The sequence below is a fragment of the Roseburia sp. TF10-5 genome, assembly GCF_003462365.1.
GTDB classification, from domain to species: Bacteria; Bacillota; Clostridia; order Lachnospirales; family Lachnospiraceae; genus Roseburia; species Roseburia faecis.
Genome location: NZ_QTYW01000012.1, coordinates 674 through 58344, shown reverse-complemented (window position 1 = coordinate 58344; position 57671 = coordinate 674). Strand labels below are relative to the sequence as shown.

Annotated in this window: 58 protein-coding genes and 1 riboswitch (1 of these 59 cut by a window edge); of the genes, 51 read left to right on the top strand and 7 right to left on the bottom strand. The window is 42.8% G+C overall.

All coding sequences use genetic code 11. The features are described from left to right. The 18 genes from flgN to ftsH all read left to right on the top strand — a co-directional run. A protein-coding gene (gene flgN, locus DXD06_RS11410; protein ID WP_022045247.1) for a flagellar export chaperone FlgN crosses the window boundary here: on the top strand, positions 1-201 show its end. The gene continues 240 nt to the left of window position 1, outside the view; the window shows 201 of its 441 coding nt (coding positions 241-441); its start codon lies beyond the left edge, outside the window; its stop codon occupies positions 199-201. 60 nt (positions 202-261) lie between these two features. After that, a riboswitch (ZMP/ZTP riboswitch) is annotated at positions 262-344 on the top strand. Between the two features lie 161 nt (positions 345-505). Further along, positions 506-2758, top strand: coding sequence for a formate C-acetyltransferase (gene pflB / locus DXD06_RS11405; protein ID WP_117831921.1), 2253 nt, complete (start codon positions 506-508; stop codon positions 2756-2758). A gap of 197 nt (positions 2759-2955) precedes the next feature. Next, positions 2956-3690 (top strand): pyruvate formate-lyase-activating protein, encoded by a 735-nt coding sequence (gene pflA, locus DXD06_RS11400; RefSeq protein WP_022045249.1) that lies wholly within the window; start codon positions 2956-2958, stop codon positions 3688-3690. Between the two features lie 425 nt (positions 3691-4115). Beyond that, positions 4116-4880, top strand: coding sequence for an RluA family pseudouridine synthase (locus tag DXD06_RS11390; RefSeq protein ID WP_117831959.1), 765 nt, complete (start codon positions 4116-4118; stop codon positions 4878-4880). Between the two features lie 201 nt (positions 4881-5081). Beyond that, positions 5082-6521 carry a proline--tRNA ligase gene (gene proS / locus DXD06_RS11385; protein WP_022045251.1) on the top strand — a complete coding sequence of 480 codons (1440 nt, stop codon included), beginning with the start codon at positions 5082-5084 and terminating at the stop codon, positions 6519-6521. A 42-nt stretch (positions 6522-6563) separates the two neighbouring features. Further along, entirely contained in the window at positions 6564-9875 is a 3312-nt protein-coding gene (locus tag DXD06_RS11380) for a tetratricopeptide repeat-containing diguanylate cyclase (RefSeq protein WP_117831918.1), read from the top strand. Beyond that, positions 9872-11215, top strand: coding sequence for a CCA tRNA nucleotidyltransferase (locus DXD06_RS11375; RefSeq protein WP_117831916.1), 1344 nt, complete (start codon positions 9872-9874; stop codon positions 11213-11215). The genes DXD06_RS11380 and DXD06_RS11375 overlap by 4 nt, the downstream gene beginning before the upstream one ends. 59 nt (positions 11216-11274) lie before the next feature. Then, positions 11275-12249, top strand: a complete 975-nt coding sequence (locus tag DXD06_RS11370; RefSeq protein ID WP_117831914.1) for a phosphotransferase — start codon at positions 11275-11277, stop codon at positions 12247-12249. A gap of 21 nt (positions 12250-12270) precedes the next feature. Further along, positions 12271-13500 (top strand): S-layer protein, encoded by a 1230-nt coding sequence (locus DXD06_RS11365; RefSeq protein ID WP_147343626.1) that lies wholly within the window; start codon positions 12271-12273, stop codon positions 13498-13500. A 166-nt stretch (positions 13501-13666) separates the two neighbouring features. After that, positions 13667-13939 carry an HU family DNA-binding protein gene (locus tag DXD06_RS11360; protein WP_022045256.1) on the top strand — a complete coding sequence of 91 codons (273 nt, stop codon included), beginning with the start codon at positions 13667-13669 and terminating at the stop codon, positions 13937-13939. Between the two features lie 64 nt (positions 13940-14003). Beyond that, positions 14004-14246 (top strand): RNA-binding S4 domain-containing protein, encoded by a 243-nt coding sequence (locus DXD06_RS11355; RefSeq protein WP_022045257.1) that lies wholly within the window; start codon positions 14004-14006, stop codon positions 14244-14246. Between the two features lie 37 nt (positions 14247-14283). Further along, positions 14284-14562: a sporulation protein YabP gene (gene yabP / locus DXD06_RS11350; protein WP_022045258.1), complete on the top strand. Its 279-nt coding sequence runs from the start codon at positions 14284-14286 to the stop codon at positions 14560-14562. Next, positions 14563-14964: a spore cortex biosynthesis protein YabQ gene (gene yabQ, locus DXD06_RS11345; RefSeq protein ID WP_055067443.1), complete on the top strand. Its 402-nt coding sequence runs from the start codon at positions 14563-14565 to the stop codon at positions 14962-14964. After that, a complete protein-coding gene (locus DXD06_RS11340) occupies positions 14951-15244 on the top strand; it encodes an FtsB family cell division protein (RefSeq protein ID WP_022045260.1) in 294 nt (97 codons plus the stop codon). The genes yabQ and DXD06_RS11340 overlap by 14 nt, the downstream gene beginning before the upstream one ends. 157 nt (positions 15245-15401) lie before the next feature. After that, entirely contained in the window at positions 15402-17291 is a 1890-nt protein-coding gene (locus DXD06_RS11335; RefSeq protein WP_117831910.1) for a SpoIIE family protein phosphatase, read from the top strand. Continuing rightward, positions 17291-18691 carry a tRNA lysidine(34) synthetase TilS gene (tilS, locus tag DXD06_RS11330; protein WP_117831908.1) on the top strand — a complete coding sequence of 467 codons (1401 nt, stop codon included), beginning with the start codon at positions 17291-17293 and terminating at the stop codon, positions 18689-18691. Before DXD06_RS11335 ends, tilS begins: the two co-directional genes overlap by 1 nt. Before the next feature lie 14 nt (positions 18692-18705). Continuing rightward, a complete protein-coding gene (gene hpt / locus DXD06_RS11325) occupies positions 18706-19248 on the top strand; it encodes a hypoxanthine phosphoribosyltransferase (RefSeq protein WP_022045263.1) in 543 nt (180 codons plus the stop codon). An 18-nt stretch (positions 19249-19266) separates the two neighbouring features. After that, positions 19267-21090 (top strand): ATP-dependent zinc metalloprotease FtsH, encoded by a 1824-nt coding sequence (gene ftsH / locus DXD06_RS11320; protein WP_330378146.1) that lies wholly within the window; start codon positions 19267-19269, stop codon positions 21088-21090. 265 nt (positions 21091-21355) lie between these two features. On the opposite strand, the gene DXD06_RS11315 is transcribed toward ftsH, so the two are convergent. From DXD06_RS11315 to DXD06_RS11300, 4 genes are all read right to left on the bottom strand, one after another. Then, positions 21356-21835 carry a deoxycytidylate deaminase gene (locus DXD06_RS11315; protein WP_022045265.1) on the bottom strand — a complete coding sequence of 160 codons (480 nt, stop codon included), beginning with the start codon at positions 21833-21835 and terminating at the stop codon, positions 21356-21358. Positions 21836-21926: 91 nt separating this feature from the next. Next, the gene (upp, locus tag DXD06_RS11310; RefSeq protein WP_022045266.1) at positions 21927-22556 is read right to left on the bottom strand and encodes a uracil phosphoribosyltransferase; all 630 of its coding nucleotides are present in this window, start codon (positions 22554-22556) and stop codon (positions 21927-21929) included. Between the two features lie 4 nt (positions 22557-22560). Further along, positions 22561-23022 carry an arsenate reductase/protein-tyrosine-phosphatase family protein gene (locus DXD06_RS11305; protein WP_022045267.1) on the bottom strand — a complete coding sequence of 154 codons (462 nt, stop codon included), beginning with the start codon at positions 23020-23022 and terminating at the stop codon, positions 22561-22563. Positions 23023-23032: 10 nt separating this feature from the next. Then, the gene (locus tag DXD06_RS11300; protein WP_117831957.1) at positions 23033-24088 is read right to left on the bottom strand and encodes an L-threonylcarbamoyladenylate synthase; all 1056 of its coding nucleotides are present in this window, start codon (positions 24086-24088) and stop codon (positions 23033-23035) included. Positions 24089-24281: 193 nt separating this feature from the next. Here DXD06_RS11300 and DXD06_RS11295 point away from each other — a divergent pair, with 193 nt between their 5' ends. From DXD06_RS11295 to atpC, 10 genes are all read left to right on the top strand, one after another. Further along, on the top strand, positions 24282-24530 hold the full coding sequence (locus DXD06_RS11295) for an AtpZ/AtpI family protein (RefSeq protein ID WP_022045268.1): 249 nt from the start codon (positions 24282-24284) through the stop codon (positions 24528-24530). Continuing rightward, entirely contained in the window at positions 24514-24900 is a 387-nt protein-coding gene (locus tag DXD06_RS11290; RefSeq protein ID WP_022045269.1) for a solute carrier family 23 protein, read from the top strand. Before DXD06_RS11295 ends, DXD06_RS11290 begins: the two co-directional genes overlap by 17 nt. 4 nt (positions 24901-24904) lie before the next feature. After that, positions 24905-25627 (top strand): F0F1 ATP synthase subunit A, encoded by a 723-nt coding sequence (gene atpB / locus DXD06_RS11285; RefSeq protein ID WP_117831906.1) that lies wholly within the window; start codon positions 24905-24907, stop codon positions 25625-25627. 111 nt (positions 25628-25738) lie between these two features. Further along, the gene (atpE, locus tag DXD06_RS11280; RefSeq protein WP_022045271.1) at positions 25739-25993 is read left to right on the top strand and encodes an ATP synthase F0 subunit C; all 255 of its coding nucleotides are present in this window, start codon (positions 25739-25741) and stop codon (positions 25991-25993) included. A 15-nt stretch (positions 25994-26008) separates the two neighbouring features. Continuing rightward, entirely contained in the window at positions 26009-26536 is a 528-nt protein-coding gene (gene atpF / locus DXD06_RS11275; RefSeq protein WP_055067436.1) for a F0F1 ATP synthase subunit B, read from the top strand. Next, positions 26524-27090, top strand: a complete 567-nt coding sequence (atpH, locus tag DXD06_RS11270) for an ATP synthase F1 subunit delta (RefSeq protein ID WP_117831904.1) — start codon at positions 26524-26526, stop codon at positions 27088-27090. Before atpF ends, atpH begins: the two co-directional genes overlap by 13 nt. Next, on the top strand, positions 27087-28595 hold the full coding sequence (gene atpA / locus DXD06_RS11265; protein WP_117831902.1) for a F0F1 ATP synthase subunit alpha: 1509 nt from the start codon (positions 27087-27089) through the stop codon (positions 28593-28595). Before atpH ends, atpA begins: the two co-directional genes overlap by 4 nt. A 27-nt stretch (positions 28596-28622) precedes the next feature. After that, positions 28623-29483 carry an ATP synthase F1 subunit gamma gene (atpG, locus tag DXD06_RS11260; protein WP_117831900.1) on the top strand — a complete coding sequence of 287 codons (861 nt, stop codon included), beginning with the start codon at positions 28623-28625 and terminating at the stop codon, positions 29481-29483. Between the two features lie 20 nt (positions 29484-29503). Further along, a complete protein-coding gene (atpD, locus tag DXD06_RS11255; RefSeq protein ID WP_022045276.1) occupies positions 29504-30901 on the top strand; it encodes a F0F1 ATP synthase subunit beta in 1398 nt (465 codons plus the stop codon). Between the two features lie 27 nt (positions 30902-30928). Further along, entirely contained in the window at positions 30929-31333 is a 405-nt protein-coding gene (gene atpC, locus DXD06_RS11250; protein WP_055067432.1) for an ATP synthase F1 subunit epsilon, read from the top strand. A 135-nt stretch (positions 31334-31468) separates the two neighbouring features. Here the strand turns inward: atpC and DXD06_RS11245 are convergent, their stop codons facing one another. Next, the gene (locus tag DXD06_RS11245) at positions 31469-31837 is read right to left on the bottom strand and encodes a helix-turn-helix domain-containing protein (RefSeq protein WP_055067431.1); all 369 of its coding nucleotides are present in this window, start codon (positions 31835-31837) and stop codon (positions 31469-31471) included. 258 nt (positions 31838-32095) lie between these two features. On the opposite strand from DXD06_RS11245, the gene DXD06_RS11240 reads away from it, so the two are divergent. From DXD06_RS11240 to DXD06_RS11140, 22 genes are all read left to right on the top strand, one after another. Continuing rightward, positions 32096-32797 (top strand): CpsB/CapC family capsule biosynthesis tyrosine phosphatase, encoded by a 702-nt coding sequence (locus tag DXD06_RS11240; RefSeq protein ID WP_117831898.1) that lies wholly within the window; start codon positions 32096-32098, stop codon positions 32795-32797. Then, the gene (locus DXD06_RS11235) at positions 32794-33840 is read left to right on the top strand and encodes an LCP family protein (protein WP_117831896.1); all 1047 of its coding nucleotides are present in this window, start codon (positions 32794-32796) and stop codon (positions 33838-33840) included. The genes DXD06_RS11240 and DXD06_RS11235 overlap by 4 nt, the downstream gene beginning before the upstream one ends. A gap of 3 nt (positions 33841-33843) precedes the next feature. Beyond that, on the top strand, positions 33844-34623 hold the full coding sequence (locus DXD06_RS11230) for a YveK family protein (protein ID WP_117831894.1): 780 nt from the start codon (positions 33844-33846) through the stop codon (positions 34621-34623). After that, a complete protein-coding gene (locus tag DXD06_RS11225; protein WP_055263901.1) occupies positions 34623-35393 on the top strand; it encodes a CpsD/CapB family tyrosine-protein kinase in 771 nt (256 codons plus the stop codon). Before DXD06_RS11230 ends, DXD06_RS11225 begins: the two co-directional genes overlap by 1 nt. Before the next feature lie 56 nt (positions 35394-35449). Next, complete coding sequence (locus DXD06_RS11220; RefSeq protein WP_117831892.1) at positions 35450-36001, top strand: leucine-rich repeat protein; 552 nt, start codon at positions 35450-35452, stop codon at positions 35999-36001. A 115-nt stretch (positions 36002-36116) separates the two neighbouring features. Continuing rightward, positions 36117-37577 (top strand): sugar transferase, encoded by a 1461-nt coding sequence (locus DXD06_RS11215; protein ID WP_117831890.1) that lies wholly within the window; start codon positions 36117-36119, stop codon positions 37575-37577. Between the two features lie 16 nt (positions 37578-37593). Next, on the top strand, positions 37594-38070 hold the full coding sequence (pssD, locus tag DXD06_RS11210) for a PssD/Cps14F family polysaccharide biosynthesis glycosyltransferase (protein WP_117831888.1): 477 nt from the start codon (positions 37594-37596) through the stop codon (positions 38068-38070). 12 nt (positions 38071-38082) lie between these two features. Continuing rightward, positions 38083-38577, top strand: coding sequence for a glycosyltransferase (locus tag DXD06_RS11205; RefSeq protein ID WP_117831885.1), 495 nt, complete (start codon positions 38083-38085; stop codon positions 38575-38577). A gap of 10 nt (positions 38578-38587) precedes the next feature. Further along, positions 38588-39712, top strand: a complete 1125-nt coding sequence (locus tag DXD06_RS11200; RefSeq protein WP_117831883.1) for a polysaccharide pyruvyl transferase family protein — start codon at positions 38588-38590, stop codon at positions 39710-39712. A 1-nt stretch (position 39713) separates the two neighbouring features. Then, positions 39714-41867 (top strand): glycosyltransferase, encoded by a 2154-nt coding sequence (locus tag DXD06_RS11195; RefSeq protein ID WP_117831881.1) that lies wholly within the window; start codon positions 39714-39716, stop codon positions 41865-41867. A 42-nt stretch (positions 41868-41909) separates the two neighbouring features. Next, positions 41910-43031, top strand: a complete 1122-nt coding sequence (locus tag DXD06_RS11190; RefSeq protein WP_158569529.1) for a glycosyltransferase family 1 protein — start codon at positions 41910-41912, stop codon at positions 43029-43031. Positions 43032-43098: 67 nt separating this feature from the next. Continuing rightward, entirely contained in the window at positions 43099-44034 is a 936-nt protein-coding gene (locus DXD06_RS11185; protein WP_158569528.1) for a capsular polysaccharide synthesis protein, read from the top strand. Positions 44035-44052: 18 nt separating this feature from the next. Beyond that, positions 44053-45237 carry a glycosyltransferase gene (locus DXD06_RS11180; RefSeq protein ID WP_117831871.1) on the top strand — a complete coding sequence of 395 codons (1185 nt, stop codon included), beginning with the start codon at positions 44053-44055 and terminating at the stop codon, positions 45235-45237. Then, positions 45234-46235, top strand: coding sequence for a GHMP family kinase ATP-binding protein (locus DXD06_RS11175; RefSeq protein WP_117831869.1), 1002 nt, complete (start codon positions 45234-45236; stop codon positions 46233-46235). The genes DXD06_RS11180 and DXD06_RS11175 overlap by 4 nt, the downstream gene beginning before the upstream one ends. Before the next feature lie 4 nt (positions 46236-46239). Next, positions 46240-47571: a D-glycero-beta-D-manno-heptose 1,7-bisphosphate 7-phosphatase gene (gene gmhB / locus DXD06_RS11170; protein WP_117831866.1), complete on the top strand. Its 1332-nt coding sequence runs from the start codon at positions 46240-46242 to the stop codon at positions 47569-47571. 27 nt (positions 47572-47598) lie between these two features. After that, a complete protein-coding gene (locus DXD06_RS11165; protein ID WP_117831864.1) occupies positions 47599-48261 on the top strand; it encodes a D-sedoheptulose-7-phosphate isomerase in 663 nt (220 codons plus the stop codon). A gap of 1 nt (position 48262) precedes the next feature. Next, complete coding sequence (locus DXD06_RS11160) at positions 48263-48799, top strand: serine acetyltransferase (RefSeq protein ID WP_117831862.1); 537 nt, start codon at positions 48263-48265, stop codon at positions 48797-48799. Between the two features lie 211 nt (positions 48800-49010). Then, on the top strand, positions 49011-49148 hold the full coding sequence (locus DXD06_RS17135) for a hypothetical protein (protein ID WP_158569527.1): 138 nt from the start codon (positions 49011-49013) through the stop codon (positions 49146-49148). A 3-nt stretch (positions 49149-49151) separates the two neighbouring features. Further along, a complete protein-coding gene (locus tag DXD06_RS11155) occupies positions 49152-50411 on the top strand; it encodes an O-antigen ligase family protein (RefSeq protein WP_117831860.1) in 1260 nt (419 codons plus the stop codon). A gap of 4 nt (positions 50412-50415) precedes the next feature. Next, the gene (locus DXD06_RS11150; protein WP_158569526.1) at positions 50416-51876 is read left to right on the top strand and encodes a flippase; all 1461 of its coding nucleotides are present in this window, start codon (positions 50416-50418) and stop codon (positions 51874-51876) included. 3 nt (positions 51877-51879) lie between these two features. After that, complete coding sequence (locus tag DXD06_RS11145; protein ID WP_117831856.1) at positions 51880-53799, top strand: HAD family hydrolase; 1920 nt, start codon at positions 51880-51882, stop codon at positions 53797-53799. Positions 53800-54140: 341 nt separating this feature from the next. Beyond that, positions 54141-54650 carry a hypothetical protein gene (locus DXD06_RS11140; protein ID WP_117831854.1) on the top strand — a complete coding sequence of 170 codons (510 nt, stop codon included), beginning with the start codon at positions 54141-54143 and terminating at the stop codon, positions 54648-54650. 52 nt (positions 54651-54702) lie between these two features. Here DXD06_RS11140 and DXD06_RS11135 read toward each other — a convergent pair whose 3' ends face one another. Then, positions 54703-55239: a PD-(D/E)XK nuclease family transposase gene (locus DXD06_RS11135; RefSeq protein ID WP_117831851.1), complete on the bottom strand. Its 537-nt coding sequence runs from the start codon at positions 55237-55239 to the stop codon at positions 54703-54705. Positions 55240-55578: 339 nt separating this feature from the next. On the opposite strand from DXD06_RS11135, the gene DXD06_RS11130 reads away from it, so the two are divergent. Continuing rightward, complete coding sequence (locus DXD06_RS11130; RefSeq protein WP_117831849.1) at positions 55579-57357, top strand: AbiH family protein; 1779 nt, start codon at positions 55579-55581, stop codon at positions 57355-57357. Positions 57358-57488: 131 nt separating this feature from the next. Here DXD06_RS11130 and DXD06_RS17345 read toward each other — a convergent pair. After that, positions 57489-57671, bottom strand: a 183-nt coding sequence (locus DXD06_RS17345) for a hypothetical protein (RefSeq protein ID WP_207661914.1), incomplete at its 5' end; no start/stop codon positions are given.

Below are 57671 nucleotides of genomic sequence, written 5' to 3'. Positions count from 1 at the left end.
GAAGATTATGCAAAGGAAATTCGTGACATGCAGCAGTGCATTCGCCGGGTAACGGACAAAAGTGTCAAGATTCAGGCGCAGGAAGCCCGCAACAAAGAACTGATGCGTGAAAAGTTTGCCACAATTCACAGACAGGCAAAGGCGGTGCGGAAAAACAGCCGTGCGATTACCGGATACTATAACAGTATGAAAGAATGGTAGTTATTTCATAAAATGGGACAAAAGTGCTACTTGATAAAAAATATCATATGACTTATAATGACTTTGTTATATGACTGACGGATAATGTGGAGCACCACGTGAAGTATAACAAAGGCATGAGCCGTACCGTCTGGGCAAAAGATAAAAAACCCAGGCGGTTTTTTGCGTTCATTTATATTTTCCGGTTTTTGGTAAATATATTGTACGAAAATAAAGACATGCGTGGGTATTGACAAAATGATGAACGTTAGTGTAATCTATCAATGATTAGAGAATACTAACCAATAAGAGAAGGAGGATCACCATGTTAGAAATGAAAGAGTGGGATGGATTCGAAGGACGTCTTTGGAAAGAAGAGATTAATGTCCGCCAGTTCATTCAGGATAACTACACACCATATGATGGTAACGAGGATTTCCTTGCAGAACCTACAGAGGCTACCAATAAACTTTGGGGAGCACTGCAGAAACTGCAGAAGGAAGAGCGCGCAAAGGGCGGAGTCCTCGATATGGAGACCGAGGTTGTAACCGGTATTACAGCTTATGGTCCGGGATATATTGATGAATCTTTAAAGGATTTAGAGACAATTGTAGGTTTACAGACAGACAAGCCGTTAAAGCGTGCATTCATGCCTTACGGTGGAATCAAGATGGCTGTTCAGGCATGTGAGACATACGGATATCAGGTAAGTGACCAATTAAAGGAGATTTTTACCAAGTATCACAAGACACACAACACAGCCGTATTCGATGCTTACACACCGGAGATGATGAAAGTACGTCACAATAAGATCTTAACAGGTCTGCCGGATACATACGGACGCGGACGTATTGTTGGTGATTACCGCCGTGTTGCTTTATACGGTATCGACCACCTCATCGAGGAGAAGAAGAAAGATAAGGCAAACTGTGGCTGTGGTGAGATGACAGACAATGTGATCCGTTTAAGAGAAGAGATCGCCGAGCAGATCAAGTGTTTAGAGGATATGAAGAAGCTTGCAGAGATCTACGGATACGATATTTCCAGACCTGCAACAAACGCAAAGGAAGCCGTACAGTGGTTATACTTTGGATACCTTGCAGCAATCAAGACACAGAACGGTGCAGCAATGTCCGTTGGTCGTGTTTCCACATTCCTGGATATCTACTTCGAGAGAGACTTAAAGAAAGGCATCATCACAGAGCAGGAAGTACAGGAATTGGTTGACCACTTTACCATGAAGCTTCGCATGGTAAAATTCGCACGTATTCCTTCTTACAACCAGCTGTTCTCAGGTGATCCGGTCTGGGCAACACTTGACGTTGCGGGTACAGGCGTAGACGGACGTTCCATGGTTACAAAGTCCGACTTCCGTTTCCTGCATACATTAGAGAACATGGGACCGGCTCCGGAGCCAAACCTTACCGTATTATATTCTTCCAGACTTCCGGAAGCATTCAAGGATTATGCAGCACGTATCTCTATTGATACAAGTTCCATCCAGTATGAGAACGATGACGCTATGAAACCGGTATGGGGCGATGATTATGCCATCTGCTGCTGTGTATCTGCTACACAGACAGGTAAGGAAATGCAGTTCTTCGGTGCCCGTGCAAACCTTGCAAAGTGTCTCCTGTATGCAATCAACGGTGGTGTGGATGAGAAGACCGGCCAGCAGGTAGGACCGGATTACAAGCCAATTACATCTGAGTACCTTGATTATGATGAAGTCATGGAGAAGTACGATAAGATGATGGACTGGTTAGTAGATATTTATGTAAATACCTTAAACCTGATCCAGTATATGCATGACAAATATTACTATGAAGCAGCAGAACTTTCTCTGATGGATACTGATCTGAAGAGAACGTTCGCAACCGGTATTGCAGGTTTCTCACACGTAATCGATTCCCTTTCCGCAATCAAGTACGCAAAGGTTAAAGCTATCCGTGACGAGAACGGAATTGCAAAAGACTTCGAGATCGAGGGAGACTTCCCAAGATACGGTAACGATGATGACCGTGCCGATGATATCGGAGTATGGCTGTTACAGACATTCATGGATAAGTTAAAGAAGCATCACACTTACCGTGATTCTGAGCCTACAACTTCTATCCTTACCATTACTTCCAACGTTGTATATGGTAAAGCTACAGGAGCAATGCCAGACGGACGTAAGGCTGGCGAGCCACTTTCACCGGGAGCTAACCCAAGCTACGGCGCAGAGAAGAGCGGACTTCTTGCTTCCCTGAACTCTCTGACAAAGATCCCGTATGAGTGGGCACTTGACGGAATTTCCAATACCCAGACCATCAACCCTGGTGCACTTGGAAATGAAGAAGGCGAGCGTATTGAGAACCTTGTAAACGTTATGGACGGATATTTTGACCAGGGTGCGCATCACCTCAATGTTAACGTGTTTGGCAAGGAGAAGCTTATCGACGCTATGGAGCATCCGGAGAAAGAAGAGTACGCAAACTTCACCATCCGTGTATCCGGTTACGCTGTGAAGTTCATTGATCTGACCAAAGAGCAGCAGATGGACGTTATCGCACGTACCTGCCACGATCATATGTAATAGGATCTAAGGGGTCACGAGAGTTGCGAAGCAACGGAGTAATTCGTAGATCATATCCGTTGGAATGAATAAGAAATCAGGGTTAATACATGAATGAATATTTGTGTATTAGCCCTGTTTTTATGATATAATTTGCACATACTAATGAAATGATAATTCGATGCTTTTATTGGTTTGGTTAAAAACGAGGTAAAACAATGCTAGGAAATATACATTCAATTGAGACATTCGGTTCCGCAGACGGACCGGGCGTGCGTTATCTGATTTTTTTGAAGGGCTGCAATATGCGCTGTAAATACTGCCATAATCCCGATACCTGGGCAAAAACCGAGGGGGAAATGAAAAGCGCAGAAGAAATTTTACAACAGGCGCTGCGGTATAAAAGATACTGGGGCAAAAAGGGCGGTATTACCGTAAGTGGCGGAGAAGCACTGTTGCAGATTGATTTTGTCACAGAATTGTTTACGCTTGCCAAAGAAAAAGGCGTCAATACCTGTCTGGATACAGCGGGCAACCCGTTTACCCGTGAGAAACCATTCTATTCTAAGTTTGAAAAACTGATGGAAGTGACGGATCTGTTTATGCTCGACATAAAGGAAATGGATGAGGACGAGCATAAACAACTGACAGGCCAGACGAATAAAAATATTCTGGATATGGCAACCTGTCTGTCGGATCACGGTAAAGCGATGTGGATTCGGCACGTACTTGTGCCGGGCATTACCGATGATGATGGGCAGTTACACAGGCTCCGTGCATTTATTGATACGTTAAAAACCGTGGAACGTGTGGAAATTTTGCCATATCACACGCTGGGGGTATTTAAATGGAAAGAACTTGGGATTCCTTATGCACTGGAAGATGTGGAGCCGCCGACCAAAGAGCAGGTGGAACATGCACGGGAAATCATTATTCCCGGTTATAAATCCTGATTGTATGAACAGGAGGGACATATGCAAAAAAGGCAGCTGTAAAATCCCATCAAACAAAGAGAATGGGACATATGCACAAAAAGATAGCTGTGAAATCCCATCAAACAAAGAGAGTGGGACATATGTGCAAAAAGATAGCTGAAATATCCCGACAGAAAAAGAAAGAGGGACATAGAAGCAAGGAAAAATTGTATATGTCCCAACAGTATAGATGGTCGGGACATAAAGATAAAGAAAAACAGTATATGTCCCAACAGCACCAATAAGAAGGATATAAAGATAAAGAAAAATTGTATATGTCCAGACAGCAGAATAAGAGAACCATAGGGAGCAGTAAAAGCTGCGTAGATCTCATTTTCCACCCCCCCAAAAAAAACTCAAAAAAGAATGCGCAGCAGAAAAGAAAACATAAGGAAAAACAAATCATGACACAACCGGAAATTTTATACGAAGATGCACAGCTGATCGTCTGTTACAAACCGGCAGGCATTGCAACGCAGACAAAAAAACTGGGACAAAAAGACATGGTCAGCATACTTTCGAATCACATAGCACAGGAAGGAACCGGACAGCCGTTTATCGGTGTAGTCCATCGGCTGGACCAGCCGGTGGAAGGCGTGATGGTGTTTGCAAAAACAAAACAGGCGGCAGCAAAATTGTCGGCACAGGTAAAAGACCATTCCTTTGGGAAAAAATATTATGCAAAAGTCCGGCTGCCGGAAGGAAAAACTTTTGAACAGGCTACGGGGCATGAAAAGACAGGAACACTGCAGGACTGGATACAATTTGAACCGAAAGAAAATAAATCCTGTGTAATAGAACAGAAGCAGAGGGAGAACGAACGGGAAGACATCAGGCATCCGGCAGACGGGAAGCGGTCGCAATTGCAGAAACCACGGCATACAGCAACGTCACAAAATAAGATACAGGAAGCAGTACTTGATTATCAGGTGATCAGGCAGGGAGAAGGATCTGCATTGCTGGATATTACTTTACATACCGGCCGCCATCATCAGATCCGTGTACAGCTTGCACATCTTGGAACTCCGATCTGCGGAGATCACAAATATGGAAAGGCTGAAAGAGGAACCCCGGCACTGTGCAGTTATCATATCGATTTTGTTCATCCGGTCAGTGGCAAAGAGATGACCTATGAAATCAGTCCGAGAAATTTCGAAACAGAATGTTAATGGTATTCAGGTGCTGAGTGAACAGTAACCCATTTAGCCGTTATCGAGCGGTTTCACTTCACGCAAATCTTGACAATCGGCTGTGTTCGTCATATTATATATTCGAGCTTTTCTGCGCATTTTGCGGGCAGAAAAGGAAAACTCTTACACGAGTATAACGTAAAAAATGACCGCACAGTGGTCGCAGAAAAGGAGAAAGACATGGCGAAAGAGAAGAAACTTGTTGAAGCCATTACTTCCATGGAGGAAGATTTTGCACAATGGTATACCGACGTCGTAAAGAAAGCAGAGCTGATTGATTACTCCGCAGTAAAGGGCTGCATGATCATCAAGCCCGATGGGTATGCTATCTGGGAAAATATACAGCATGAATTAGACCGCAGATTCAAAGAAACAGGCGTAGAGAATGTATATATGCCGATGTTTATTCCGGAGAGCCTTCTGGAAAAAGAGAAGGATCATGTGGAAGGATTTGCACCGGAAGTCGCATGGGTGACTTACGGCGGACTCAATCAGCTACCGGAGCGTCTGTGCGTCAGACCTACTTCTGAGACACTGTTCTGCGATTTTTATAAAAATCTGATCCAGTCTTACCGTGATCTGCCAAAGGTGTACAACCAGTGGTGTTCCGTAGTACGCTGGGAAAAGGAAACCCGTCCGTTTCTGCGTTCCAGAGAATTCCTGTGGCAGGAGGGGCATACAGCGCATGCAACCGCAGAGGAGGCACAGGCACGTACCATCCAGATGCTGAATCTGTATGCAGATTTCTGTGAAGAGTTCCTTGCCATGCCGGTTGTCCGCGGACAGAAGACAGAAAAAGAAAAATTTGCCGGTGCGGAAGACACCTATACCATCGAGGCACTGATGCATGATGGAAAAGCCCTGCAGTCCGGAACCAGTCACAACTTCGGAGATGGATTTGCAAAGGCATTTGGTATCCAGTATACCGATAAACAGAATAAATTACAGTATGTACACCAGACTTCGTGGGGAATGACAACACGTCTGATCGGAGCCATCATCATGGTTCACGGCGACAATGATGGTCTGGTTCTGCCACCTAAGGTAGCACCGACACAGGTAATGGTTATCCCGATCCAGATGCAGAAGGATGGCGTACTGGATAAGGCAAACGAAGTGCGTGAGCGTCTGGGAAAAGTCTGCCGTGCAAAACTGGACGATTCCGATAAGAGTCCGGGATGGAAATTCTCTGAGCAGGAGATGCGTGGAATTCCGCTTCGTGTGGAACTGGGACCGAAAGATATTGCGGCAAATAAATGTGTGGTTGTCCGCAGAGATACCAGAGAGAAAATTGAGGTTTCCCTGGATGAGATCGAGACAAAGATTCCGGAACTGTTAGAGACCGTTCAGAAAGATATGTTTGCGCGTGCAAAGGCACATCGTGATGCACATATCTGGGATGCACATAATTACGAAGAATTTAAGGATATTGCAGAAAATAAACCGGGATTCATCCGTGGTATGTGGTGCGGAGATCAGGCATGTGAGGACAAGATCAAAGAAGATCTGGCAGTAACCTCACGCTGTATGCCGTTTAATGATCAGGAACAGATTTCAGATGTTTGTGTATGCTGTGGAAAACCGGCACATAAGCTGGTATATTGGGGCAAGGCATATTAAAAATCAGCCGGGATTATGGATTTCAAAGAGGGGGTTGGAGCCATGATTGAAAAGTATTTTAATGGTGTTATAGAACAGGTATATCACAGAATCGGAACCGCAGAAAAGAACATTGTTATGGCAAGCTATAACAATGACTTTTCTGTGTCCGGACTGGAGAATAAAAAACGTTATCAGGAAGACGATAACGTTTTTTTTGCCTGTTGTGAACTGCAATATGAGACATTGTCCGGGGCATATGCGCCTTTTCTGGACATTATCTGTGACATGTTCCGCAAATTTGTAAAGGGAGATTTTGAAGCTTTTTTGCGCGAATGCGGAACTTATGAACTGCACCGGTCTTTGTTTTTAGGGTACTATGAAGATGGTATCTGCAAAAGGGAAGAAGGGGTGCTGTTAAATGAAGTGGAATATGAGCAGCGGCGCATGACAGAAGCCATCGTTGCCATGCTGAAAAAACTCACGGAATACCGGCCGATTATGATTGTAATTAACCGTTTCCAGCTGGCAGGACGCAGTTCCATGGAACTTATTTACCGGCTGCTGACAGAACCGTGTACGGAAATCGGGATTGTGCTTGGAGTAAACGAAATGCAGCCGCGGCTGGATATGGCCGTCAACATGTGGGATGCAATCGTGGAAAAACTTGAAGATAGTAGCCAGATTTATCATATTGGAAGTTCCGGGAAACACAGAAACCGGGAGAATGCGGAGGATGTGGCAGAAGAGAAAAATTACAGCCACATGCTTGCAAAGGTAGAGACAATCATTACGTTTCTGGATTGTGACCAGGCAAAATGGTACTTGCAGAAACTTGAATATAAACTTAAATTTGAAGATATTTTTGTGGATGATATAACCCTGCGGGAATTTTATCTATTGTATACCCGTACCGCTATTTTGCGTGCAGAGCTTTCTAAGGCACTGGAGATGGTTGATTCAGCAATGCGTCTGCCATCCGTTTGCAAAGATCTGTTTTACCGCAGTGAATGTTCCTTTTTAAAGGGAACGTGCCTGATGTATCAGGGCAAACTGCAACAGGCGGAAATGTATGCACAGTATGCCCGGGAGGAAGCACAAAAAAGTGGGAATGAGAAACAGATATTCAAGGCGGAACTCTTGTCTGTTATGGCGCGTATGTCCGGCTGGTACAATATTTTTTTCTGTATACAGGATATCCCGATTCATGAAGGGCTGATTGAAAAGCTGATGCAGAACAATTACCGGAATCACCTGGCACACATTTATATTTATGCATATGATAATCGGCCGGAGATGGTTGCAAGGGCCTACCGTTCCGAGGCATCTCTTTTATATTTCAGTAAAGGGGTGGCACTGGCAAAAGAGATTGGAAATGAGCAGCTGGTATATGATGCATATCAGAAAAACATTATGCTTGCATCAACGAATGGTATGAATGAGATTGCCATGCTGTATTCCGTGCGTACATACCAGTTCATGAAATCAAGGGATGATGTTTATGAGGGCAGAATTTTGTCTGGCATCGGATATAATCTGAGTGCCATGGGAAAAAACCGGCTTGCGGAGCATTATTATAACCGCGCCATTGAGGTGTTTTACCATTTGCGTCTTCCGGAGGATATTGCGGAAGTGTTTTACAACCGTGCACTGAATTATATTATGCAGGAGAACTATGCGAAGGCGGAACATGATCTGCTGATGGCGATGAAGGTAATAGAAAAACTGCATCTTAACAGTCTGCGTGTATGTAATCTGTCAAAATTATATGGTCTTTTAGCACTTGTGAGCATCATGCAGAAAGACCGGTTTAACTGTGAACGTTACTTGCTTAACTGCCGGCAGTTCCTGAATTATATTATTGAGAAAGAAAAAGAAAATGAAAACGAGGAAATCATCCATGACTATGCCAAGTGTGATGAGGATATGTTTCTATACACATTTTCCATGGCAATGCTTAACCGCATGGATGGAAAGAAGGAAGAGGTACTAGTCAGTTTTGAACAGGCAGAGCGTTTCCTGCTTCAGGCAGAGGGAAATGAGTTTTTCAGTTATCGTTTATTCCGGAAAGAGAGAATGAAGCTGTTTGAGGAAATGGGGCGCAGTGAGCGCTGCCAGATGGAACGCGCAACGCTTTTGCAGCATGAGGAGATTAATTCCCAGGCGGCACGGCTGCTTCCCATGAATCTCCTGAAGGAAATTGATCTGGGAGAGCATCCGCAAACGTGTGCCGTGCGGGAGGAAGAAATTGAAGCCCTGATCAAACAGGAAGGCCTTTTACAGGATTATGCAACGTCCCGGAGACAGATGGAGTTTATTTCCACATGGCAGAAACTGATTGATGTGAACGGAAGCAACGTAGAGGGTATGGTACAGAATGCGTTCAATACGTTTATGAATCATTTCAGCCTGGATTGTGCATTGTATATCTGTTACCATGAAGATGGTGCCCATGTACTTTATAACGATACCAAATGTGAGATGACGGAAGCGGACATTGCGGCGATCGGAAATACCATGCTGGAATATCCACAGGGGTTTGCGGTATCAAAGATCAGCGACAGTTTTCTGGAACATCAGGATACGATCGGTTATTTCGGAATAGATGATGTATGTTCGTTTGTGGCAGCACCGTTTCTCAAAAACGGAAAGCTGACCAGCCTTCTGATCACATATGTCCGCATGAAGGATAACTGGCATGGTTCGATCGAACGCTACATGCTCAACGAGGATGACCTGAGAATCTATTCCCTGCTTTTTCGGGAGATGGAGTATTCTATCAATCGCATGGAGGCAAACGACAAGATTTATATGATGAACCGCAAGCTGCAGGAGGCTGCGGTTACGGACATGCTTACCGGTATTTATAACCGTGCCGGTATGTACGAAGAGATTCGGCAGATGATTGAGTGTTACCGTGTGTCAGAAAAGACACATCATGTCGGGCTGATGTTTATTGATCTGGACAATTTCAAGCATTATAATGATACATTCGGACATGACGTCGGAGATCTGATTTTAAAGGAAATGGCAAAGATTTTCCGCAAGGCGGTAAAGGGAAGAGGATTTGTCGCCAGATATGGCGGGGATGAATTTATTATGATCTTAAATACCGATGCCCGGGAAATCCTTGAACAGATCGCAAAAGGAATCTATGAGAAAATCAATTCCACGCAGGGATTCCAGCGGCAGATTGAAAATTATCTCGGCCATGCGATCACGACGACCGAAAAATCGCGGATTACCTGTTCCATCGGAATTGCAAGCGCAGGGGATGTGAGAAAAGAGGAAGATATTAATGAATTAATCCGTAGCGCAGATGAGATTTTATATAAAGTCAAAACAGGGGAAAAAGGACACTACGCATTTTTATGAAAATTCAATTACCAGAACACGTAAAGCAAATTATACACAGACTTCAGCAGGAGGGGTATGATGCCTATGCCGTGGGTGGATGTGTCAGAGATACACTTTTAGGACGCAGCCCACAGGACTGGGACATTACAACTTCCGCGAAACCGCAGGTGGTGAAATCGCTGTTTTCCCATACGATTGATACGGGCATTGCACATGGAACCGTTACGGTTATGCTGGATCATACGGGGTATGAAGTGACAACTTACCGGATCGATGGGGAATATGAAGATGCCAGACATCCGAAGACAGTGACGTTTACGGGAAATCTGGTAGAGGATTTAAAACGCCGGGATTTTACGATCAATGCCATGGCATATAATGATACCGCAGGACTGGTGGATGCATTTGACGGGATTGGGGATCTCAAACGGCACGTGATCCGTTGTGTGGGGATACCGCATGACCGGTTTGGAGAGGATGCGCTGCGTATGCTGCGCGCCGTGCGTTTTGCCGCACAGCTTGGATTTTCCATTGAGGAGAAAACCAGACAGGCTGTGGCAGACCTGGCAGACAATTTACAGAAAGTCAGTGCGGAGAGAATCCAGACCGAAATGGTGAAATTGTTCACCTCTGCACATCCGGAGGAGATGCGTACGGTATATGAGCTTGGACTTTCCAGAGTATTTCTCCCGGAGTTTGACAGGATGATGGAAACCCCGCAGATTACGAAACATCATTGTTACAGTGTGGGGGAACATACCATTCATGCCATGCAGGAAGTCCAACAGGACCGGATTCTGCGCCTGACCATGTTGCTTCATGATGTGGCCAAACCGGTGTGTGTAACGACAGATGAAAAAGGGCAGAATCATTTTAAAGGACATCCGGCGGAAGGGGCGGAAATGGCACGGGTTATTTTGCGGCGGTTGAAGTTTGACAACGAAACAATAAAACGCGTATGCCTGCTCGTGCGCTATCATGATGACCGTCCGGCCGTGACACCGCGCAATGTGCGCCGTGCGATCAGCAGGATCGGAGTGGAAAATATGGAGGCTCTGTTTGCGGTAAAGCGTGCAGATACACTGGCGCAGAGCATGTATGAGCGGCAGAAAAAGCTTTCCTATATTGATGCCTACGAAGAAACTTATCGTGAGATATTAAAAGAACACCAGTGTGTGCAGAAAAAGGATCTTGCCATAAACGGCAGGGATCTGATTGCACAGGGAATGAAAACGGGCAAAGAAATGGGAGAAGTGCTGCAGGCACTGTATGAACAGGTTCTTGATGAACCGCAACTGAATAATAAAGAGACGCTGCTTGCACTTGCTTTGCAATTGCAGCAGACAAAACAGGAATAAATAAGACACCCTTTCCATATGATGAAAATAGATTCAAGTCATGTGGGAGGGGTTTCATTTTGTATTATCAGCCGGAAGTAATGTTGGAGCAATATGACATAGAAATAAAACAGATCACGAAAGGCAGAGGTGTGTTTTGCTGTGAGACGGATCAGGGGAAAAAAGTACTTGCACCGTTTCGGGGATCTGCAGAACGCGCAAAATTTGTGCGCGAAATATTATGCAGCATGCAGGAAAAGGGATATCCGGTGGAACAGGTCAGTCTGACAAAAGACGGGCAGTGTGTGGTAACGGATGAAAGTGGCATGCGTTTCTGGCTGAAAGATCTGGTAGAGGGAAATGAATGCCAGACAGGTCGGGAGAAAGATGTAGCTGCCGGTGCCCAGGCGCTGGCAGGGTTTCATTGCTGTGTTTCATCCTGTGTTACGGAAATTCCGGATTTTATGAAAAATACAAAGAATGAACCGGCAGTGCTCTATTACCGGCATTACCGGGAACTGATCCTGGTAAAAAATTTTGTGCAGTCAAGAAAAACCCGAAACGAGTTTGAGCGGTCATTCTGGGAACAGTATACGCATTATATCGCACAGGCGAAAGAAGCGGTCGGGATGCTGCAGGAGCGAAAAGACCAGGGGAGAACCAGGGGGTTTTGTCACGGGGATTGTAACCAGCATAATATGCTTCGTACAGCACAGGGGGTCCGGCTCGTAAATTATGAAAATCTGTTTTACGGAGAACAGATGGTGGATCTGGCAAACTATCTGCGTAAGATTCTGGAAAAAAACAGTTGGAGTACGGACATGGGAAAACATATTCTGGAAGCTTATGAAAAGCAGAGAAAATTGTGCAAGGAAGAAAAACAGCTGCTGCATGTGCTGCTTCTGTTTCCAGAGAAATTCTGGAAAGTATCCAATCACTACAGTAACTCGCATAAAGCATGGGTATCCGGCAGAGATATTGAAAAATTAAACCGGCTGATTGCAGCGGAGCCGGCAAGGGAACATTTTCTGGAAAATTTGTTTTCTTTTCTGTGAAGAATGAGCTATACTAAGGATATGAGAAGAGACAGAATTAAAAAAACAATTACATATTTGAGTCTGCTTTTTTGGCTGTGTCTGCTTGTGGCATGTGGACAGCAGGAGGAGACGACAGATGACGGAGTTACCTATTTTCATCATTCCATCGCAGACCGGAATACACAGGAAACACAGGAGAATTCCACGGAAACGGAAAAGTCCGAAGAGTTTCTGCTGACCGCAGTCGATCAGATTCAGGAAAGTCTCCAGCTGTACCGGTATGCGGATGGAATGGAATACCGGTATTATTACGGAACAGGCACCCGTTTTTATGACAAATACGGAAACCGGACACCTGTGACAAGTTTTGAACCCGGTCTGCTTGTGACCATCGGGGATGTAGACAGCGAAGGAATCCTCACGGAAGCCCGGATTTCGGATCAGGCATGGGTATACGACAATATCACCCGGTTTTCGGTAAATCCGGATCTGGACATGCTAAAGATCGGAGATGGAAAATATCGCTATACGGATGACACGATTGTGTTTTCCGGAGATAAAAGAATCCAGATGACGGATTTGTCGGATGGGGATACGTTAAGCGTTGTCGGCAGGGATAAAAACATTCTTGCGGTGCGTGTGACAACCGCACAGGGAACGCTTGCACTGTCCAACACCAAACTGTTTGAAGAAAGTTTTTTGCAGCTGGGCACAAAGATTTTTGCGGAAATTACACCGGATATGGAGATTCAGGTGCCGGAAGGAACCTATGAACTTCGCGTAGCCAATAACGGATGGGGCGGCAGTACGGAAGTGACGATTACGCGTGGCGAGACTACAAATGTGGATCTTGACACCTTAAAAGGCGAAGGACCGTCTTACGGAAAGGTGCAGTTTGTCATCGATGCAAAAGATGCGGTGCTGTCAATTGACGGAAAAGAAACGGACTATGAGAAGCCGGTGAAATTAACCTATGGAAGCCATACAATTACGGTATATTCTTCGGATTATGATACCTGGAAGCGGAACTTATATGTCAACTCGGAGAAATCGACAATTGTTATCAATCTCGCGGATGAAGATTCCAGTGAAACAGGCAGCAGTCAGAGCAGCTCAGAAAGCAGCAGCCAGAGCAGCTCACAGGGGAGCAGTCAGAGCAGTTCAGAAAGCAGCAGTCAGAGCGAGTACAAGAACCGGCAGGAAGAGCTTGATACACTCAAGGATCTGATTTCCAGTATGACATCCTCCAGTTCGCTTGTGTCAAAATGACGGTTTTTCGGACAGAATTTTGGTTGTTTTTAAGTGCCCAAAAGCCCGAAAATATCGCATTTTTCCTTGACAAAAGGATGGAAAACAAGTATAAATAGATTTGTAAGTAATTTGAGAGAAGGAACTCGAATTATATAATATAGGAATCCATAGGAGGAATTTTAACATGAACAAAGCAGAGTTAGTTGCAGCAGTAGCTGAGAAGGCAGAGATTTCAAAGAAAGACGCTGAAGCAGCAGTTAAGGCATTCACAGATGTTGTTGCTGAGGAGCTGAAGAAGGGTGAGAAGATCCAGTTAGTTGGATTTGGTACTTTCGAGGTTTCTGAGAGAGCAGCAAGAGTTGGAAGAAACCCACAGACAAAGCAGGAAATCACAATCCCAGCTTCTAAGGCACCGAAGTTTAAAGCAGGTAAGGCTTTAAAGGATTCCCTGAACTAATTCTGGTGGAATATGTGGGAGAGCGTCATTGGACGCTCTCTTTTCTGTTATAAGGAGAAATAATATGAGATTAGATAAATTTTTAAAAGTATCACGCCTGATCAAGCGAAGAACGGTCGCCAATGAAGCCTGTGATGCAGGACGTGTTATGGTAAACGGAAAACCTGCCAAGGCATCCACCAATGTAAAAGTCGGAGACGAAATAGAAATTCTGTTTGGACAGAAATCCGTAAAAGTGCGTGTTACGGATATTCAGGATACGACCAAAAAAGAACAGGCGAAAGATCTGTTTGAATACATATCCTAGAAGTGTGGCGCATACTCTTTAACAGGAGGGCGCTTGTATGGAAGAAAGAGGACAGTCAAACAGCACAGGGCAGCATAAGCTGATCCTGCAGAACCGGAAAAGCGGAAGTTTTACCGGTGTAACGGATGTTGTAAATTTTGATGCAAATGAGATTATCCTTGACACAGAACTCGGACGGTTGACGATTAAGGGAAAAGAACTTCACGTAAACCGGCTGGACCTGCAGAAAAAAGAAGTGGAAATTGATGGAACCGTGGATATGCTTCAATATTCCGGAACACCTGGCCGGGGTGTCTTTGGAAAGTGGTTCGGTTAAGTGGAAGAGGGCAGGATTTTTGTACATTTTTTTCTGTTTGGGATGATAGCATTTGCGGCATATGACGGAATCCGTGTAGTTCGTAGAATTTTTCCGCATGGGATCTTTATGATTTCCTTAGAGGATCTGGTATACTGGCTGGTCATTTCGCTTTGTTTTTTTCTGCATCTCTGTCAGGTAAATAATGGAAAAATCCGGGGCTATGTACTCCTGGGAAGCCTTCTGGGAGCGTGGATTTATTACAGTTTCTGTAGTCGGTTTGTTATGCGGTATCTGACGGAAAAGATTCATTATCTGAAAAAGAGGTTGAAAAAGTTCCGGGAAATGACTACAATAAAGTTAAATAAGCTTCGTAAAAGAAAGAAGCCTGAAGAATCGGAGAAAGAACATGAGAAAAACTAAAAAGCGTCGCCGTGGAAGCGGTACTGCAGGAATCATGATCATTGTGCTTGCATTTTTGGTTGTCATGACGGTTCAGATCTGCAGGATACGTTCAAAAGATGCGGAATATGCGGCAAAAGAAAAAGAATTACAACAGCAGTATGAGGAAGAAACCGAGAGATCTACGGAGATAGATGATCTTGAGACGTATATGAAATCCTCACAATATATTGAAGATGTGGCAAAAAGCAAGCTTGGACTGACTTATAAGAATGAAATCATCTTCAAGGAAAAGAAGTAGAAAAGAAGAATCTGTCTGAACAGGTTCTTCTTTTTCTTTAATGCATTGATGGAAGATTTGAGCGAAAACTTTTTTGAAAACCACAGAAAATCTGACAGAATATGCGTCATTGTCTGTGTATACTTGTCCCTCGAAAACAATTTTTTGGAGGTGTATCATGCGTACAGGACAATGGAAAACAATGGGGATAGGATCGCTGATCGGAAAAATGATCTATGCAGTATTCGGGCTGGCGGCAAGTATGTTATGTATCATGGGATATTATCCGGTGGTGCCGGCATTTTACACGGCATGCTGTCTGGATAAAAAGAGAAATTTTCTGCTATACATAGGACTGGTTGTGGGAATGGGCTGGTGCATGCCGGTGGCTGCGATTGTAAAATATCTGTTTATTCTTTTTGTACTGGGAATCGCAATCCGGTTTTATATATGGGCAAACAGGCGCTGCAGCGGATGGACGGCAGGAATGATTGCGGGAATTACAACGATCGCGATGAATACATCGGGACTTCTGATTCTGAATATGGAGAAAAAGGCATTGATCCTTGGCATCAGCGAAGGTGTGATCGTGTTTGCACTGGCAGTATTGTTCCATTATGGAATCGGAATGGGCAGTCAGATTTTCCGGGAGAGACATAAGAACCGGGTGGAAGAGGAAGGCGTGGAAACGATGGTTGGAATGGATCCTCAGGGGCGGATTCATGCATTTGCAGAGGCAGTTGACGAGCTTTCCGTGGCATTTGCCGCGATGGACGGCAGGCAAAAGCCAAAACAGCAGGATCATCTGGATATTCTTGCCCAGGAGATTACCGGAAAGCTGTGTGCGGACTGCGATGGATGTGTCGTGTGTTTAGAGCAGCAGAAACCGGATTTCTGGATAAAAATCCGCCGGATGCTGCAGGCAGTTGCACAACACAGTACCAAAGAAGAAATTTTAAGTCAGAATTTTATGGAAGAGTGTCCGCGTTATTCCGGGATGGTGGAAGAGGCAATCTGGGCTTTTTCCCGTATGGAACTCAATGAGGCATGGTATCACCGCCTGCAGGAGAACCGCAAGGTAATCGCGGATCAGCTGGATGCGATGGCGGATGCTTTGCAGGACTGGGATCAGGGAATCCGGTGTATGGACCGGACAGAGCGTGTTCTGCTGGCAAAAATTGCGTTTGAGACAAGGGAACGGGGACTGGATGTAAAACAGATACATGTTTATGAGGACAAAGAAAAGCGGCGCATGGTGACCGCTTTGGTGGAAAGTAAGTGGGGAGGCGGAATTCCTGTTAAAAATTATCGAAAAGCGCTCGAGCGTGCTTCAGGCATGGCGGTCCGGCTGAAAGAGGATACCAGATCCATACTGACACAGGAACCGGTTATGATTACAGCGTATGAAGATACCTGCTTTTATGCATTATCCGGGGTTGCCTCGGAAAAAGAAGAGGGATCGAGTGTCAGTGGAGATAACTTTTCTCTGTTTTCGATGGAAAATGGGCATTATCATGTATGTGTCTCCGATGGTATGGGAAGCGGACCGTCTGCATTCCGGGAGAGCGATATGGTGGTAGAGCTGATGCAGAAATTTATGGAAGCAGGATTTCCTCAGGAGACAGCTATCCGCATGATGAATTCGGCAATGGTTCTGCAGGGTGATTGTGAGTCTTACTCTACACTGGATTTCATGGATCTGGATCTGTACAGTGGGCAGATGACGATTACCAAAATCGGTGCAGCAGCATCTTTTCTGAAACATAAAGACCGGGTGGAGTGCCTGCGGGCGTCCACACTTCCGGCGGGAGTCGATGCGTCCTGTACCGGGGATGTCATCCACAGAAAGCTCACACATGGGGATTTTCTTGTCATGGTTACGGATGGTGTGTTAGAATATCTACATGTGAAAAATCCGGAAGAAAAGCTCGCGGAAATGATAAAAGAGATAAAAACAGAGAACGCAGGTACTTTTGCTGAAAAGCTGATGGAACATGTGATGCTTTTTACAGGAGGACATGCACCGGATGATATGACAATAGTGGTAAGCGGAATCTGGGAGAAATAATGATCGTACAGGTAGAAAAATTTATGAGAAAGTGGAATATGGTGCCGGAGGGAGGCAGGGTACTCGTTGGAGTGTCCGGCGGTGCGGACTCTGTCTGTCTGTGCCTGATTCTGTATGAACTTTCCACGAAAATGAATTTTTCACTTGAGGTTATCCACGTGGAGCATGGAATTCGTGGAGAAGAGAGTAAAAATGATGCGGTGTTTGTGGAACAGCTCTGTAAACAACGGGGGATTGTCTGTCATATCCGGAATGTTGATGTTCCACGTTATGCCAAAATACATCATCTGGGAGAAGAAGAGGCGGCACGAATTCTGCGATATCAGGTGTTTGCGGATGCAGCCGGGCAGGACAGAAACGTCCGGATCGCACTGGCGCATCATATGGAAGACAATGCGGAGACCATGCTGTTTCAGCTGATCCGGGGAAGCGGACTGGATGGACTGTGCGGGATGCGTCCACAGCGGACAGGAACAAATGGGGAAATCTATATCCGTCCCTTTTTGCAGTGCAGCAGGGAACAGATCGAACAATTTCTGGAGGAGCGGGGGCAGGGATATTGTACGGACAGTACCAATGCCAACGAGTCCTACAGCAGAAACCGGATGCGAAAGAGGGTGCTTCCGGAACTGATACAGATGAATCCGCAGGCGGTACAGCATATGCAGACGGCGATGGAACAGCTGCAGCAGGTAAGAGATTATCTGGAAGAAGAGACGGTTTCCCTGGAGAAAAAATTTATTTCCGGGGAGAGGAAAAATGTGAAACTGGATACGGACGGGCTGGCAGAGCTTTCGCAGGCTGTCCGGATGCGGCTGATCCGCAAAGCTGTCTGGAAAGCTGCCGGGGCATGCAAAGATATTACGGCGGCACATTTGCAGGCAGTGGCGGACCTTCTGGAAAAACAGACCGGAAGATATGTAAAACTGCCCTATGGGCTGACCGCCACAAGAGTTTACAATGTGATCGAAATCATGGGAAAAAGAAAGGAAACGGAAAAGATCTGTCTGCCGATAGATACGGACCGGCTGCCGGAAAATCTGCTGGCCGGTGAATGGAAATTTTCGTTTAAAAAGTTTCCGTATGATGGGAATACCGATAAAATTCCACGAAAAATGTATACGAAATGGTTTGATTATGATAAGATAAAAGATAGTTTAGCTATACGTAACCGCCGAAAAGGAGACTATTTTGTGCTGGATGCGGCAGGACATCACAAGAAGCTGGAGGATTATTTCGTCAATGAAAAGATTCCGGCATCGCATAGAGATGAGCAGCTGCTTCTGGCCGGGGAGGATGAAATCTTCTGGATTGTCGGAGGGCGTATGGCATATGGCACAGGGATTTCCGATGCAACCCGATGGGTGTTGGAGATCACTGCCAGTAATAGCAGCCATTGAAGGAGGATAAGAGGATGGATTACAGTAAGAAACATGAGATATCGGTATATCTGACCGAGGAACAGTTAAATCAGCGGATTGCAGAGATCGGTGCACAGATCACGGAACGTTTCAAAGGCGAGTCGGTTTATCTGGTCTGTATCCTGAAAGGATCTATCTTTTTCACAACAGAACTTGCAAAGCGGATTGCGCTGCCAATGACGATCGATTTTATATCAGCATCCAGTTATGGAGCACAGACCCATTCTTCCGGTGTCGTAAATATCAAGAAGGATCTTGAACAGTCGATTGAAGGAGAGAACGTGATCGTTGTGGAAGATATTGTGGATTCCGGAAATACATTAAGCCGGCTGATGCAGCTGTTTGAGAGTCGTAATCCAAAAACTCTTACGATCTGTACGCTGCTGGATAAACCGGATCGCCGGGTGGTAGAAAACCTGCAGGTGGATTATACCGGATTTGTGATACCGGATAAGTTCGTAGTCGGATTTGGTCTTGATTACGATCAGAGATACCGTAATCTTCCGTATATTGGATTCGTGGAAGATGCGGATTAAAAAAAGGAGAGTAGTACATTGAATACAAAGAACAGACCCCGATTTGGAGGATTTGGTGTCTATGCGATGCTGATCCTGCTTGTGATTATTTTGTGGTATACATTTACCAACAACAGTACAACCAGTGATTTCACACAGAATAATCTCTGGAAAGCCATCAGTGAGGAAAAGGTTGTCAGTATCAGGGTAGAGCAGAACCGTGAAGTACCGACCGGTTATCTGAATATCAAACTGAAAGATGGTTCTACGGAACGGATGTATACCTCAGATGTGAACGAGATCCAGAAAGAATTAAAAGAAAAGGATTTTACCCAGTTTGTTGTGGATGATGTGCCGTCAGAGAGCTGGATTATGACACTTCTGCCATATCTTCTTATTTTTGGTGCCATCTTCATTCTGTTTATGATTATGAGCAACAATGCGGCAGCAAACAACAGCGGCGGCAAAATGATGAATTTTGGAAAAAGCCGTGCAAAGCTTTCCACCGAGGAAGATAACCATATGACATTTGAGAATGTCGCCGGTCTGAAAGAAGAAAAAGAAGAACTTGAGGAACTGGTGGACTTTCTGCGTGCACCAAAGAAGTATACAAACCTTGGTGCACGTATTCCGAAAGGTGTGCTCTTAGTCGGACCTCCGGGAACCGGTAAGACACTTCTGGCAAAAGCCGTTGCAGGCGAGGCCGGAGTACCGTTCTTTAGTATTTCCGGTTCCGATTTCGTAGAAATGTTTGTCGGTGTCGGAGCTTCGCGTGTCCGTGATCTGTTTGAGGATGCCAAGAAAAATGCACCGTGTATCGTATTTATCGATGAGATTGATGCTGTGGCCAGACGCCGTGGTACAGGTATGGGAGGCGGTCATGATGAGCGCGAACAGACCTTAAACCAGATGCTTGTTGAGATGGATGGATTTGGTGTTAATCAGGGAATTATCGTGATGGCAGCAACCAACCGTGTGGATATTCTTGATCCGGCGATCATGCGTCCGGGACGTTTTGACCGAAAGATTGTAGTCGGAAGACCGGATGTGGCAGGCCGTGAAGAAATTCTTCAGGTTCATGCAAAGAACAAGCCGCTGGGAGATGACGTTGATTTAAAACAGATCGCACAGACGACTGCGGGATTTACAGGAGCAGATCTGGAGAATCTGCTGAATGAGGCTGCCATTCTTGCAGCAAAAGAAAGCCGGGCATATATTCAGCAGGCAGATATCCAGAAAGCATTCATCAAAGTGGGAATCGGTGCGGAGAAACACAGCCGCGTGATTTCCGAAAAAGAAAAGAAAATTACAGCATATCATGAATCCGGACATGCCCTTCTGTTTCATCTTCTGCCGGATGTGGGACCGGTGCATACGGTATCCATTATCCCAACCGGTGCCGGGGCTGCGGGTTATACCATGCCGCTTCCGGAGAAGGATGAGATGTTTAACTCCAGGGGACGTATGCTGCAGGAGATCGTGGTAGATCTCGGAGGACGTGTTGCAGAGGAACTGGTATTTGATGATATTACCACAGGTGCCTCCCAGGATATCAAGCAGGCCACCAAGATGGCGCGCGATATGGTGACACGGTATGGAATGTCCGAGAATATCGGCCTGATCTGCTACAAAGATGATGACGATGAAGTATTTATCGGACGTGATCTGGCACATGCACACAGCTACAGTGAGGGAATTGCCTCTGCCATTGATGTGGAAGTAAAGCGTATCATTGATGAGTCTTATGAGAAGGCAAAAACAATCATTGCCGAGCATCGGGATGTGCTTGACCGCTGTGCAGCACTTCTTCTGGAGAAAGAAAAGATTACACGCGAAGAGTTTGAAGCATTATTTGAAGCATAAAAGATCTGGATGGTCAAAATGACAGAAAAAGGCTCTGCCGGGAAAAACTTTCCGGCAGAGCCTTTTTTCTGTATACATAGTGCACAAAAACGATGCCAAACTTTTGTGAAGTTTGTGCACACTTCTGTGTAGATCCATGGTACTATAATCACTGTAAAAACCCCCCAATACATTATATATAGTTTTTGCTATACCCCATAGTAAAAATACCTTCTCCTAAAAAGGCAGCGTTCGTAGCTGTCTTTTTTATTTATTTTTTCAACTCTTACAATGACAATTTTACTTCCCGGTTCGTGTGTTCATAATGGCGCAGTGTCACACCGGCGGCGCGCAGCATTTTTTTGGATGCGATCACACCCGGGGTAGAAGCGTATTTGTCACTGTCGTAAACAACTTCACGGATACCACACTGGATAATGGCTTTGGCACATTCATTGCATGGAAAGAGCGTAACATATATGGTTGATCCTTCCAGGCTTCCGCCCCGGTAGTTGAGAATGGCATTCAATTCACTGTGGGTAGAGTAAAAGTATTTGTTGTCATCGCCTTCGCGTACCCATGGGAAATCATCATCGGAACATCCGGTTGGAAATCCATTATATCCCATGGAAAGAATTTTGTGTTTGTCACTGACAATACAGGCTCCAACCTGTGTGTTTGGATCTTTGGAACGCATACCGGAGAGCATGGCAACGCCCATGAAGTATTCGTCCCAGCTGATGTAGTCCTGTCGTTTTGTGCTCATATGTGTTAGCCTCCTTTGCAGTTTCTGTAAAATAACGAGAGGGGCAATAAGTCAATCCTGACTTTTGCCCCCTGGATATTGTAATATCTGATTATTTGGTTCCAAAGATACGATCACCGGCATCTCCCAGACCCGGAACAATATATTTATGTTCATTTAAATGATCATCAAGTGCTCCGATGTAAAGATCAACATCTGGGTGAGCATCGGTAAGTGCTTTTACACCTTCCGGTGCAGCAATGATGCACATAAAACGAATGCTTTTTACACCCTTGTCTTTCAGCATTTGGATTGCTGCGATGGCTGATCCGCCGGTAGCCAACATCGGATCTACGACAAATACTTCGCGGTTGGCACAGTCTGCCGGAAGTTTGCAGTAATATTCCACTGGTTTTGCTGTCTCAGGATCACGGTAGAGACCGATATGTCCGACTTTTGCAGCAGGAATCATTTCCAGCATACCGTCTACCATGCCAAGTCCGGCACGCAGAATCGGTACCACTGCCAGTTTTTTTCCTTTTAATTCTTTTACGGTCGTCTTACAGATCGGAGTTTCGATCTCCACATCCTGTAACTCCAGATCACGGGTTGCCTCGTAACACTCAAACATTGCAACTTCGCCTGCAAGTGTACGGAAATCCTTAGAGCCGGTCTCGGTTCTTCTCATTAATCCGATTTTGTGCTGGATCAGCGGGTGATCCATAACGACTACTTTTCCCATAAATTTATTCTCCTTCTTCTTCGTTAAGTTTTTTCACAAGTTTTTTGATTGATTTGCGCAGGGTTTCATAACAGAGTCCATAGGCTGGCAAAGCACCTCCGTATGGATCTAATATTTCCAGTTCGTCCCCGACATATTTGGTAAGAACCTGTATATTTTCCGGAACAGCATTTTCAAACTGCTCTAAAATGCGCTCCCGGTGAATTTCTTCCATGGTAATGACAAGAGCATCTTCTGTCAGATCTTCTTCCGTCAGCTGCTGGGAAACATAATTTTCCATATTGATACCGTTGCTGATTAAGACAGCTTCGGCTTTTTGATTCATTGGTTCCTGAAATTGTACAACAAGTCCACGGGATAAGATCTCCAGCGGATGCCGCAGGGTAAAATCTCCCATGATACCGGCTGCCATTGCCTCGCGACAGGTTCCTGTCTGGGCAACAAAAATCAGTTTGTTATACTCCATATAATTACTCCTAATCGCAATGTATTACGGTATGACCGGCCGCTTTGAGCAGACGGTTCATAATGGCCTGTCCGATGCGAGGGGTCTGAAAGCTTTCTGAATAAATGGCATCTACATGCAATTCATCACACTCACGCAAAATTTTGTACAGATGCTGTGCAATGGCGTCTTCGTTGGAACGGCTGCCCATGGAAAGAATGACATCTGCATGATAGGAAGAACGGGTTTCTTCCGTAGCAATGACAGCTACCTTTTTTCCATTCTCCTGTTTTTCATGTACCAGAGCATTGATTCTGGAGATGACCGCGGCGGATGATCCGTCTACGATTACCATATCGGCTTTTGGGGCATAATGCTTGTATTTCATGCCCGGAGCTTTTGGTTTGCGCGTGTCGTCTGCGGCAATAATACCCGGATCAATGATAACCTCTTCGCCGAGCACCTCGGAAAGCATCTGCGGCGTAATGTAGCCGGGACGCAGTACCATAGGTTTTGATTCGGTCAGATCAATGATGGTAGATTCAATGCCGATACCGACCGGGCCGCCATCTAAAATCATGGCAATCCGACCGGATAAATCCTCTGCAACATGAGAAGCTTCTGTCGGACTCGGACGACCGGATGTGTTGGCACTTGGCGCAGCGATCAGACATCCGCTTTTGCGTATCAGATCAAGTGCAACCGGGTGATTCGGCATCCGTACAGCGACAGTATCCATTCCTCCGGTTGTTGCCATCGGAACGGCATCGCTTTTCCAGACGATCATCGTCAGGGGACCCGGCCAGAAAGCACCGGCCAGTTTGCGGGCAGCCTCCGGAACTTCACGTGCAACACGTTCCATATCGGAAAAGTCCGCAATGTGCACGATCAGGGGGTTGTCCGAAGGACGTCCTTTTGCTGCATAGATTTTGCGGGCAGCTTCCGGATGCAGGGCATCTCCGCCAAGACCGTATACCGTTTCTGTCGGAAAAGCGACCAGTTCACCCTCTGCGATCAGACGTCCGGCCTCTTCCATAATTGTTTCGTCAATCTGTTCGGGATTGACACGTTCTATTTTTGTATTCATCATATTCACACTTTGCTTTCCGCTTTATATCCCGTCTATTATAGTCCATAGGCTCTGGGATTGTCAATCGGATTAGCTGGCTGCTAAAGAAAATGATTGGTGAAAATGATAAAATATTCTAAAAACTATGGAATTTTATAGACAAAACGACGAATAATGAGGTATAATACATCCATCGGGACGGAGGAAGGCTATGAAAAAAGACAACAGATCCGTGATACAGACATTAACACTCATTTTTCAGTTTGGAATCAGTATGCTGGTGCCGATTTTTTTATGCAGTATACTGGGAGTGTGGCTGGGAAATCTGACAGGGATTAACTGGTTAATGATTCCGTTTTTCTTTATGGGAGCTTTGGCAGGGTTTACGAATATTTACAAGACAGTAAGGAAACTATACAGGCAGGAGGAAAAGAAAGAAAACCATGTTAAAAAGGATTAACGAAGCATTACCGGGGCTGGTCGTCTCAATTTTATTATATGGGGTGATGGTAGAACTGATCGGGGTATGGTTTGTAAAGGACAGGATTGCATATTCCATCGGGGTATGGTTTGGCATAGCGGTTGCCGTGGGGATGGCAATCAATCTTGCAACTGTGATCTTTGATTCTGTTACGATGGGGGACACCGCACATGCGACGCGAAGAATTGTCACAAAATCAATTCTTCGTTATGTAGTAGTGGTGATTTTGTTCGTGTTATTTGGGTATTTTCAATGGGGAAACCTGATTGCGGCTTTTCTTGGGCTGCTTGGTTTAAAAATTGGAGCATATCTTCAGCCTTTATGGGAGAAAGTAAAAGGAAGGAGGTGACTATATGAATGAGGGGATTTTACTGGCGTCGGACATCGACTTTATGATTCATGGAATTTTTAAAGTAAAAGTATTTGGTCAGGAAGTCTGGATCACCGACAGCCACGCATGTATTTTGATTGTTATGGCAGTAATGGTTATTTTTGCTGTGATTGCCAATCGCAAGTTAAAGCATGCCACCGAAAAACCGGATACTTTTCAGAATATAATCGAGCTGATTGTAGAAAAATTAGACGGAATGGTGGATTCCACCATGGGAAAGTGGGCACCCAGATTCGTCAACTATATCAGCACGATTTTTATTTTTATACTGATGAGTAACATATCTGGATTGTTTGGCCTGCGCCCGCCGACGGCAGATTACGGAACCACGCTTGCACTTGCACTGATCACATTTTTTATGATCCGTTTCAACAAGGCAAAACACCAGAGTCTGAAAGAAATATGGACAGGTATGTGTTCACCGCTTCCGCCATGGCTTCCACTCTGGGCGCCGATCAACATTATCAGTGAGATTGCAATACCGATCTCATTGTCGCTGCGTCTGTTTGCAAATGTGTTGTCAGGAACCGTAATCATGGCACTGGTATACGGTTTGCTTGGGGTAATTGCAACGGCATGGCCGGCAGCACTGCACGTATATTTTGATCTGTTTTCCGGAGCAATCCAGACGTATGTATTCTGTATGCTCACAATGACTTATGTGTCGCAGGCGTGTGGAGACTGAAATGCATCCTCAAGATGCATTTCCTACGCAAATCGCTTCCGCGTAAGCGGAACTCTCATGCGATTTGCTCCTTGTATCAAAACAAGTATTTAATTTAAGGAGGATTTTACTATGAATATTTCAGGACAGGATTTAATCAGAGCATGTTCGGCTATCGGTGCAGGACTTGCAGTTATTGCAGGTATCGGACCTGGTATTGGACAGGGTATCGCAGCCGGACACGGCGCAGCAGCCGTGGGACGTAATCCGGGAGCAAGGGGACAGATTATGTCCACCATGCTGTTAGGTCAGGCAGTTGCAGAGACGACAGGTCTGTATGGTCTTGTTGTCGCACTGCTTTTACTTTTTGTACATCCGCTTGGATAAAGGAGGGGCAAACGAGTGTTAGCTGCACAGGAATTTTTATTTGATTTAAATCCACAGCTGCTCTTTGATGCTGCCCTGCTGGCAATTGCAGTATTTTTCCTTTATATGCTGATGTCATATCTGCTGTTTAATCCCGCGCGGAAACTTTTAAAAGACCGTCAGGATCACATTTCATCGGAACTGGATGAGGCCAGCGCCGACAAAGAAAAAGCAGCAGCGCTGAAAGCGGAGTATGAGGCAAAGTTAAAAGAAATTGACAAGGAAGCGGAAACGATTCTGGCAGATGCCAGACAAAAGGCGTTAAAGAACCAGAACCGCATTGTCAATGAGGCAAAGGAAGAAGCTGCACGCATTGTAAAACATGCACAGGAGGAGGCACTTCTGGAGAAGAAGCATGCCATGAATGACATGAAACAGGAAATGATCACTGTGGCATCCCTGATGGCACAGAAAGTTGTGGCATCTTCCATTACCGCAGAGATTCAGAGCACACTTGTGGATGAAACATTAAAAGAAATGGGTGAATCGACATGGCAAAATTAGTATCCAAAACATATGGGGATGCTTTGTTTGCGCTGGCGGTTGAAGAACATATGGTGGATCCATTATATGAAGAGGCGCAGGCTGTTGCACAGATTCTGCGTGAAAATACAGAACTGACCCGCCTGATGAATCATCCCAAAATCGAAAAAGAAGAAAAAGTCAGACTGATCGAGGATATTTTCAAAGGACGTATCGGTGATGAACTGGTGGGACTGCTTCGGATGCTTGTACAAAAAGGGCATTATAAGGAGACAGATCAGGTATTCACTTATTTTATTGACCGTGTCAAAGAGTATAAAAAAATAGGTACTGCCTATGTCACATCGGCGATGGAAATGACACCGCAACAGAAACAGGCGGTGGAACAAAAGCTGCTCGACACGACAAAGTACGTTCAGTTTGAGATACATTATACCACGGACCCCGCACTGATCGGAGGCATGGTCATCCGGATCCGGGACCGTGTTGTGGACGGCAGTGTCCGGACCAGACTGGAACATCTGACAAGAGACTTAGAACGTATACAATTGAAAGTAGGTGAGTGCGCTCCATGAATTTAAAACCAGAAGAAATCAGTTCTGTCATTAAGGAGCAGATCAAAAGATATGCTTCCCAGCTGGAAGTGGCAGATGTGGGAACCGTCATTCAGGTGGCGGACGGCATTGCACGTATCCATGGACTGGAAAATGCGATGCAGGGAGAATTGTTAGAATTTCCGGGAGAGGTATACGGTATGGTACTGAACCTGGAGGAAGATAATGTCGGTGCGGTACTTCTCGGAAGTCAGCACAATATCAATGAGGGAGATACCGTTAAAACAACCGGACGTGTGGTAGAAGTGCCGGTAGGAAATGCACTGCTCGGGCGTGTTGTGAATGCGCTCGGACAGCCGATTGACGGAAAGGGACCGATCACAACGGATAAATACCGTCCGGTAGAACGTGTGGCATCCGGTGTCATTTCCCGAAAGGGAGTGGATACACCACTGCAGACAGGTATCAAAGCCATTGATTCCATGGTGCCGATCGGAAGAGGACAGCGAGAACTGATCATCGGAGACCGTCAGACCGGAAAGACCGCGATTGCAATTGATACCATTATTAATCAGAAAGGGCAGGGGGTAAAGTGTATTTATGTGGCAATCGGCCAGAAAGCTTCTACCGTTGCCAATATTGTTCAGACACTCGAAGAGTATGGAGCTTTCAGTTATACAACCGTTGTTGCGGCTACGGCAAGTGAACTTGCGCCTTTGCAGTATCTTGCTCCGTATTCCGGCTGTGCAATCGGCGAAGAGTGGATGGAGAATGGCGAAGATGTACTTGTTATCTACGATGATTTGAGCAAACATGCCATGGCATACCGGACCCTGTCGCTGCTGTTAAAGCGTGCACCGGGCCGTGAGGCTTATCCGGGTGATGTCTTTTACCTGCATTCACGTCTGCTTGAGCGTGCGGCACGTCTGTCGGACAAACTGGGAGGAGGTTCCCTGACGGCATTACCGATCATTGAAACGCAGGCGGGAGATGTATCTGCATATATTCCGACCAATGTGATTTCTATCACAGATGGGCAGATTTATCTGGAGACGGAGATGTTTAATGCCGGTTTCCGCCCGGCAATCAATGCGGGACTTTCCGTTTCCCGTGTAGGAGGAGCCGCACAGATCAAGGCGATGAAAAAGATTGCGGCGCCTATCCGTACAGAACTGGCACAGTACCGGGAACTGGCTGCATTTGCACAGTTCGGTTCCGAACTGGATGCAGACACGAGTGAGAAACTGGCACAGGGAGAACGATTAAAAGAAATCTTAAAACAGCCGCAGTATCAGCCGATGCCGGTTGCAAAACAGATCGTTATCATCTATGCGGCAGTGAAAAAGTATCTTATGGACATTCCGGTAGAGGAAATTCTGCATTTTCAGGATGCGTTACTCGAACTTATTGATACCAGATATCCGGAGATTACCGGAAAGATTACAGAGACGCAGGTGATCGATGAGGAGACAGAGCAGAAACTGATAGCAGCTATTCAGGAAACGAAAAAAGAATACCTGGCGTGAGGGTATGATAACAGGGGGTGATAACACATGGCGTCTATGAGGGATATAAAAAGACGAAAAGGAAGTATCCAGAGCACACAGCAGATTACCAAAGCCATGAAACTTGTTTCTACCGTAAAACTCCAGAAAGCCAAAGGGCGGGCAGAACAGACAGATCCCTATTTTCAGTATATGTACCGGACGGTAAGTTCCATTTTAGCACACAGCGGCAATATGGATCATCCATACTTAAGAAGCGGGGAATCCAAAAAGAAAGCGATCGTTGTACTGACTTCGAATCGTGGACTTGCAGGAGGATATAATGCGAATGTGGTGAAACTGATCACAGAAAGTGATGATGTTGCCAAAGAGGATGTCGTGATCTATGCAGTTGGCAGAAAAGGAATTGAGATACTGGAGCGAAAAGGATATCACATCGAGGTAGATGCCTCGGAAATTATGGAAAATCCGACATATCCGGATGCCGCAGCACTCTGTAAGAGAGTGCTCGACGATTTCGCGGAAGGAAAAATAGGAGAGATCTATCTGGCATATACGCATTTTAAAAATACCGTTAGTCAGGAAGCGCAGCTGATCCGTATGCTTCCGGTGGAAGTAAGTGAATCTTCGGAGGAAAAGTCTTCCAGAGAAATTCTTATGAATTATGAGCCAAACGAACAGGAGGCTCTGAATCAGATTATTCCAAAATATGTGACAAGTCTGTTTTATGGGGCACTGGTAGAAGCCGTGGCAAGTGAAAACGGTGCCCGCATGCAGGCCATGGATTCCGCAACAAGCAATGCGGAAGATATGATAGAGGATCTTTCCCTGAAATATAACCGTGCAAGACAGGGATCTATCACACAGGAATTGACGGAAATTATTGCGGGAGCAAATGCGATAGAGTGACGTAATAAAGGAGAAGAAACATGGAAAATAAAGGAGCAATAGGAAAGATCACGCAGGTGATCAGTGCCGTGCTCGATATCAAATTTCCGGAAGGACATCTTCCGGAGATCAATGATGCAATCCGTATTCCTTTAAAAAAGGGCGGAGAACTGATCGTTGAAGTAGCACAGCATCTGGGGGATGATACCGTGCGTTGTATTGCACTCGGACCGACGGACGGACTTGTCCGCGGTATGGATGCTATAGCGACGGGAGGACCGATTTCGGTACCGGTAGGAGAAAAAACACTTGGCCGTTTGTTTAATGTGCTGGGAGAGCCAATCGATGAAATTGCACCTCCGCAGACCAAGGAGCACTGGCCGATTCATCGGAAGGCACCTTCGTTTGAGGAACAGGCAACTTCCCAGGAAATGTTAGAGACAGGAATTAAAGTTGTCGATCTGCTCTGCCCGTATCAGAAAGGTGGAAAAATCGGATTGTTTGGAGGAGCCGGTGTAGGAAAAACCGTGCTGATCCAGGAACTGATTCATAACATTGCTACAGAGCATGGTGGATATTCGGTATTTACCGGAGTCGGAGAGCGTACCCGTGAGGGAAACGATCTGTATTATGAAATGAAAGAGTCGGGAGTTATCGATAAGACAACCATGGTGTTCGGACAGATGAACGAACCGCCAGGGGCACGTATGCGTGTAGCACTTACCGGACTTACGATGGCAGAATATTTTCGTGATAAAGGCGGAAAAGATGTTCTGTTATTTATTGATAATATTTTCCGTTTTACACAGGCAGGATCGGAAGTGTCTGCCCTGCTCGGACGTATGCCGTCCGCAGTAGGTTATCAGCCGACCTTACAGACCGAGATGGGGGCACTACAGGAGCGGATTACATCCACAAAGAACGGATCTATCACTTCTGTACAGGCGGTATATGTGCCGGCCGACGATCTGACAGACCCGGCACCGGCCACAACGTTTGCACATCTGGATGCCACAACGGTACTGGATCGTTCCATCGTGGAACTTGGAATATATCCGGCTGTGGATCCGCTGGCTTCTACTTCGCGTATCCTTGACCCGAGAATTGTCGGGGAAGAACATTTTAAGGTTGCGCGTGGAGTACAGGAGATTTTGCAGAAATATAAAGAACTGCAGGATATCATCGCAATTCTCGGTATGGATGAGTTGTCGGAGGATGATAAGCTTGTTGTCAGCCGGGCACGTAAAGTACAAAGATTCCTGTCGCAGCCGTTTTCCGTGGCAGTACAGTTTACCGGACTGGAAGGCAAATATGTTCCGGTGGAAGAGACCATCCGCGGATTCCGTGAGATTCTGGATGGAAAACTGGATGACGTGCCGGAAAGTTATTTCCTGAATGCCGGAACAATTGATGAGGTAAAGGCGGCATATGCAGGGTAATGTGTGTGCCGGCTGGAGGAAACAGAGATGGAAAAGACATTTGATGTAGAAATCATCACGCCGGACCGCGTTTTTTATAAGGGAACTGCGGATCTGCTGGAATTTAATACGGAATCCGGCGAGATCGGTGTATACCGTGATCACATTCCACTTACAACGGTACTGGAACCGGGGCTTGTCACGATCCATCATGGGGATGAAGAACAGGTGGCAGCAGTGCATGCCGGATTTGCCGAGATTCTGGGAGATAAGGTAACACTTCTGGCAGAACTGGCAGAATGGCCGGAAGAGATTGATCTGGAGCGCGCGGAAGCCGCAAGAGAGCGAGCAGAGGAGCGGATTCACAACAGAAATGACAATCTGGATCTAAAGCGCGCGGAATTTGCATTGCATAAGGCTCTGATCCGTATTAATCTTGCAGAGTATCGATAAGTGAAAATGGAAATAAAAGGGAGGGTATTTCATGGGAATATCCTCCCTCTTTTATGGACTTTTTAAACTGGAGTCTGGGACTGGATGTGAAAATACTTTTCCGGACGGTACCGGAAGTCGTGAAGAAGAACGGGTCTATGTAGGCGAATTCCCAGTTGCAGCAATAAATAGTTTGAGAAGGCGTATCGCATAATTTCTTTGGGAGGCGGGCGCCTTTTCGATTATGTGGATCAGTGTCATTGCATCTTTTTGTTGCCATTCCCGCTCTGTTTCAGAGATTTCTCCAAACATCATATAATCTAAATTCATATCTAACGATTTGGCAATCGCCAGCATGGTTTCCACAGACATACCACACATCCCGCGTTCAATATCGGAACAGTATTTTGTTGCCCGATTGATCCGCACCGCCAGTTCATCCTGTGAGAGTCCAAGTTGTATCCGCTTATGGCGAATCCGTTCGCCAACTGCAATTCTATCATAAGGTTCCCGTTTCTTATTCATTTCGTAATCCTCTTTATTCCCCAAAATTCCAAATTTTCTTATATAAAGATAGTATCAGTTATTAAAATATAATAAACACTTTTCAAACGTAAAATATAGGTGCGTTTAGGACTTGAGTATTTGTGCGTTTACAAACGGAAAAACGGGGAAATTCGCCAATTTTCGCGTGTAAACGTACTGTGAAAGGGTAAAGACATGAGGTAAAATATCTGTTGTTACAAACAAATATGATTATGAAATAATTATGGATCATAAAAAATGCTGATTGATTTTCACACACATATTCTTCCGGGAATAGATGACGGAAGCCGGAATGTAGAAATGTCACTAAGAATGTTAGCAGCGCAGAGGGAGCAGCAGGTTAATGAAATCGTAGCAACTCCCCATTTTTATGCACAGAAGGATTCTGTGGAGGAATTCTTATTGCGCAGACAGTGCAGCTATGAAAAATTGAAAACGAAAATGGCAGAGACAAATCTGGATCAGAAGCTGCATCTGGCAGCGGAAGTTTATTACTTTCAGGGAATCGGAAGTGCTGGAATGATCCCGAAGCTTTGTGTGGAAGGAACACAGACACTTCTTCTGGAAATGCCGTTTGCCCAGTGGAATTCTGCCATTTATGCAGATGTGGAGAAACTGGTACGACACCAGAAACTGAAAGTTGTCCTTGCCCATATTGAGCGTTATTACGAATTCCAGAAGAAAAAAGAAATCTGGGATGCCGTCATGGAACTTCCGTTATACAAGCAGATGAATGCAGGCGTATTTCTGAACTGGAAAAAGAGGCATAAAGCGTTTCAGCTTGCAAAAGAAGCCACAACCATTATTCTTGGCAGTGATTGTCACAACATGGATACCCGGCATCCAAATCTTGCCGAGGGGCGCATCGTGCTTGCAAAGAGATTTGGCGAAGCGTTCCTCCAGAAAACGGATCGCCTGACCAGGGAGGTACTGCAGTGAGCGAAAAAAAGAAAACCATGCGTGCAGTTATAGAAATTATCATTGCCGTACTTGTAATCATTGCTGTATATTTTATCATCCGTGGGATGGATCGGCACGACGTGCGTATCCAGCAGGCAGCCACAGAAAATGAAACGCAGCGTGTCTGGAAAGAATTTCAAGAAAAAACCGTCTCGATCAAGCTACATAAAAAGACCTGGAAATTTGCCCATCCGGTTCAGACGTATCTCTTTATCGGAACCGACAAAAGCGGAAACGAAGATGCCGAAGGAGAAGAATATCATGGCTCGATGGCAGATGCACTGATGCTTGTTGTCGTGGATGAAGAAGAAAAAACATATGGAATTTTGCAGCTGAACCGGGACACCATCACTGAAGTGCCAATGCTTTTGCAAGACGGAAGCGCTAATGCCAGTGCACAGATGCAGCTTTGCACGGCACATTGGTATGGAAAGGACAAGGCTGCAAGCTGCGGCAATACGGTGGAGACCGTATCAAAAATGCTTGGCGGTCTGCCTATTGATGGATACTATGCATTAAAAATGGATGCGATGCCACTTCTGAATCATGAGGTGGGGGGAGTAACCGTTACACTGGAAGATGATATGACCAAGCTGGATCCGGCTATGAAGAAAGGTGCAACGCTTACCTTGACGGACCGGCAGGCAGAACTGCTCATGCAGTCCCGGTATGCCATGGATGACGATCGCAATACGCAGCGTATGCGCCGCCAGCAGATCTTTTTAAACGCATTCATGAAAAAGATAAAAAAACAGAATGCGGGGGATGTCAATGCGACCGTGAAATTATATGACCGGCTGCGCCCGTATGCGACGACAGATATTAAGATGAATGATCTAACTGCCCTGTTAAAGGATATGCAGGGATATACAGACAAAGGAATTATCACAATCGACGGTACATCCAAAATTGGAGAAAAGCTGCACGATGGGAAAAAGCACTGGGAGTTTTATATGGATGAAGATTCACTGGAGACATCCATGAAACAACTGTATCCACTGGTGCAAGAGAAAGGAAAGTAACGAATGAACCAGGAAAACCAACTGACAGAGCAGAACAGCGAAGAAACCGAAATTGATCTGCTTGAAATTTTTTATCTGCTGCGGGCAAAGCTGGTATGGCTGATTCTCGCATTTGTGATCGGGGGAGTGATTGCAGGCTCCATCACACATTTTCTGATCACACCAAAATATACGGCAACTGCAAAAATGTATATGATTTCCGCATCCAGTGGAAGTGTGCTTGATCTGTCGGATTTCAATATCGGAACATCCCTTTCTCAGGACTATACCGAATTGATCAAAATCCGTCCCGTGTTCAATGAAGTTATTGATAACCTGAATCTGGATATGGAATATGAAGATCTGCTGAAAAAAGTAGATATTTCAGTTGTCGGGGATTCACGGTTACTTGCCGTGTCGGTGGAGGACAATGATCCAAAACTTGCACAGTCGATGGTCAATGAACTTGTAGATACAGCGGTAACCTACATTCCGAAAGTTATGAATGCATCTGAGAATGCACAGCCGACCATTGCGGAATATGCAGTGGTTCCAGATGAACCGAGTTCGCCGAACCTTGCCAAAAATATTATTCTCGGAGCGGTTGTTGCAATGCTTCTTGTAGCCGTGATCTTCGTGGTACGTATGCTTATGGACGACAGCTTAAATACGGCAGAGGATGTCGAAAAAGAATTTGGTATCATGCCGTTTACCGTTATTCCGGAGGGGGATATCGAAGAAATTTCTGATGAGGTAGAAAAAGCGATCAGTAAAGAGAAAAAGAAAAGAAGGAAGAAAAAGTAATGGAATTTACACCGAAAAACCGTGCGACTGTCCAGAATATGCCGAAACTTCCGTATGCGGTAGAGGAAGCACTAAACCGTCTGCGCGTCAATGTGAGCTTTCTTGGAAGCAAAGTGAAAAAAATCATGGTGATATCCAGCGCTCCGGATGAGGGAAAAAGTTTTATTGCCATGCAGCTGTGGCGGCAGATGGCAGAAGCCGGCAGCAAGAGCATTCTTGTGGACATGGATCTGCGCAAGAGTGTTATGGTTGACAAATATCAGATTGTCCGGGAAGACAATGGAAAAATTCTGGGAACTTCCGATTATCTGGCAAGTGACGATACGCTGGACAAATATGTGTTGCGTACCAATATCGGAGCGGGAGATCTCCTTCCGAATAAAGAAAATATTATTAACCCGTCCATGCTTCTCGAAGGACAGAAACTGGCAAGTACATTTGAGGAACTGGATGAAAATTATCGTTATACGTTTATTGATGCTCCACCATTGAATCTGGTATCGGATGGAGAAAAGATTGGCTCGCTGTGTGATGGCGCACTGCTGGTTGTCCGCGCAGGAGAAACGCCAAAGGCAATGGTTCGTAATTCGATCCGCCAGTTGGAGCGTGCCGGGTGTCCGGTTGTCGGCATTGCACTCAGCCGTGCCAAAGGCGCTGCAAATGGATATTATCACAAATATGGCAACTACTATGGCAAGAGTTATTATGGAAAAGGCTATGGCTACTATGGAAAACATGGATATTATGGCTATGGCACAGAGCAGAAGTAGGTGATTCCCCGAAAGGGTTTTCACATAAATAATCAGGGAAGGAGGATTATATCCCAATGAACAAATTAATCAAGAAGGTGCTGGTAGGTATTACCGCTGCTACTATGATGTTTGGATCTGTTTGTACTGCTTATGCTGCAACAGATTCTGCAACCGTAGCTCCAGCTCCGGAAAAACAGACAAACGTCAAGGCTGATAATGGCGCAAAGGTAAGTACCGCAGCAAACGGTACAGCAACCGTAAAGGCTTTACCAAAGACAACAAAGAAGAGTGTTACAGTAGCTTCTAAGGTTGTTGTAGATGGAGTCTCTTACAAGGTTACAGCAATTGGAGCAAAGGCTTTTGCAAATGCTACAAAAGCTACAACTGTTACACTTCCAGCCAGCATCAAGACCATTGGCGCTCAGGCATTTACAGGTGCAAAGTCTGTAAAGACAATCGTCATCAAGTCTGCTTCCGTAAAGGTTGACAAGACTGCATTTAAGGGTGTAGACACCAAAAAGATGACAATCAAGGTTTCCGGTATGTCTGCAAAGCAGCTGAAAGCATTCAAGGCTCAGCTGAAGAAAGCCGGATTCAAAGGAACCGTAAAGAAAGTTTCTAAATAATCTCGGGTTCTTGAAAAGGGCGCACAGAGTTGATTCTGCTGTGCCCTTTTCTATAGAAAAAAATGGGAATGAACAAAAGTAATAAGAATCATAAAAACGAAAGAAAGGAGACATCATGTATCAAAAAGCAAAAAACAGCTGGATCAAACACATTGATTTTGTGATACTGGACATTCTGTGTCTGCAGGTTTCTTTTTTCCTGGCGTATTTCGTCAGACACCGGAACCTGAATTTATATTCCAATTCCGTGTATGGAAACCTTTCCATCGTGTTGATCCTGATCGATGTATGCATGATGTTCTTTTTAAATACATGTAAGAACGTACTGAAACGTGGACTGCTCATAGAACTGGCGGCAACCATGCGTCAGGTCAGCCTGGTGATACTGTTTGCCGTGTTTTATCTGTTCTTTGTGAAAGATGCGGGTGATTTTTCTCGTATTACACTGTTTCTGACCGCTATCTTTTATGCTATAATCAGTTATGGGACAAGAATTCTATGGAAACGGCATGTATTGCGGAATCTGCGGCTTGGAAGAAAGAATTCTATCGTGATATTGACAGACTGGGCCAATCTTCCACAGGTGCGGGAAGATATCCAACATCACAGCTATGAACTGTTTCAGGTTCGAGGAATCGCTGTGATCGATGTCAATGAAAAGAAAACACTTCCCGAAAAACTGGGGGACATCCCATTTGTGGCAGAGGGAGAATCTGTTATGGATTACTTGTGCCATGCATGGGTGGATGAAGTATTTATCGATCTGCAGCCTGATGATCCGCGGGTAGACAGATGGATCGACCAGCTGACGGAAATGGGAGTAACGGTACATCTGAAACTTGCCAACCGGATGGAGCTGGCGGCGAACAAACAGTTTGTGGAAAAACTGGGACGATACACGGTGCTGACTACAAGCATCCGTACCGTGAGTACCTGGGAACTGTTTCTCAAACGGCTGATGGATATTCTTGGAGGCATCATCGGCTGCATCCTCACAGGAATTCTGTTTCTGATCCTTGCACCGATGATCTATCATGAATCGCCCGGCCCGATCTTCTTCGGACAGACCAGGATTGGAAAGAACGGCAAGAAGTTTACGTGCTATAAATTCCGCAGTATGTATCTGGATGCGGAGGAGCGCAAAGCAGCACTTGCCGCAGAAAACCGTGTATCGGACGGAATGATGTTTAAACTGGATTTTGACCCGCGCATCATCGGCAGCAGGCGTCTGCCGGACGGAACGATAAAAAAGGGGCTTGGAAATAAGATCCGCGACTGGTCCATCGATGAGTTTCCACAGTTCTGGAACGTGCTCAAAGGGGATATGTCTCTGGTAGGTACACGTCCACCAACGGAAGATGAGTGGGTGAAATACGAGTTGCACCACAGAAGCCGCCTGGCAATCAAACCTGGGATCACCGGGATGTGGCAGGTAAGTGGGCGCAGTGAGATTACGGATTTTGAACAGGTGGTAGCACTTGATCGCAGTTATATTGCGAACTGGAGCCTGGGACTTGATGTGAAAATATTGTGCAAAACAGTGGGAGTCGTGCTGAGACATGAAGGTGCGATGTGAGCGGGAGTTATCTAAGATGAAGCATGTGACAGACAAAAAAAATCTTAAAATTTGCTTAGTGGGTTCTTCAGGAGGGCATTTGACGCACTTGTATATGCTTAAACCGTTTTGGAAGGATAAGAATCGTTTCTGGGTAACGTTTGATAAAGAAGATGCGAGGAGCCTTCTTAAGGATGAGAAGATGTATCCATGTTATTTTCCAACAAATCGTAATATCAAAAATTTGATTCGCAATACGTTTCTTGCAATCAGAGTTTTGAAAAAAGAAAAACCGGATTTGATTATTTCTTCCGGTGCTGCTGTAGCTGTGCCGTTCTTCTATCTGGGTAAGATGATGGGGGCAAAGTTGATTTACATTGAAGTGTTTGATCGTATAGATAAACCTACAATGACAGGAAAGATGGTTTATCCGATTGTTGACAAGTTTATTGTACAGTGGGAAGAAATGAAGAAAGTATATCCAAAGGCAGTCAATTTTGGTAGTATTTTTTAGAATGGAGAAATTATGATTTTCGTAACTGTGGGGACGCATGAGCAGCCTTTTAACCGTCTGGTGAAAAAAATTGATGAATTAAAAGGAAACGGAACAATACAGGATGATGTTTTTATCCAGACGGGATTTAGTACATATGAACCGAAAAATTGTCAGTGGAGTAAATTGATTCCATACCAACAGATGGTTAAGAATGTGGAAGATGCTCATATTGTGATTACGCATGGAGGACCGGCCAGCTTCATTATGCCGCTACAGATTGGAAAAACTCCGATTGTTGTTCCACGCCAGCATCAGTTCAATGAGCATGTAAATGACCATCAGGTTGAATTTGCGAGAAACGTGGCTCAGAGAATGGGAACGATTATCCCGGTAGAAGATATTGAAACATTGGGAGACATCATAACAAACTACGATCAGATTGTTGCAGGTATGGGACATGGCATGAGCAGTAACAATGCCAAGTTTAATGAAGAACTTGAGAAACTGGTAAAAGAACTGTATTGAGGATGAATGGATGAAAAAAGTCGGAATCATGTCGATGCAGCGCATTGCAAACTACGGGTCGTTTTTGCAGGCATATGCATTGAAGCAGCTAATGGAGGAAGTTGGCTGTAATGTGGAATTTGTGGACTACCATGTAGGTGCTCCAGTAATTACAGAAAATGCAGATAGTAAAAATAAGGTTGTCCGAAAGATAGAAAAGGGGCTGGAAACCTTTCAGTATCGGGCTCCTCTTGCACACAAATTATCGTTCATCCGATATAAACAGTCTTTCGCTCAAAAGTATATGCCACTTTTAGGAATTACGGATGAAATGAACTACAATCCGACAGTGGATTGTCTTGTGATTGGCAGTGACGAGGTTTTTAACTGTATTCAAAAAAATTCCAATGTGGGTTATTCGCCAGAATTGTTTGGAAAAAATAACCATGCGAAGAAACTTATCACTTATGCAGCGTCTTTCGGCAATACAACATTAATAAAGCTGGAAAAGTATAAAAAGGCCAATGAAGTCGGAGCTTTGTTGAAGAAGTTTGACGCGATTTCTGTACGAGATACTAATTCAGGAACTATTGTAGAGCAGCTCACTGGGAAAGAACCAGTGTACAATCTGGATCCGGTTCTGACCTATGATTACATGAACTGCTGCGACAAAATCCCACGGGTTCAGACTAATGAGAAGTATTTGATTCTGTACGCGTATGCAGGCCGCATTTCCAATGATGAGGCAGATTGGATTGCTGCTTATGCAAAGAAAAAGAATTTGAAGGTATATGCAATTGGTGGTATCCAAAAATGCGCAGACCGATTCGTGGACTGCTCACCCTTTGAGGTTCTGGCCTATTTCAGAAATGCAGAAGAAGTTATTACCGATACCTTCCACGGTAGCATCTTCTCGGTGATCACACATCGGCCGTTTACAACATTGATTCGCAAGAGTGTAGGTAACAGCTATGGTAATGAAGAAAAGTTGAGCGATTTGCTAAAGCGACTGAGACTGGCCAATCGGATGACAACGAAAATTGAAGATGCAGAAAACATCAATGAAAAGGCGATTGATTACGCGAAAGTTGATGAGCAGTTGAAAGCACATAGAGAAGTGGCGAAGGAGTATCTGAGAAAAAATTTAGAGGGATAAAATGGAGAACATATCGAGGATAAAAGAGAAATGTGTGGGATGTAAAAGCTGTGAGCAAAGCTGCCCAAAACACTGTATCTCTATGGTAGAAAACAAAGAGGGATTTTGGTATCCGTCTGTTGATGAAAAAAGCTGCATTGAGTGCAAGGTGTGCTTGAAAAAGTGTCCAGTAGAAAATACGGAATTTCATCGGAATGAGCCACATAAAGTTTGGGCGTGGCGCAATAAAAATGATGTGGATATTATGCGCTCTGCATCTGGCGGTGCGGCGGATAGTGCAGCGAAAACTATATTGCAAATGGGCGGTGTGGTTTATGGTGCTGCCTATGACGAGCAGCTGGCAGTAAGTCACATTGAAGTGACAGATGAAGCAGAAAGAGAGAAACTACAGTCCTCTAAGTATGTTCAGTCTGACCCGAAAGATAGCTACACAAAGGTCAAACAGCGTTTGTCAGAGGGGAAAACGGTACTTTTTACAGGAACTCCCTGCCAGATTGCAGGCCTGTATGCTTTTTTGGGTGGCAATCCAGAAAATTTATATACGGTTGATTTGATTTGCCACGGTGTGCCTTCGCCGAAGTTCTTCAAAAAGTATCTGGAATACCAGAACAAGCAGATGGCTGGCAGAGTAATCTATTTCAACTTCCGTTCCAAAGACAAGAGAGGTTGGGGAACACAATACCTGCTAAAGACAAAGACAAAGACAAAGACAAAGACACTCTCCCTTGATCGCTATGGAAAACATTTTATGGATGGCGACTGCTATAGGGAGAGCTGTTATCAGTGTGCTTATGCGAATACGAGCCGTGTGGGAGATTTGACAGTGGGTGATTTCTGGGGAAGTGCAAAGAACCATCCGAACTTCTATTCTCCAAAGGGCGTGTCCAGTGTATTTGTAAATACCGAAAAAGGCCAAAAGCTCTTTGAAATGATGCGGGTTCTTGCAGAAGTGGAAGAGGCAACGCTGGAGGAGGGAATGGTAAAGCAAGGAAATCTCATAAAGCCGAGTATGAGGCCGAATGAGAGAAATACATTTTACGAGAAAATTGATGAGGATAATTTTATGGGTGACTTGAAAGTTGGTATTCAGCCAAAAGAACGGCTAAAAGCTGTGATTCCGGCTGGAGCAGTTAGACTCCTCAAAAAGTGGGGGGGGGGAGTAACAGAAGAAAATTATAAGGTGTCTGTTATTGTACCAGTATATAATGTGGCTCCTTTCCTGGAAAAGTGTGTGGAATCTATTCTGTCGCAAACATGGGACTTTATAGAAATTATTTTGGTTGATGATGGCTCAACAGATAATTCTGGCTTAATATGCGACCAGATGAAGCAAAAGGACGATCGAGTAAAAGTGCTTCACAAAAGCAATGGTGGCGTAAGTGCTGCTCGGAATTCTGGAATGGAAATAGCAAGTGGTGGTTTTATTTGTTTTGTTGATGGTGACGATTATGTGATGCCAGACTATGTTGAATATATGCTGGAGCAGCTGATCAAGAATGATGCTGATATTGCACTGACAACACAAATGTTTGGAAACTTTGATGAAAAACAAGTTAAGAACGATGAAATTACAACTTGGAATGGTGAAGATGCAGTAGAAGCCATTTTATGCTATCGAGTTCCGATTGGATGCTATTGCAAATTGTTCAGAGCAGATTTTTTAGAGGATGTCCGTTTTATTCCAGAAATATTTATAGGAGAAGGATTTAACTTTAATGTAGCAGTTTTTCAGAAAGCTGATAAAGTTGTTGTAGGAAAAAGAAAAACTTATTATTATCGCCGCGATAATCCAACGAGCGCAATGACAAAGTTTTCGATTAAAAAGTGCGAATGTGGATTATGGGCTTTGGATGTAATTAAACAGAATTTGAAGATTCACTCAAAGAGAATTGATGCAGCGTGGACATACGCAAATTGGAGAACACACTCGGATTTTTACGACATGTGTGTTCTTGCTAGGGTAGAAAAAGAATATCCAGAAATGTACAAAAAATGCTTGAAAGTGACAAGAAAAGATGCTTTGAGTGCATTATATGTGCCGACATCGAAACAAAATAAACTAAGAGCAGTCATTATGTGGGTATGTCCGGTAGCGATTTCGTTTGCTATGAGAGTTAGAAAATTAAAATATCATGTTAATGTAAGCAATCGCTAAACATTTCAATTCAATGGATTTGTGACTGTGAGGATAATGAAAATGAAGAATAAAAAAATCAAAGTGGCGATGGTCACAAATCATTTTGGTATTACCGGAATTGGAACAGTGATGATGAATTACGGTAAGGCATTGGATAAGAACAAGTACGATTTAACCATTCTTGTAGGAAAACCCATTTCAGAAAAATATGAAAAGGAGTGCCTAGAGAATGGTATCCATTTAGAGGCTCTTCCGTCACGGCATGGGAATCCTAAGAAACATTATGTTGCACTATGGAAAGCATTGAGAGCGGGAAATTATGACATTGTACACGACCATGGTAGTAGTTCAATGATGGCCGTAGAATTGACAATTGCAAAGTTGGCAGGAGTCAAAAACAGAATCGCTCATAGTCATAATAGTACCTGCCCCAATATGAGAGTACATAGGCTGTTAAATCCGTATTTTAGAACAGTATATACAAAGGCACTAGCTTGTGGCCGGTTAGCGGGAAACTGGTTGTTTGGAGAAAATAATTTTGAGGTTTTACCAAACGGTTTTCATACAGACGATTTTGCGTTTTCTAAAAAGAACAGAGATGCAGTAAGAAATAAATTGGGTGTAGAAAATCAACTGCTTATTGGACATATCGGACGCATCAACGAACAGAAAAATCAGGAATACTTGTTGGACGTATTTAAAGAAGTAGCTGCGATACGAGGTGATGCGATTCTTCTTATTGTGGGAATCGGACCGGATGAAGAAAAGATTAAATCTCGTGTAAAGGAGCATCCATACAGGGATCGTATTATCTTGTATGGTGAAACAGATAATCCCACAGCTCTCTACTCTGCGATGGATATATTTGTTTTTCCATCGAGATATGAGGGACTTCCAGTAGTATTGCTAGAGGCGCAAATATCAGGATTGCCATGTGTCGTTTCGGATAAAGTTACGAGAGAAGTAGACTTAGGTGATATAAATTGGCAGTCCATTGATGATGATCCAAAACAGTGGGCAAAGGCAGTAGTTGAAATTAGACGACAATCTAATCAAGAACGACTGTTCTATAAAGAAAAACATCTTTCACAAATCAGAAAATACAATATCGCCTGTTCAGTGAAACAACTGGATAAAATCTACACTAATATGATAACAAAGGACAACTGTGATTTATTGTGAAATCATATAAATTTATGATGAGAAAAGTAAAATAATGGGAGAAAGTGCTTCTTATAAGGAGGATACAGTGGATAAAATTCAGTATATGAAGGAATTTGGCGTAAATATATTCGCAATTAAATCTCTTAGAAGAGTGACTTTGAAAAGTAATTCTCGCATTGCGTGGAAGATCAATGAAATTAACGAAAGGTTGATTGAGAATTACTTGATAAGAACCGTTGAAACTGGAGAGTGCGAGAACGTTAAAATAAATTTGAAACCATTAAAGAGCAATATTGTAAACGAACCTATTTGGGTGATGTGGTACCAAGGAATAGAAAAAGCCCCAGATATCGTTAAGTGCTGCGTAGAAAGTATAAAAGAACATAGTGCAGGGCACCAGGTTATAGTTTTATCAGAAGAAAACCTTTATGACTATATTGAACTGCCGGATTTTATTATGGAAAAATTTTCGAGAGGGTATATATCACGCACACATTTGAGCGATATGATTCGACTCAACTTATTATATCTTTACGGTGGCGCTTGGTTGGATGCAACAGTACTTGTATCAAATGATATCCCAGAGGAGTATTTTAGGGAAGAATTATTCAGCTTGAATTTTGGAAAAAAGACAAAAGATCCTTCATATGGGCGATGGACGACATTCTGTTTTTTCGCAAAGAAAGGTAATTCATTGATTGAAAAAACATTGAAGTACCATTATTACTATTGGATGCATAAAAATCATCCGATAGATTATGTGATGTTCGATTATTTTATTAATTACATCTCTAGGCGCGATGCGGTTGCAGCTAAGCAAATTTCAGAAATTAAGCCAACAAATGAAAATGTTTTTGCATTAATGCATAGCATGAATGCTTCCTATGTGAATAATTCATCGTTGTTAATAGATACGAAGACGGTGTTTTCAAAGCTGTCATGGAAACATGAGTATGTGCTAGAAGTGAATGGAAAACAAACTGTATATGGATATTTAGTCGAGAAGTATCTGGGTAAATAAAATGATTGTAAAATACCGATGGAGAGGAATGAAAGAGATATGAGGGTGCTATATGTAACTGACTTTTATTACACTGATAGTAGTGGATCAAAAACATCTGCAAGGGTACACTATCAAACACTTCAGAATCTTTATGGAAGTGGAAATGTGGATTTGATTGCTCTTGTAGGAAAATCAAAACCTAATAACGTGAATAAGGAACACATCGTTATATCGAGTGTTCACAATAATATAACGCTATTATTGAACTGCTTACGTGGCTATCCGACTTATATTGATAAAAATTCAATACGAAAAATCCTAGGTATTATTTCTGAAACCAAACCAGACGTGATTTTTGTTGACAACTCTATTTATGGGAAAATGATTCGAAGAATCAAAATATCATATCCCAATATTTCAGTGTTGGCATATTATCATGATGTTAAGGCAAAGTTGGCGAGAGATTGGATGAAAAACGCTCCAATATATAAAAAACCAGTAATGCTCGCAATGTTGTCTAATGAAAAATTGACCGCTAAGTATGCAGATGTAAATTTTGTGCTTGGCGATAGGGAAGAAAAATTATTCATTAATGCATATGGAAAAAAGCCGGAAGCGCAGCTTAGTGTGTATATGGATATCAAATTGTCGGATGAGTTCTTTAGAAAAAATCCTAATAAAAAGAAGAAAATTCTGTTCTTTGGCGGTTATTATCTTCCAAATGTTCATGGTATCGATTGGTTTATAGATAAGGTTTATCCAAAATTACAGAGTGAGGCAGAAGTGATAGTGGCCGGTCGTGGAATGGACAAATTGAGAGAGAAACATTATCCAAATGGAGTCATGATCAAAGGATATATTGAGAGTATTGAAGAACTGTACCGTGATGCAGATATTGTGATTAGCCCGATATTTGAGGGCGGTGGAATGAAGGTTAAAGTTGCGGAAGCAATGGCATTTGGGAAAATTGTTGTGGGCTCGAATGAAAGCTATGAGGGGTATCAAGAGAAGATTCCAGAAAACTATTGGGATGTTTTATTCTATCGCGCTAATACTGCGGATGAGTTCGTAGCGAAAATTCATAAAGCACTTAATCTAAGCGATGATGAGCACCATTTTAATCCAAAAATTCGAGAACTATATGAAAGTGGTTTTTCTGAAAAATATGCTGAAAGGGTAATTTCTGAAATGATAAATAAATGTGTGGGAGAAAATAAATGATTATTACACAGACCCCGTTCCGAATGTCCTTTTTTGGGGGTGGAACAGATATGGAGAACTTTTTTAAGGAACATGGTGGTGCCGTCTTGTCTACCACATTTGATAAGTACTGCTATGTGAATGTGCGCCACTTACCACGGTTCTTTGATTATTCAACAGAACTGTCTTATTCCAAGACTGAACGCGTGACCTATATTGAGGATATTCAGCATCCTGCAATTCGTAATGCGATGAAGATGTTGGATATGCACGAAATTCGTCTTACATATGAAGCCGATCTTCCTGCGCGTTCTGGCTTAGGAACTTCAAGTTCTTTTGCAGTTGGAATGCTGAATGCTTTTTATGCGCTGAAAGGCAAATATGCCGACAAGAAAAAATTGGCTGATGAAGCAATTTATCTGGAACGAAATTTGTGTCAGGAAGCAGGTGGCTGGCAAGATCAGATTGCAGCATCGTTTGGTGGGTTTAATCGCATCAACTTCAATGCGGATGGCTATGAAGTTCTTCCTGTAATTATCTCTTCGGAGAGAAAAAAACAGCTTAACCAGAATTTGATGATGTTCTTTACTGGCTTTACTCGCTTTTCTTTCGATGTGCAAAAAGCAAATGCCGAAGGTAAAGTCGATAAAACGGCACAGTTAAAAGAAATGCTGTCGCTTGTGGATGATGCAGAAAAAGTCTTGACGGACAAAGAAAAGGATTTGGACGATTTTGGCAGAATGCTGGACCACACATGGAAGCTGAAACGCCAGATTGGATCTGCGGTGTCCACAAATAACATTGATGAACTTTATGCAAAGGGTATTGCTGCGGGCGCCTTGGGGGGAAAGCTACTGGGTGCTGGCGGTGGTGGTTTCCTTGTGTTCTATGTACAGCCGGAACGACAGGATGCTGTTCGGTGGGCGATGCGTGATTTGCTCTATATTCCGTTCAAATTTGAAGATGGTGGAACACGTGTAATCCATTATACACCGGAAGACTATACACCGAAGGATTAAAGGCATGAAAGTTGTGATTATGGCAGGCGGAAAAGGTACTCGTATTTCCTCTGTAGCGAGTGATATTCCTAAGCCGATGATAAAAATTGAAGGCATCCCCGTGTTGGAACGAGAGATCAAATGTCTGAAAGATCAGGGATTTTATGACATTATCATGACAGTAAGCTACCTGGGAAATATAATTATGGATTACTTTGGTGATGGTTCTGGGAATTCTCCAGCAACAGGCAAGCCGTTTGGCGTACATATTGAGTACTTTTTTGAAAAGGAACCACTTGGCAATGCTGGTGCGTTGTTCAAAATTAAGGATAAGTTGACATCAGATTTTCTCCTTCTGAATGCTGATGCGATGTTTGATGTGGATTTCAAACGTTTTGTCGCTTTTCATCAGAAACACGGTGGATTAGTTACACTTTTCACGCATCCGAATAGCCATCCCTATGACAGTGGACTGATTGTTACTGACAAGAATGATGCGGTTGAAAAATGGCTTGCAAAAGAAGATGAGCGTCCGCAGTATTACAGGAATCGTGTAAATGCTGGCTTGCATGTTATCAATTCTGAAGTATTGAAGCTTGTCAATATTGATGCCGACTTGGTAGGGAAGACTGGTGTGGATGGTAAGCCCATAAAGGTCGATTTGGACCGCCAGTTGTTAAAACCGCTAGCCGGAACAGGAAAGATGTTTTGCTATGATAGCCCTGAGTATGTCAAAGATATGGGCACTCCTGATCGGTACTATTCTGTATGTAAAGATTACAAGGAAGGAAGAATTTCAGCAAAAAATCTAAAACATAAGCAGAAAGCAATCTTCCTTGACAGGGATGGAACAATCAACAAGTATGTTGGATTCCTTAGAAGTATAGATGAGTTCGCGCTGATTGATGGTGTTGCTGAAGCGATTCGTAAAATCAATGAATCTGGCTATCTTGCTATTGTTGTGACAAATCAACCTGTTATAGCTCGCGGCGAAGTTTCCTTTGAAGAGTTGGAAGGAATTCACAACAAAATGGAAACACTTCTTGGAGAAAAGGGTGCGTATCTTGATGCGATTTATTACTGTCCGCATCATCCTCATAAGGGATATGAAGGAGAATGTCCGGAACTGAAGATTGAATGTGATTGTCGTAAACCGAAGCCTGGAATGTTATTCAAAGCGGCGGAGGATTTTAACATTGATTTGTCACAGTCATGGATGATTGGCGATGGTGAAAACGATGTTAAAGCTGGTATTAATGCTGGATGCAAGACGGTGTTTTTGAACGACAATGACGAAAATTATGGACAGACCGAAACAGTGAAGTCGTTGGGCGAATTTGTTAGCCGGCTGCTGTGAAGATTGGAGTTTGTGGAGGAAGAGAAAGTGAATGAGTTAAAAGAAAACATTGCGAAGCATGTTGAGATTCTCTGCGATAGATATCCGACATTAGAATCCGTTAAGAAAGAAATTATAGAAGCATACTATTTGCTTGCAGACTCATATAAAAATGGCGGCAAATTGTTGGTTGCTGGAAACGGTGGATCCGCTGCAGATGCAGAGCATATTGTTGGAGAATTGATGAAAGGCTTCAAACTCCCTAGAAAACCAGATTTGGATTTTGCAGATAAACTTATTAAGGAAAATGAAGAGCTTGGGGCTGTTTTGGCAGAAAACCTGCAAGGTGCACTTCCTGCTATTGCGCTGGATGGACATTCTGCATTGTCTACTGCGTACATGAATGATTGCGAACCGCTTCTGTGTTTTGCACAGCAGGTAAATGGCTATGGTAAAGCGGGAGATGTGTTTTTAGGCATTTCGACAAGTGGTAATAGTAAGAATGTGCTCTATGCGGCGACCACCGCACATGCAAAAGGCATGAAAGTAATCGGCCTTACTGGTGCAAAGAACAGTAAGTTGGGGCAAATGAGTGATGTGTGTATTAAAGTTCCGCAAACTGAAACTTATATGATTCAGGAACTGCATCTTCCGGTGTATCATTGTCTGTGTTTGATGCTTGAAGATGAATTTTTTGGGGAGGAGAAATAAAGTGATTAATAGCAAGCCTGAATACTACGAATATTTGGAAGCTGATAGGCAAGCAAATAAGAAGAAAAAAATCCATGCCCATCTGTTTGGGGATTATACGTATAATTATTTGAATCTGATGCGAAAATTAGAGTATTACACAAATTGCAAATCAGATATTATTTCAAAGATATATAGAAAATTCTTGAATGCCCGTTATAAGCAACTGAGTGTAAAAACAGGAATTCAAATTGGAATAAATAGTTTTGGTAAAGGTTTGGCATTATTTCATTATGGCTCTATTATTGTGAATGGTACAGCACAATTTGGAGAGTTTTGCGTGGTTCAGAGTGATGTTAATGTGAGTGCAGGCGTTCGTGGTGGGAATGAGGTTTATATTGCTCCAGGAGTAAAAATTCTTGAAAATGTTGCAATAGCGGATAATGTGATTATTGGAGCTAATGCAGTTGTATGCAAGGATATCGAGGAACCGCATACTTCATGGGGGGGGATACCCGCTAAAAAAATAAGCGAAAAAGGTTTTGAGTTTAAAATGTGAACATTTTTAACATTGGATGGCTGGTTGATCTCAAGGCTGAACAACTTTTAGGCAAAGTAGGCGTATTATATTAGATGATAACTGCATGGTAGGAGCGTAATCAAATTTAATACAGGGATGTTCTCTGGGCAAAATATAGTAATTGTGGCAGGAAGCATTGCGACAAAAGTTGTAGTAGGGAATGAGGTGTGGGCATTTAATAAGGTTTATTATGGCAACAGAAGATTATAAGAAAAAGCTGATTGAGTTAAATAAGACCTATCTGTCGATGAAAGTTGGAAGAATTGTTGTTCTACAAGGAACTGATAGAGATGGGGAAAAATATTTTTTAAGGGAAGGTGAAAGATGATAAATGAGTATTAGCGTAACAGATTTTGCTTGGATAGCGTTTGTAATATTATCAATATTAATGGGGGGCAGCATTGGACGCTCATATATGTGGCTAGTGGCTGGATGTATTATAGCATGGTTGTTGGTTTATAAAAAGGGAAAAGGTTTACATTTAAATAAACTAGTAAAGCAGTATAATTGTTTTGTAGTGTATGGTATAATAAATTCTTTTTTTTGTTTGGTTGCCACAGGGTTTAAATCAAATGTCTATATAAAAACTCAATTGATTGACATGCTGGTACTTGCTTTTGGGGCGTCATATCTGACGAGCTATTATGCAAATAGTGGTCATATAATTAAATGGGTAAAAAAGGCTAGTTGGATTCTAATGTTAGCTGGTGTGATTGAAGAAATAACACGATTCAACATTACAAAGTTTTTTGGAAATCAAGATTATGTAAATCAATATCTGGTATCGGAAGGACGAGTTATTTCTATCTTTAGTCATCCAATAGGTTATGCAATTGTCTTGACATTCTTTTTTGAGCTGGCATTATATTTCCCTTACAAATCAAAAAATAAGCAAAGCACATATATACTTTTGATTTTAATTAATTTATTGTGTACAAAAACTCGTATGGCAATGATTGCTATTGTGATTTCCACAATTATTTATTTGATAAAAAATGGTACGTTTAGGGCTTTGCTTAGTGGAAAAATAAACTACACGAAAAACTCTCTGATATATTTAGCAATTATTCTTTTGGTAGCGAGTGTATGCATGGGAATCTTTCACGATAAGATAATAATTTTTATTGACAGTATTGTTTATCGCATACTTCAAATGTTTACAGGAAGCGAACAGGGAATACGCCTTGGAGTGATAGCAAATTATTTTACTAGTCTTAGTGGAAATTCTGTTTTTGAGATTATATTTGGAAAAGGAACCGGATCTGCCTCTTTTTTTATGATAGAAAATCCTATATATTTTTGGAACACAATGGGCGATAAGGTGGCATGGTCGCAAACGACTGATAATATGTACATCACGATATTAATGAATTATGGTGTGTTCGGTTTCCTGCTCTTTTTGCAAATGATTATTTATGCAATAAAAAGAGTGATTTATACAACAGATAAGAATGTTTTGTTTGGATGTAGTGGATTAATTGCTCTTTTTTTTGAACTATTCTTTTTTGAAGGCTTGTATTGGCCAATTGTTATGAATATTATAGGTTTATATATGGTGTTTGTTACTACAGAAACAATGATTGGAGAATAACGGATTGGAGAAAAAGTCAGTAAAAATTAATGCCTTGTTTAGTTTGATACAATCGGTTTCGACGATTATTTTTCCGCTGATCACATTTCCATATATATCGCGTATTTTTGGCGTTGAACAGTTAGGGAAGTACAATTATGCTAAAAATTTCGTGGAGATATTTGCAACCATTGCGCTATTGGGAATTCCAACATATGGGCAGAGAGAGGGGGCTAAAGTTCGAGATAATCACAAAGAACTAAGCAATCTGATGAGCGAGTTGTTTAGTCTTAGTATGTTATCGAATACGATAGCAATGGTCGCATTATATTTGGCGACATTTGTTGTGAATACATTTCATTCATATGCCGTATTAATTGTGATTTTTAGCGTTACAATTCCTATGACAACAATTGGTATGAGTTGGCTCTTTGTTATTTTTGAGGATTATAATTTTACTGCTATATTGGGCATAATATTTAATCTTCTGTCTGTTGCAGCAATGTTTGTGTTTGTTCACAAAAGGACAGATATATATATATATGCTTTTATTACAGTAATTGCATCCAGTGGATCGAACATCATAAAATTTGTTTGTAGCAAAAAATATTGCGATATTAAATTGACATTCCACATCAATTTTAGAAAACATATGAAACCAATATTGCTTATGTTTTCTGCTTATATCTCTGTTATGATTTACAATAAGACAGATACTGCATTGTTGGGTGTCATGGGAACCGATTATAATGTGGGAATTTACAGTGTATCAACCAAAGTATATAATTTGGTAAAATCATGCTTGCTTGCATTGAGTAATGTTTTGCAAACAAGAGCAGTGATTCTTGCTGCGCAAGGGAATCAGAAGAAAAGTGATGAATTTCTGTCAAAGAGTTTTAATATGATGATGACGTTTGTGATTCCGTGTATGGTTGGAATGGCATTTATGAATAAAGATATTATCTTTTTTATTGCAGGAAAGGATTATCTTGAGGCAGGACCGTCTATGATAATTCTAAGTTGTTCTCTTTTCTTTGCTTTATTTTCAACAATGCATAGTAGTACAATTTTGATTCCTTATGGAAGAGAAAAGGTGACTTTGGATGGTGCTATCATCGGTGCAGTGGTGAATCTGCTTCTGAATTTTATCTTTATTCCAATATGGAAAGAAAATGGCGCAGCTTTAACAACATTGATTGCGGAAACGACCGTATTCTTGATTTATATTCATATTACAAAACAGTATTATACACATTTGAATGGCATTCGGACGATGGTGCAGTGCATTATCGGAAGTTGCGGTATAGTATTGGTGCTTTTTATGTTTAGAAATTTAGAAATCAATATTTTTATCAGAATATTTGTGAAGGTTGGAGTAAGTGTTATTGTTTATTTTGCATTGCAGATAGTAACCAAAAATCAGATTGTCATGGATACTCTTTATAATATTTTAAAGAAAGCTAAAGTAAAGGTGGGAAAGAAGTAAAAAATGCAACAATTAAGCATAGAGGAACTTTTGAAGGAAACTGAACGATTTAGGTATATTTCTATCGATTTATTCGATACGTTAATGTGCCGAGCCGTTTCTAAACCGGAATTGATATTTTATTTGGTGGAGCGAGAATACAACAAAAGAAATTCAAAGCGGGTTTGGGGATTTAGAAAGCGCAGAATCAAAGCGGAAGCATTAGCACGCAAGAAGGCACATTACAAAGAGGTTACGATCGAAAGCATATATGCTGAATTAGATTATTCACGTGAAATCTGCAATAAACTTGAGTGTATTGAAAAGTTTCTAGAGATGAGTACGTGTTCGGCAAATCAAGTTATGGTGGATTTTATGAACCAATGTCATATGCGTGGACAAAAAGTTGTTGTAACAACGGATATGTATCTTGATAGGGACACAATTGAGAGAATCTTGCAAAGAATAGGAGCAGAATATGACCGATTGTTTATATCTTGCGAGAGTGGGAAAACAAAATTATCAGGTGAACTGTTCGAAGTTGTTTTACATGACTTAAAAATTGAGTCGAATGATATTTGTCATATTGGTGACAATCAAAAAACTGATATAGAATCACCAAGAAGATACGGAATACAGTCTTTTGAGAGGTTGGCACATCGGAATAATATAGAACCTTATCTTTCAAAAAGAAATACTTTGGATACGGATATTTTAAATACATTTGTATGGAATCACTTAAGAACAATAGCGGATGAACACGAAAAAATACAGGCACGTATTGGGTACAGTGTTATTGGACCATTGCTCTTTGATTTTTGTTCCTGGTTGAAAAAAATAAGTCAAAAAGAGCAAGCCAATAGGATTGCGTTTGTGGCACGTGAGGGATATCTGATTAAATTGGTGTATGACATAATTTGTACTGAAGAGAATGCTAGTACAGAATATGTCAGGTTGAATAAAAATATGATTCGTTGGCCATCACTATACAAAAATCCAACAGTGAAACAATTTGAAGAGTTAATTCCGTATAGAGACGAGTATTCTGGTGAAGAACTTGCACGATTACTCTTTATATCACCAAGGTTTGTAACACAGTTATTGTTGGAAAATGAATTTCCAACAGGGTATGTGCAAAAATCGGATTTTAAGACTCTTGAATTTAAGACTGTTTTTAGCAAGATACTTGAACATGAAAAAAGCAAAATGCAGGAACAGTTTGTTTTTCTCGTAAGATATTTGAATCAAATCGAAGCCATAGATAAAAAAATATTATTTGTAAATAATAGCATTAACGGAAGTACGCAGCGAAGTATAGGGAGTTTGGTTGACAATAACATTATAGGCATACAATTTACAGCGTCACAAAAATGTCTACAAGAACTTGATTCATCAGTGAGAGTGTGGCTCGAAGATATTGGTGCAACAAACTATGAAAAACAAATGTTTGCACAATATTCTATTGTATTGGAACATCTTATGTTTGAAAACACTGGAACGGCACAATATTTATACGAAGAAGATAATATAGTAAAAGTAAAATATGAAATTGATGGAGTAGAAGAAAAAAATGCAGAAATCATTCAACCTATTCAGAAATATGCGCTTCAATTTGTGAGGGATTGGCAGGAATATGGAGTACCAAATATTGTTGAAGTTGGAACTGGATTTCATAGATACATGGAATTCCTATTAAATCCAAAGCGAGAAGATGCATTGCTGATAGGAAACATTATAGATTCTGACTATGATGGAATACGCAAGTTATTTGATGTGGGTGAGAATGAACGATTGACATATTATGAAGCAAAAAACTACAAAAAAATCAAATGGCAACATGGATACTATATGACTCAAGAAAATGGAAAACAATTAAAAGAGCTATTTGACATGGAAAAACGCATAAAGTGCATGGTTAAAAATTTTCAGGTGGGTAGAGAGTAATTGTTAATTATGATGGACATAGTTTGAGGTTGATAATCAGACGATTGGACAGCCGATTAGTCTCCAAAATAAATGTTATCATGGGAATCGCAAGAAAGCAAATGAAATCGACCCATTAAAGAATGATATGGTGTTGGTTAAATGAATAATCTGGTTCTAATTACTCCACCTGTCCGGTGCAAAGTGAGCCACTTCATCTACAATTGTTTTTGCTATGGCTAGGATATGAGATTGAACACATCTTATAAAGCCTGCTATCGCATCGCTGTGGCGGCAAGGGCTTGACAAGATATGCCCACTCTCATAAATAGTTATACAGTTTGTTTCGTGTGAAGGATGATTTGTATCATATTGCGGTTTCTTTGGTGGAAGAGGTTGGCTGTGAACCGAAGCAATTTAACGAGGAAGATTGGAGCTGCGGTGAATACGATGGCTCGTTTGGACCGGATGCAGATACGGCAGCGTTTATTAAAGAAATTAATTCATTTACCTGGATTTATCAAAATGCGCACGAACAAGAGCATACAGATGAGGAAGATGATATATTTTCAAAATATGAGTATCTTTTTCATAGTGATGGAGAGGTTCGGGAACCGATATTTAAAAGGGGATGGGAAGATTTTAGAAAGGCATGTTCCGAGGGGGCATATAGCCAAAAGAAATTGTGGGATTTCATGCGTTCGATTGTTTTAGGACCTGCGCAAAATATTGCGTATGGAACGATTCGTAAATTCCGTCAGGAAACGGATGATCCGATCGAGATTGCACAGCTCACAGAGCTGATGTATGAGATGGAGGCGAACGAGTACATGGAGTCTGTGGCGGAAAATTTACATAACAAATTGGATTAGGAAAAACAGGAACCGCCTCAGGTGATGACATGGGGCGGTTCGGTGCTACATATTATTTGTTTTGCTTAGCAAGGGCGGCTTCCAATTCAGCGATACGAGAGGCCTGTTGATTGATTTGCCAGGTTTGTTGGTCAATCTGCGAGGCCTGTTGGTCAATCCGAGAAGCTTGCTGATCAATGGTTTGCGTCAATTGTGAATTGGCTTCTTCCAGATAGCGAAGCTTATTGTTTTTTATGGTTTCCCAATAGGCGGCATCAGCGCGTGACTGTGCGCACTGGCGGGCTACTGCGTCTGAGTTGAGCTGATATAAGGAGTCCGCAGCTTTTTGCATTGTTTCATTATTTTTTGTGATCATACGCAAATCTTCCCATGTCTTTGTTTTGAAAAGTTTTGCCCAACGGTCAATTCCATAGTGCAGATCCTCTTCTGTGGCAAGATCGATGCGGCTTAGATCAATCACATGAATCGAAAATTTTTCACTGTACAGAGTTTTCGTTTTCACATTGAGAAGCTGATACAGTGCATTGAATTCCGGCATCTCTTTAAAGAGCGTAAAATTGTATGCTACCTTTCCTTTAGTATATATCATAAGGATTTATTTTCACACCCCCAAAAAGCAAAAATAAATCAGAATGATTTAAAATATTTAATTGTATTATCCATTGATAATTGAAAATGGTTCGTTATGATCTGGCAACCGAGTTGCTTGAAATGGATATATGTGTTGTGAACTCAGAATAGCGAATGACGGGGGGAAAGTCAAGAATTTTTTGAATATGAGGTAAACGATCCATAGTCCATACATAGAATGCCAGCAGCAAATTTGAGAAAATAGATTAAAATATTAAGATGGTCAAAAAAGTGTAGTCCCAAAAGGTTAGGATATACTTTTGAGACGGGCAGAGGAGGTTTTCAGTTAAGAACGCATATGAGAGATGTAGAAGTCACGTGTAAAAACTGTAATCAAATATTTGTAATAAGACAATCCGAGCAGGAATACTTTTCTGTGAGAAAGCGTCCTTTACCGAAGTATTGCCCGATATGCCGTAAGGTACACTATGCGAAACAAGCGCAGGAACGGAAACAGAAGGAGAATCAAGAATGGCAGAGGAAAAAGGCTGAGGATGTTAAGCGGTATTATAGTGCTCTTAAGGACTTGGAAGGGCAGTTTGACATCATTCCGTTGGAGCATGTAGTTCCGGATCCGAAGGAAAAAATTCTCTATATCATTGGAAATGGATTTGATCTGATGCATGGAGTGAGGTCAAGCTATTATGATTTTGGAAATACGATTGGGAAGCACAGTCATATTCGCTTTGTTTTAGAAAACTATCTTGAGTCTGATGACTTATGGGCCGATTTTGAAGGCGCTTTGGCAACAATGAACGTTGAAGCAATGAGTCAGCCATTTGTTCTGGATACGTTGTTGGATGCCATGGATGCTTATGATGAGGATGCGCAGGCTGCAGATTTTTTTGCCGCAGCTGAGATGGCAGCAGCACCGGCAACGGAGCTTTCGGTGGAATTGATGGATAGGTTTACGAAGTGGATTAATTCTTTACAGGTTTATACGGATTGTCGTCCGCTCAAAAGTATTATTCAGACAGGCGATTTTCTTGAACGGAAGTTTCTTGATTTTAATTATACAGAGTTCATAGAGAAATTATATGGAGTTCCGGAAAGTGATGTCTGTTACATACATGGATGTCGGAGAATGAACAAAGGAGCGCCAGCGGACAAGCTGGTTTTGGGACATCAACCGCAAGCAAGTGATTCACAATTTGACTTCGAGGAGAATTGGAAGGGAATTAATTTGTCCGGAAATCGTATGCAGATGATCTATGATGCGCAGCAAGTTGCTCTTCGAGAAATTGTAGAAGCGGATGATAGTTTGACGAAACATTGCGACAAAATTATTGATGCACATAAGAATTTCTTTGAAAGTCTTTCGGAAATTGATAAGGTTATTACGATAGGACATTCCTTGTATCCGGTGGATTGGGATTATTTTGCGGAGGTTATAAGGCAAAATAAAGATAGCAAGAGATTGCATTGGTATTTTGGATGTTTCGGGAATGGCGATTTGGAACGCATTCAGAATTTTATTCTGCGTTTTGATATATCTGCTGACAGAGTTCACATTTTCCGAACGGACACAATCTCCGTTACATTGAATCAGGAAAATGCTGGAGCGGTAAAAACGTCTGGACAGCAAAATAAATCGATAACCCCGGAAAAGCAGAGTGAACGAGAGAAGGTAATTGGAGTATCAGAAAATGGACGGTGGAGAGTGTGCACTTGTGGCAATATAGTCCAACTTAAAGATGATAAGGAAACGGTTATCTTGAGCAGAATATTTTCTCATGTTATGAATGGGGCAGTATTTGTGGATGACCAAATTTGTTTTTGGGTGATGCGTGGCATAGATAAAGGTGTTTTCTTTCTTCGCCAAATTGATGGAGAGTGGACTTACTTGGGAGAATTGGAAGGGATTCCGAATCAGGGAGTTATTACCAAGCGACTGCATAGAATTTTGATAGATGAAGGAAGAGCCGTGTTTGTGTACCAGAGCAGGGTGAGGGGGTATAGTCTGCTAGATGGTGCACTGGTGTCTAATATGGCGGTGCGTCATGCTCCGGAGCGGAGATATATGGGAAGGGATTTTACACAAAAGTTTCAAAGGATATATAAAGGGGATTTTTATTAAGTATGTAATTGACATCGACACCGGAAAGAGTAACTGGATTTATCAAAATGCGCACGAACAAGAGAATACAGCTCACAGAGCTGATGTATGAGATGGAGGCGAACGAGTACATGGAGTCTGTGGCGGAAAATTTACATAACAAATTGGATTAGGAAAAACAGGAACCGCCTCAGGTGATGACATGGGGCGGCATCAGCGCGTGACTGTGCGCACTGGCGGGCTACTGCGTTTGAGTTGAGCTGATATAAGGAGTCCGCAGCATTTTGCATTGTTTCATTATTTTTTGTGATCATACGCAAATCTTCCCATGTCTT

Excerpts from the sequence above, each read along its gene's own strand:
- pflB (WP_117831921.1), top strand. The coding sequence starts at position 506 with ATGTTAGAAATGAAAGAGTGGGATGGATTCGAAGGACGTCTTTGGAAA.
- pflA (WP_022045249.1), top strand. The coding sequence starts at position 2,956 with ATGCTAGGAAATATACATTCAATTGAGACATTCGGTTCCGCAGACGGA.
- DXD06_RS11390 (WP_117831959.1), top strand. The coding sequence starts at position 4,116 with ATGACACAACCGGAAATTTTATACGAAGATGCACAGCTGATCGTCTGT.
- proS (WP_022045251.1), top strand. The coding sequence starts at position 5,082 with ATGGCGAAAGAGAAGAAACTTGTTGAAGCCATTACTTCCATGGAGGAA.
- DXD06_RS11380 (WP_117831918.1), top strand. The coding sequence starts at position 6,564 with ATGATTGAAAAGTATTTTAATGGTGTTATAGAACAGGTATATCACAGA.
- DXD06_RS11375 (WP_117831916.1), top strand. The coding sequence starts at position 9,872 with ATGAAAATTCAATTACCAGAACACGTAAAGCAAATTATACACAGACTT.
- DXD06_RS11365 (WP_147343626.1), top strand. The coding sequence starts at position 12,271 with ATGAGAAGAGACAGAATTAAAAAAACAATTACATATTTGAGTCTGCTT.
- DXD06_RS11360 (WP_022045256.1), top strand. The coding sequence starts at position 13,667 with ATGAACAAAGCAGAGTTAGTTGCAGCAGTAGCTGAGAAGGCAGAGATT.
- DXD06_RS11355 (WP_022045257.1), top strand. The coding sequence starts at position 14,004 with ATGAGATTAGATAAATTTTTAAAAGTATCACGCCTGATCAAGCGAAGA.
- yabP (WP_022045258.1), top strand. The coding sequence starts at position 14,284 with ATGGAAGAAAGAGGACAGTCAAACAGCACAGGGCAGCATAAGCTGATC.
- DXD06_RS11340 (WP_022045260.1), top strand. The coding sequence starts at position 14,951 with ATGAGAAAAACTAAAAAGCGTCGCCGTGGAAGCGGTACTGCAGGAATC.
- DXD06_RS11335 (WP_117831910.1), top strand. The coding sequence starts at position 15,402 with ATGCGTACAGGACAATGGAAAACAATGGGGATAGGATCGCTGATCGGA.
- tilS (WP_117831908.1), top strand. The coding sequence starts at position 17,291 with ATGATCGTACAGGTAGAAAAATTTATGAGAAAGTGGAATATGGTGCCG.
- hpt (WP_022045263.1), top strand. The coding sequence starts at position 18,706 with ATGGATTACAGTAAGAAACATGAGATATCGGTATATCTGACCGAGGAA.
- DXD06_RS11315 (WP_022045265.1), bottom strand. The coding sequence starts at position 21,835 with ATGAGCACAAAACGACAGGACTACATCAGCTGGGACGAATACTTCATG.
- upp (WP_022045266.1), bottom strand. The coding sequence starts at position 22,556 with ATGGGAAAAGTAGTCGTTATGGATCACCCGCTGATCCAGCACAAAATC.
- DXD06_RS11305 (WP_022045267.1), bottom strand. The coding sequence starts at position 23,022 with ATGGAGTATAACAAACTGATTTTTGTTGCCCAGACAGGAACCTGTCGC.
- DXD06_RS11300 (WP_117831957.1), bottom strand. The coding sequence starts at position 24,088 with ATGAATACAAAAATAGAACGTGTCAATCCCGAACAGATTGACGAAACA.
- DXD06_RS11295 (WP_022045268.1), top strand. The coding sequence starts at position 24,282 with ATGAAAAAAGACAACAGATCCGTGATACAGACATTAACACTCATTTTT.
- DXD06_RS11290 (WP_022045269.1), top strand. The coding sequence starts at position 24,514 with ATGTTAAAAAGGATTAACGAAGCATTACCGGGGCTGGTCGTCTCAATT.
- atpB (WP_117831906.1), top strand. The coding sequence starts at position 24,905 with ATGAATGAGGGGATTTTACTGGCGTCGGACATCGACTTTATGATTCAT.
- atpE (WP_022045271.1), top strand. The coding sequence starts at position 25,739 with ATGAATATTTCAGGACAGGATTTAATCAGAGCATGTTCGGCTATCGGT.
- atpH (WP_117831904.1), top strand. The coding sequence starts at position 26,524 with ATGGCAAAATTAGTATCCAAAACATATGGGGATGCTTTGTTTGCGCTG.
- atpA (WP_117831902.1), top strand. The coding sequence starts at position 27,087 with ATGAATTTAAAACCAGAAGAAATCAGTTCTGTCATTAAGGAGCAGATC.
- atpG (WP_117831900.1), top strand. The coding sequence starts at position 28,623 with ATGGCGTCTATGAGGGATATAAAAAGACGAAAAGGAAGTATCCAGAGC.
- atpD (WP_022045276.1), top strand. The coding sequence starts at position 29,504 with ATGGAAAATAAAGGAGCAATAGGAAAGATCACGCAGGTGATCAGTGCC.
- atpC (WP_055067432.1), top strand. The coding sequence starts at position 30,929 with ATGGAAAAGACATTTGATGTAGAAATCATCACGCCGGACCGCGTTTTT.
- DXD06_RS11245 (WP_055067431.1), bottom strand. The coding sequence starts at position 31,837 with ATGAATAAGAAACGGGAACCTTATGATAGAATTGCAGTTGGCGAACGG.
- DXD06_RS11240 (WP_117831898.1), top strand. The coding sequence starts at position 32,096 with ATGCTGATTGATTTTCACACACATATTCTTCCGGGAATAGATGACGGA.
- DXD06_RS11230 (WP_117831894.1), top strand. The coding sequence starts at position 33,844 with ATGAACCAGGAAAACCAACTGACAGAGCAGAACAGCGAAGAAACCGAA.
- DXD06_RS11225 (WP_055263901.1), top strand. The coding sequence starts at position 34,623 with ATGGAATTTACACCGAAAAACCGTGCGACTGTCCAGAATATGCCGAAA.
- DXD06_RS11220 (WP_117831892.1), top strand. The coding sequence starts at position 35,450 with ATGAACAAATTAATCAAGAAGGTGCTGGTAGGTATTACCGCTGCTACT.
- DXD06_RS11215 (WP_117831890.1), top strand. The coding sequence starts at position 36,117 with ATGTATCAAAAAGCAAAAAACAGCTGGATCAAACACATTGATTTTGTG.
- pssD (WP_117831888.1), top strand. The coding sequence starts at position 37,594 with ATGAAGCATGTGACAGACAAAAAAAATCTTAAAATTTGCTTAGTGGGT.
- DXD06_RS11205 (WP_117831885.1), top strand. The coding sequence starts at position 38,083 with ATGATTTTCGTAACTGTGGGGACGCATGAGCAGCCTTTTAACCGTCTG.
- DXD06_RS11200 (WP_117831883.1), top strand. The coding sequence starts at position 38,588 with ATGAAAAAAGTCGGAATCATGTCGATGCAGCGCATTGCAAACTACGGG.
- DXD06_RS11195 (WP_117831881.1), top strand. The coding sequence starts at position 39,714 with ATGGAGAACATATCGAGGATAAAAGAGAAATGTGTGGGATGTAAAAGC.
- DXD06_RS11190 (WP_158569529.1), top strand. The coding sequence starts at position 41,910 with ATGAAGAATAAAAAAATCAAAGTGGCGATGGTCACAAATCATTTTGGT.
- DXD06_RS11180 (WP_117831871.1), top strand. The coding sequence starts at position 44,053 with ATGGAGAGGAATGAAAGAGATATGAGGGTGCTATATGTAACTGACTTT.
- DXD06_RS11175 (WP_117831869.1), top strand. The coding sequence starts at position 45,234 with ATGATTATTACACAGACCCCGTTCCGAATGTCCTTTTTTGGGGGTGGA.
- gmhB (WP_117831866.1), top strand. The coding sequence starts at position 46,240 with ATGAAAGTTGTGATTATGGCAGGCGGAAAAGGTACTCGTATTTCCTCT.
- DXD06_RS17135 (WP_158569527.1), top strand. The coding sequence starts at position 49,011 with ATGGCAACAGAAGATTATAAGAAAAAGCTGATTGAGTTAAATAAGACC.
- DXD06_RS11155 (WP_117831860.1), top strand. The coding sequence starts at position 49,152 with ATGAGTATTAGCGTAACAGATTTTGCTTGGATAGCGTTTGTAATATTA.
- DXD06_RS11145 (WP_117831856.1), top strand. The coding sequence starts at position 51,880 with ATGCAACAATTAAGCATAGAGGAACTTTTGAAGGAAACTGAACGATTT.
- DXD06_RS11135 (WP_117831851.1), bottom strand. The coding sequence starts at position 55,239 with ATGATATATACTAAAGGAAAGGTAGCATACAATTTTACGCTCTTTAAA.
- DXD06_RS11130 (WP_117831849.1), top strand. The coding sequence starts at position 55,579 with ATGAGAGATGTAGAAGTCACGTGTAAAAACTGTAATCAAATATTTGTA.